Here is a 54,661-nt window from a genome sequence, read left to right on the forward strand (position 1 = left end):
GCAGTTGGAAACGTACGGGCAGGTTATCGGCAACGATCCAGTCGGCCAGGTCGCTGGCGTTGACCTGATGGTGGCTAGGCGAGAACAACACCTCGCCGGCGCGTTCTGCCAGGTTGTACTGAATCAACTTGGACACTGCCCAGTCGTAGTCCTCACGCGAACAGATGACGAACTTGACCTGATCGTTGTTGGTCAGCAGTTCCATGTTCTGGTAAAGGTTGCGGTGCGACTCTTCCGAGCCAGGGGTCTTGAGGTCAACCACCCGGCTGACTCGCGGATCTACCCGGGAGATGTCCAGGGCACCGCTGGTTTCCAGCGAAACCTCGTAGCCGGCGTCGCACAGACGTTCTAGCAGTGGCAGTGCGTTAGGTTGCGCCAGCGGCTCACCACCGGTGACGCAGATATAGCGCGGACGAAAGCCGGCCACCTGCTCGAGGATCGAGTCGAGGCTGCGGATAGTGCCGCCGGTGAAGGCATAGGCGCTGTCGCAGTACTGGCAGCGCAGGGGGCAACCGGTCAGGCGCACGAAAACCGTGGGCAGCCCAGCCGTTCGCGTTTCACCCTGCAACGAGTAAAAGACTTCGGTGATGCGTAATGTATCTTGCATGATCGCCACGGGCGTGACAGCTAAACAGGCTGTCCGCCTCCGTCAGGCACTGTCGCGGACTCGACAAAGCGTTATCCGCGGCAGCGTATTTTGATAAAAGGGCCAAGATTCTAACGAAAAAACCCGCGACAAGCGCGGGTTTCTTTCAAGCGGTATCACTTAGAGCTTTTGCAGGTCGCGTTGCGCCAGTTGCGCGGCAGAAGTGCCGGGGTACTGGGTGACTACCTGCTGCAGGATGCCCTTGACCTTGTCGGTGTGGCCCAGACGACGCTCGACGTCGGCCAGCTTGTACAACGAGTCAGGCACCTTGCTGTGCTTAGGGTACGACTGGCTGACCTTGGCGAAGGCTTGGCCGGCACCTTGCAGGTCGCCTTTGGCCAGGTTCACTTCACCCAACCAGTACTGCGCGTTGCCGGCGTACTGGCTGTTGGGGTACTTGCGCAGGAAGGCGTTGAACGCCTGGCTGGCCTTGTCGAAGTCTTTCTGTTTGATCAGGTCGAAAGCGGCATCGTAATAGAGCTTCTCTTTCGCCGGATCACCCGGCTCGCTGCTCGTGGCAGGCGGCTGGGCAGCAGCGCCGCCATCGGTGGCAGGCGCACCAGTAGCGGGAGCGCTACCAGCGGGGGAATTCTCGGGGGTCGCGGCAGGCGCGGCACCACTGTTGATGCGACGGTCCAGATCCTGGTAACGCTCCAGGTTTTCCTGCTTCATACGCGACACATCGTTTTGCAGCTCTTCGATGATGCCTTGCTGGCGGGAAATCTGATCCTGCATCTGTTGCAGCTGCATGAACAGCTGGCCCTGTGCAGAAGCAGGGGTTGAAGCCCCTGCTCCGGCATAGGCGCCGCTCGTGCCATAACCCGCGGGCGGATAACTGCTCGCGTTGTCATCTACTACAGGAACCGCAGCCCACGCCGTGAGGGGCAGGCTGAGTACGAGGACGGTCAAAGCACGGCGGCACGTACGCATAGGACTTACTTACGCAGTTCTACGCGACGGTTTTGAGCCCAGGATTGCTCGTCGTTGCCGGTAGCAACTGGACGCTCTTCACCGTAGGAAACCAGCTCCAGCTGAGCAGGGGAAACGCCCTGCAGAACCAGGTAACGCTGGACAGCCTTGGCGCGACGCTCACCCAGAGCCATGTTGTACTCGCGGGTGCCGCGCTCGTCGGTGTTGCCTTCCAGAACAACGCGGTTGCCGTTGGACTTCAGGTCCTTGGCGTGAACGTCCAGAGCGCGCATGGCTTCTGGCTTCAGGTCCGAGCTGTCGTATTCGAAGTAGAAGGTGGTGATTGCGCGCAGGGCGGCTTCTTCGCTCAGGCTGCCATCAACAGCGCCAGTGTTGGCACCGTAACCAGCGTTAGGATCTACAGCGCCTTCACCGGCGTTGTCGCCACCTTTCGAAGAGCAACCTACAGCTACAGCCATGGCCAGAGCCAGCGCAGCGAATTTACCAAACTTCAGCATTTCCATCGTGAAACTCCTAATGAAACCCCAGTGTGTTAAGCAAAACGTATTACGCCGCAATCAGTTCAGGTAAGGGGACCAGGACGGTTCTCTGACTTCGCCTTGCGCGGTAGGAAGCGGGAGCCTCACGCGTCCGTTGAGAGAGACGAGCATCAAGACTCCCCGGCCCTGCTGGCGGGTGGCGTAGATTAGCATGGTGCCGTTTGGCGCAACAGTGGGAGACTCATCAAGACTTGTATCAGAGAGAATCTTTACACTTCCACGTTGCAGGTCCTGGGCCGCCACTTTGAAGTTGGTGAAACCTTGTTGGCGATGGATCATCACCAGGGTCTTTTCATCCGCCGACAGTTTCGGGTTGGCGTTGTAGTTACCCACGAAAGTTACACGCTCGGCGCCACCACCACTGACCGAGGTCTTGTAGATCTGCGGCTTGCCGCCACGGTCGGAGGTGAAGTACAGGGTGTTGCCGTCTTTACCCCAGAACGGCTCGGTGTTGATGCCGGGGCCTGCGGTCACGCGGCTGATCTGACGCGAACCCATGTTCATCACGTAGATGTCCGGGTTGCCGTCCTTGGACAGCACGAAGGCCAGGCGCGAACCATCCGGCGACCAGGCCGGAGCACCGTTGAGGCCTTCGAAGTTGGTCACCTGCTCGCGGCGGCCGGTATCGATGTGCTGGACGAAGATGCGCGGACGGCGCTGCTCGAACGAGACATAGGCGATACGCTTGCCATCCGGTGCAAAGCGCGGCGACAGGATCGGCTCGCGCGATTGCAGCAGGGTCACCGCACGCGCGCCATCGTAGTCCGAGCGCTGCAGGGTGTAGCGGGTGTTGTTGGTCGAGAAGCGCTCGGCAGTCACGTACAGCATGCGGGTGGAAAACGCACCCTTGATGCCAGTGAGCTTTTCGAACGACTGGTCGGCGATGTAGTGCGACATGTCACGCAGCTGGTCGACAGTACCGGCGACGCTGCCGGTCAGCACTTGCTGTTCGGTGGCGACGTTGAACAGGGCGTACTGCACCTGCAGGCGACCACCGGATGGCACGATGCTGCCGACCATCACGTATTGCGCGCCCAGGGCCTTCCAGTCACGGAAGATGACTTCGCTGGCCTGGGTCGGCTGGCTGATCATGTTCTGGCGTGGAATGGGCGAGTAGTAGCCAGAGTTGCGCAGGTCATTGCCGATGATATCGGCCATGTCTTCTGGCAACACGCTGCCACCCTGCAGACCGAACGGCACTACCGCGATGGGCGTGGCCCGGTCGCTACCGCTGGTGACCAGGATGTTCTTTTCCTCTGCTACGGCCATACCTGCCACGCAGCAGAGCATGACCAGCAGTCCTCGAAGGAGTTTAATCACAACGCTAGATCCTCAGGTGTAAATGTCATCTTGAATGAACGATACGGATTGAACTCGTTCGGCTTCAAGCCCTGCATTTCGGTCAATCGACCAATGTTCTTCACTGCTGCCACCGCCGAGCTGTCGAACGGACCGTCTCCACTGGAGCGGGATACGCCGACGCTGGTGATGGTACCGTCCGGCAGCATGTTGATCTGCAGAACTACCGTCATGCCCTTGCGTGCGGAAGGCGGACGCGCCCAACCTTCGGCTGCGCGCATGCGGATCAGGTCGTCGAAGTCGCCGGCCACCTGGTCACCCTGCTCGTCAGCCAGCGCCTGCTGCCGCTCGGTGCTGTCGGACAACAGCTCGGCCAGGGCCTGGGCTTTCTTGTCTTCTGCCGCCTTGCGGGCTGCTTCCTGTGCTTTCTTCTTCTGGGCGTCTGCCGCGGCCTTTTTCTTGGCCTCTTCAGCTGCCTTCTTCTTCGCATCCTCGGCCGCCGCTTTCTTCTTGGCGTCCTCGGCTGCTTTTTTCTTGGCGTCTTCGGCGGCTTTTTTCTTCGCCTCCTCAGCTGCCGCTTTTTTGGCTTCTTCCTCGGCCTTTTTCTTGGCCTCGTCTTCGGCTTTTTTCTTGGCGATGTCGGCCTGCTGCTTTTCAGCGGCCTTCTTGGCTTCTTCGGCTTTCTTGGCCTCGGCGGCCTTCTTGGCTTCGGCGGTCTTGGCCGCTTCCTCGGCTTTCTTCGCTTCGGCGGCTTCGCGAGCCTCCTCGGCCTTTTGAGCCGCATCGGCTTTCTTTTGTTCCGCGGCCTTCACGGCCTCCTGCTCGACCTTCTTCTGCTCAAGCTGCTCGACTTCGGTCTGGCGCGAGGCGGTTTTCTTCGCCTCCCCGGCAATCTTCTGATTGGTCTGGGTAGTCGCCTGGCTCTTGGACTTGAGCTGATACAGGGTAGCCTGGACGATCGGCTTGGACGGTGGCAGCTCCGGAGTCATGGCGAAGCTGACGAACAGCAGCGCGAACACCAGCACGTGCAGGCCGATGGCCCAGACACTGGGCCAGAAGTAGCTTTCCGAGGCGGATGGCTCTCGCTGCTGCATCAGGGCGCCTCGGTAATCAGGCCAACGTTACCGACACCGGCCTTCTGCAACCCGCCCATGGCACCCATGACCGCGCCGTAGTCGACAGCCTTGTCGCCACGAATGAAGACCTGGGTCTGCTTGCCCTGGTCACGACCGGCGGCGATGATCTTGGTCACGGCGCTGGTCATGTCCGGCAAGGTCATGGCCTTGTCCATCTGCTTGTCGGTGTCGACCTCGCTGCCAAGGTTCCAGTAGTAGGTCTTGTCGGCTTTGATCGAGATAGTGAGGATCTGGACGTTGTTGTCCTGCGGCAGGGCTTCGCTGGAAACCTTGGGCAGGTCGACCTTCACCCCCTGGTTGAGCATGGGAGCCGTCACCATGAAGATGACCAGCAGCACCAGCATCACGTCGATGTAAGGCACCACGTTCATCTCGGCGACCGGCTTGCGTTTGTGGCGAACTCGGGCCATGGGTTTCTACCTGATTACTCTTCGCTGGTGTGCACTTTGCGGTGCAGGATCGCCTGGAACTCGTCGGCGAAGGTGTAGTAACGACCGATCAGCACTTCGCTGCGCGCGGCGAAACGGTTGTAGGCGATGACCGCCGGGATCGCGGCGAACAGGCCGATCGCGGTGGCGATCAGGGCCTCGGCGATGCCTGGCGCTACAGTGGCCAGGGTTGCCTGTTGCGCCGAAGCCAGGCCGCGGAAGGAGTTCATGATGCCCCAGACGGTACCGAACAGGCCGATGTACGGGCTGGTCGAACCGACGGTGGCGAGGAATGGCAGGCTTTGCTCAAGCTTTTCTTCCTCACGCGAGATCGCCACGCGCATGGCCCGGCCAACGCCTTCCATGACCGCATCCGGATCGACACCGGGCTGCTGGCGCAGGCGCGAGAACTCTTTGAAACCGGCCCGGAAGACCTGCTCGACACCCGAATCCGGGTCCGGGTTGCTGCCCGCCTGGCGGTACAGCTTGGACAGGTCGATGCCCGACCAGAAACGCTCCTCGAAGGCATCCAGCGCACGACGACCGGCGCGCAGCATGGTGCTGCGCTGGAAGATCATGATCCATGAGGTGACCGAGGCGGCCACCAGGGTCAGCATTACCAGCTGTACTACCACGCTGGCATTGCTGACCAGACTCCACATGGAGGTATGGTCGACGACGTTAGCTTCCACGCTTATTCTCCTGCAATCGATTGAGTACCCGTGCCGTCCGCCAGGAAAGCGTCGCGCAGCTCTGGGGGGATGGCCCGGGGTTTGAAAGTGTCGGCGCGCACGGCGGCCACCAGGAACTGCCCCTCACAGAGCAGCGTTGCATCTTTTTCTCGCCAGACCTGCTGCACGAAACGCAGGCTGGCGCGATTCAATTCAGTTACTTGCGCGGTGACTCGCAGTTCGTCGTCCAGACGGGCCGGCGCGTGATAGCGCGCCTCGCTGGAATGCACCACGAACAACAGGTTCTGCCCGGCCAGTTGATGCTGGGAAAAGCCCAGGTGTCGCAGCCGCTCGGTGCGCGCACGCTCCATGAATTTCAGGTAGTTGACGTAATACACCACGCCACCTGCGTCGGTATCTTCGTAATAGACGCGACAGCGGTGTGCGAACGATTCCAGCTGATTTTGCGCGCGCATACTCTAGTGCTTACTCCTCAGCTTGCCAATCCGCCCCGGCAACTGTTTTTTCATCGATAATGTCGTATTGCCAGCGCGCCATCAGCATGCCAGCGATGAGACCACAAAAAGCCCGGTTTGATCTGTCATTCATCGGCAGAATCAGAAAAGTCAGCGCCCTCGCCCAATCGCCCAGGAATGTTCAGGCCAAAGTGCAGGTAGGCATGCCGGGTGACCACTCGCCCACGCGGAGTGCGCATGATGTAGCCCTGCTGGATCAGGTAGGGTTCGAGCACGTCTTCGATGGTGTGCCGCTCTTCGCTGATCGCTGCCGCCAGGTTGTCGACCCCCACCGGACCACCGTCGAACTTCTCGATCATGGTCAGCAGCAGGCGGCGGTCGGAATGATCGAAGCCGCGCTCGTCGACATCCAGCAGGTTCAACGCCAGATCCGCCACCGCCTTGGTGATTTCGCCCTTGCCGCGCACTTCGGCGTAGTCGCGCACACGGCGCAGCAGGCGGTTGGCGATGCGTGGCGTGCCACGGGCACGGCGGGCGATTTCAAAGGCGCCCTGGGCATCGATCACCAGGCCAAGGATGCCCGCCGAGCGGCTGACGATGGTGGCCAGGTCTTTGTCGCTGTAGAACTCCAGGCGCTGAACGATGCCGAAGCGGTCGCGCAAGGGATTGGTGAGCATGCCGGCACGGGTGGTCGCGCCAACCAGGGTGAATGGCGGCAAGTCGAGCTTGATCGAGCGCGCTGCCGGACCTTCGCCGATCATGATGTCGAGCTGGAAATCTTCCATGGCCGGGTACAGCACTTCCTCGACGATCGGCGACAGCCGATGAATCTCGTCGATGAACAGCACATCATGTGGCTCAAGATTGGTCAGCATCGCTGCCAAGTCACCCGGACGCTCAAGAATCGGCCCCGAGGTGCTTTTCACCGATACGCCCATTTCCTGGGCGATGATGTTGGCCAGGGTGGTCTTGCCCAGGCCCGGCGGGCCGAAGATCAAGGTATGGTCCAGCGACTCGCTGCGACCGCGCGCGGCCTGGATGAACAGTGCCATCTGCTCGCGCACCACCGGCTGGCCGATGTACTCATCCAGGCTCAGCGGGCGAATCGCGCGGTCCTGGACCTCTTCGCGGTCGCGTCCGGAGGCGGCGATCAGGCGGTCGGTTTCGATCACTTGCTAATCATCCCTTTAAGGCTGCTGCGGATCAGGTCTTCGCTGCTCATGCCGGCCTTGTCTTTGATTGCCGACACTGCCTTGCTCGCTTCCTGAGGCTTGTAACCCAGCGAAACCAGGGCGCTGACCGCATCGGCCTCGGCAGTGGAGGCGCTGCCGACCGGAGCTGGGCCATCGGACACCAGGGTGAACATGGCGGGGGAGGTTTCCCAGGCCTTGAAGCGGTCCTTGAGTTCGACCAGCAGACGCTCGGCGGTCTTCTTGCCGACCCCCGGCACACGCACCAACGCCGAAGCGTCCTGGGCCTGTACGCAGCGGATCAGATCGTTTACTTCAAGACCGGACATCAGCGCCAGCGCAAGCTTGGGGCCGACGCCGTTAAGGCGGATCAACTCACGGAACAGCTCGCGCTCACGGCGTTCGGCGAAGCCATAGAGCAGGTGAGCGTCCTCACGCACCACCAGATGGGTGTGCAAGGTCACCGGCTCGCCGACCTTGGGCAAGCGGTACAAGGTGGTCATTGGCACTTCAAGCTCATAGCCCAGGCCATTGACGTCGATAATCAGGTGCGGCGGTTGTTTTTCCGCCAGGGTGCCACGCAAACGTCCAATCACGTTCCGATCCTTCCTCTGGGGTGCCGGTCAGCGACCGGTCAACCCTATCAGCAAATGCGCCGGGTGAACGTCTCACCCGGACAAAATGTGTATCAGCGCATGAAGCGGCTACAGACGCAAGCGCCCGCCGCGTCGCCGCGCGGTAGTCAAGCCGTGGGGGATCAGGCTGGAGCGGGTGTGGGCATGGCACAAGGCGATGGCCAGGGCATCGGAGGCGTCGATCTGCGGTTTTTGCGTCAGCTTGAGCAGGTGCATGACCATCAGCATGACCTGCTCTTTATTCGCCCCGCCGGTCCCGGCCACTGCCTGCTTGACCTGGGTTGCGCTGTACTCGGCGATCTCCAGGCCCGCCTCGACCGCCGCGACGATTGCCGCGCCCCGGGCCTGGCCAAGCTTGAGCGCCGAGTCGGGATTGCGCGCCATGAACACCCGTTCGATGCCCATTGTTACCGGGCCATGCTGCTGGATGATCTCGCTGACACCGCGAAATACGATCTGCAGACGCTCAGGCAACTCGCCGGCACCGGTGCGGATACAGCCCGATGCCACGTACTCGCAACCACGCGCGGTCTGGCGTACCACGCCGAAACCGGTGATTCGCGAGCCGGGGTCGATACCTAAAATCAGAGTCATAACGCCTGCATGAATTGGGCGCGAAAGCGCCACTTGAAGAGTGAAGCGCGGCCTGTGCCCCGCGATGAGGGCGGCACAGGCGCCTGAAGCGTTACCTGCGCACTACCTTAACCCAGCTGCTCCATGATCTCGTCAGAGATCTGCGCATTGGAGTAGACGTTCTGCACGTCATCCAGGTCTTCAAGCATGTCGATCAGCTTGAGTACCTTCTGCGCACCATCGAGGTCCAACTCGGCACTGGTGGTCGGCTGCATGACGATCTCGGCGTCGGCGGCCTTGAAGCCGGCTTCTTCCAGGGCGTTACGCACCGCATAGAAGCTGTTGAAGGAGGTAAACACGTCGAACGAACCGTCGTCGTTGCTGACTACGTCATCGGCATCGGCTTCCATGGCCGCTTCCATCAACGCATCCTCATCCACGCTGGCGTCGAAGCTGATCTGCCCCTTGCGCTCGAACAGATAGGCGACAGAGCCGTCAGTGCCGAGATTGCCGCCGCACTTGGTGAAGGCATGGCGCACGGCTGCGGCGGTGCGGTTGCGGTTGTCGGTCATGGCTTCGACCATGATTGCCACGCCACCCGGGCCGTAACCTTCGTAGCTGAGCTCTTCGACGTTATCGCTTTCGTTGGTGCCCGCCCCGCGCGCAACCGCCCGATCGATGATGTCGCGACTCATGTTGGCGCCAAGCGCCTTGTCCAGAGCCAGGCGCAGACGCGGGTTGGACGCAGGATCTGGACCGCCCTGCTTGGCGGCGACGGTCAGCTCGCGGATCCACTTGGTGAAAACCTTGCCTCTCTTGGCATCCTGGCGCTCTTTGCGGTGCTTGATGTTCGCCCACTTGGAATGACCAGCCATAACGACTCCAAATCCTTGAAACAGAAACAGGTTCCGCCCCGAAGGGCGGAACGCGAAGAAATCTGCGCCGTAGCGCGGGGGTGCACCCTTGCAGATGCACCCCGGTCGCGCTTACTCGACCTTGGTCTGCTCGCGCAGACGGATGTGCAGCTCGCGCAGGGCCTTGGCATCGACCAGACCTGGGGCCTGGGTCATGACGCACGCGGCGCTCTGGGTTTTCGGGAACGCGATCACTTCACGGATCGACTGGGCGCCAGTCATCAGCATGACCAGGCGATCCAGACCGAAGGCCAGGCCGCCGTGTGGCGGTGCGCCGAACTTCAGGGCGTCGAGCAGGAAGCCGAACTTCTCTTCCTGCTCCGCCGCTTCGATACCCAGCAGGCGGAATACTGCCTGCTGCATCTCTTTGCGGTGGATACGGATCGAACCGCCGCCCAGCTCAGTGCCGTTGAGCACCATGTCGTAGGCACGCGACAGCGCGGTGGCCGGGTTGGCCTCCAGCTCTTGCGGCGAGCATTTCGGCGCAGTGAACGGGTGGTGCAGTGCGGTGAAGCTGCCGTCTTCGTTCTCTTCGAACATCGGGAAGTCGACAACCCACATCGGCGCCCACTCGCAGGTGTGCAGGTTGAAGTCGTTGCCGACCTTGATGCGCAGGGCGCCCAGGGCCTCGCTGACGATCTTGAACTTGTCGGCACCGAAGAACACGATGTCGCCGTCAACCGCGCCAACGCGATCGAGGATCACGTTGAGGTTGGCCTCAGGGATGTTCTTGACGATCGGCGACTGCAGGCCTTCAACGCCTTTGGCGCGCTCGTTGACCTTGATGTACGCCAGGCCCTTGGCACCATAGATGCCGACGAACTTGGTGTATTCGTCGATCTTGCTGCGCGGCATGCTGGCGCCGCCTGGCAGGCGCAGGGCGGTAACCCGGCACTTGGGATCGTTGGCGGGGCCGGCGAAGACCTTGAAGTCGACATCCTTGAGCTGGTCGGCAACGTCAACCAGTTCCAGCGGGTTACGCAGGTCCGGCTTGTCGGAACCATAACGACGCATGGCCTCTTCGAAGGTCATGTGCGGGAACTCACCGAATTCCAGGTCCAGCACTTCCTTGAACAGCTTGCGGATCATGCTCTCGGTCAGCCCCATGATCTCGGACTCGTCGAGGAAGCTGGTCTCGATGTCGATCTGGGTGAATTCCGGCTGGCGGTCGGCACGCAGGTCTTCGTCGCGGAAGCACTTGGCGATCTGGTAGTAGCGATCGAAGCCGGCCACCATCAGCAGCTGCTTGAACAGCTGTGGCGATTGCGGCAGGGCGAAGAAGCTACCGGCGTGGGTACGGCTTGGCACCAGGTAGTCGCGCGCGCCTTCTGGGGTGGCACGGGTCAGGATCGGCGTCTCGACGTCGAGGAAGCCGTTCTCGTCGAGGAAGCGACGGATGCTGCTGGTGATGCGCGAACGCAGACGCAGCTTGTCGGCCATTTCTGGGCGACGCAGGTCGATGAAGCGGTAGCGCAGGCGGGTTTCTTCGCCCACGTCGGAGTATTCGTTCAGCGGGAACGGCGGAGTCTCGGCTTCGTTGAGCACGGTCAGCTCATAGCCCAGCACTTCGATACCGCCGGACGCCATGTTGGCGTTGACCGCACCTTCAGGACGCTTGCGCACCTTGCCGGTGATCTGCACCACATACTCGCTGCGCACGCGGTCAGCGGCGGCGAAGGTCTCGGCGCGATCCGGATCGAACACGACCTGGGCCATGCCTTCGCGATCACGGATGTCGAGGAAAATCACCCCGCCGTGGTCGCGGCGACGATGGACCCAGCCGCAAAGGGTGACTTCCTGGCCGTCCAGGCTCTCGTTCAGTTGGCCGCAATAATGGCTGCGCATCATGATGGTGGTTCGCTTCTCGTGATTCGTGTATTCAAGGAGGCCTTGGCCGCCCAAAGGGGCTTAGGGTTTGTACGAAAAAAACCAGATCGGTGATTTTTCGTGCAAACCCTAATAGTGCAAGACCCGGACGTTGCAATTCAACTCAGTCGGCCTTGTCGCCGCCGGCCAGATTCTTTTTCGCCCCGGTCTTGAAGTCGGTTTCATACCAGCCCGTGCCGCTCAGGCGAAAACCGGGTACCGACAGCAGCTTTTTCAATGCCGGCGCCTGACAGGCCGGGCAATCGGTCAGCGGCGCGGCGCTGATCTTCTGCAGCGCTTCGAACTGGTGTTCACAGGCTGCACATTGATAGTCATAAAGTGGCATGGGTGTCTCTCGTCAACCACAACGCTGGCTGCCAGGGCAGCAAAAACCGCGATTATATATGGTTAGAGAGTGCTGTGCAGCCCGCCCGGCGATCAATGCGTGGTTGGTGGATCAAGCAGCCAGGCTACACAAATCACCCGGATCAGACCACTGAAGTTCCTCACCCCACCCTGACGCAAGTGCACCTGGCGATCCACGTAGGACAATATCGCACTGACCGAGCAACCATTGGCTTCGGCGATTCGTTGCAGAATTCGCCAGTAGACCTGCTCCAGGCGCAAGCAGGTAGCAAAGCCGTTGAGCCGCACCGAGCGCGATACCGGCCGCACCTGGGCCATGTCGAAGTCTGCGCCAAAAGGGTCTATGCACTGCTTGCCTAGACACCCACCCTGGCTAGCATTGCGCTTGCCACGTGGCCCACTGATTTCCATTTCCATTGTTTTCACTCCATCGCCAAAAGAACTGCCCATGCGCCAGAACACGTGGACATGGCGTCCAATGAAGCGCTGCAACGGAGTTGAAAAGCAGCGGCAAAGCCTTCCTTGAGGAAACAAAAAGCCCGGCAACGCGAGGCGCAGCCGGGCTGGGTTCAGCGAATCAATAGGGAGTCACTTACCCTCGAGCAGCACTCGCAGCATCCAAGCGGTTTTTTCGTGCACCTGCATGCGCTGGGTCAGAAGGTCCGCGGTCGGCTCGTCACTGACCTTGTCGACCACTGGGAAGATACTGCGCGCGGTACGCGTGACCGCCTCTTGCCCTTCGACCAGCTGGCGGATCATTTCATCGGCAGGGGGTACGCCTTCCTCCTCCTTGATCGAGGAGTGACGTGCGTAGAATGCGTAGGAGCCAGGCGCTGGGAAGCCCAGTGCACGAATTCGCTCGGCGATGGAGTCCACGGCCAGGGCCAGTTCGTTGTACTGCTCTTCGAACATCAGGTGCAGGGTACGAAACGATGGGCCGGTCACGTTCCAATGAAAGTTATGGGTTTTCAGATACAGCACATAGGTATCCGACAACAGGCGGGATAGCCCATCTACGATGGACTTGCGATCTTCTTCACTGATACCGATATCGATTGCCATGAAGTTCCCCTTTCCATAAGGCTTGATGAGTCAAGCGGGCGATCCACACTGTAACAAGACTTGCCCCAGCGTGCATGTGACCTACGGCAACTCATCAGCTCGCCCGCCCCTCGGTTTGAGAAGCCTGCGCCTTTGCTGTTAAATAGGCAGCGTGCCACCCGTGCGGACTGTAAATGCCGGGTGCATAGGCTGGCCAGCCGCGTGACCGCGCTTTCTATCTCCTGCGCACCGCGCTGACAGCTCTTCCTGTGATCGGCCTTATCAATGTGAGCCTAACCAAATGTTCAAGATCGTCCATCTGGTGACGGGCGTTGCAGCTTTGCTGCTGTCGCTCATACCCAGCCTGAAAACCGAAGCAATACCTTTCCTGCAGCAACCGCAGGCCATCTACCTGGCCTTGCTCGGCCTGCTTAACCTGCTTCTGGCACCGGTGGTGCCGTTGTACTACAGAGGCGCGCGCCAACAGCTGCAACACCTGGCCAGCGCCCTGCTGGTGGTCGCGGTGATCCTGCAAACCGTGACCCTGCTAGCACGCCCGGAGCTGGGTGATCTACCCGCCCTGCTCTGCGCCGCCCTGGCCATCGCCCTGCACCTGGGCGCAGGCTTTGCCCGCAGCCCCAAGAAAGCTCGCGCCAGCGCCAGCAGCACGCAAGATGCAGGCAAGCGCGATACCGGCACCGTCAAGTGGTTCAACACGTCCAAGGGGTTTGGTTTTATTTCCCGCGACTCCGGTGACGATATCTTCGTGCACTTTCGCGCCATTCGTGGCGAGGGCCACCGGGTCCTGGTCGAAGGCCAGCGCGTGGAGTTCTCGGTCATGCACCGCGACAAAGGCCTGCAGGCCGAAGATGTGATCGCGGTTTCTCGCCGCTGATCGGGTCTACCTTGCGGGAGCCATGCTCCCGCAAGTCCCGCAGCCTCAATAATGAGGTGGGGGCGCCTCCTCCCCCTCGCTGCCGTACTGCCCGACCATTTCCTCGTAGCGCTTGATCAGCTCGGCCATCTGCAACTGCAGGCGATCGATCACCCGCCCCTGCTCGACCACCACATCATTGAGCGCCTGGATGGTGTCGTCCTGAAACGCCATGCGGGTTTCCAGGTCGATGATCTGCGATTCCAGCGACATACCTTCAAGCCTCCTTGTAGCTGGCGTCCAACACCGAACGCAGGCGCTGACGGATGTCATCCAACTGCTCCTGACGGTACTCGAGCGCAGGTACCTTGCCCCACACTGGCACCGGCCATGCGGCATCGTCGTGGCGGCGCACGATCACATGCATGTGCAGTTGGCTGACCACATTACCCAGGGTGGCAACGTTCATCTTGTCAGCCTTGAACGCCGACTTGAGCGCACCGGCCAGGTAGTTGGTTTCCTGCCAGAGCAACTGCTGGTCGGCTTCACTCAGGTCGAACAGCTCGCTGATCCCGGCTTGGCGTGGGACCAGAATGAACCACGGGTAGTTGGCATCCTTGCTGAGCAACAGCTGGCACAGCGGAAAATTTCCCAGGACCAGGGAATCCTGCTGCAGACGCGAATCCAGGACGAACACGGCAACGCTCCTTCTTTAATAGCGCAGCCCGTAGATCACGGGCATTGATGGGCGAAGGATACCCTGCTTCGCTTGCGCTGGCATGAAATGCCGCCCACAGGGGCGCTTGAGCACGGTTTTGGTTCACGCCACACGATTGCGAGCCCCAAGCCGGTAACACAGCGCTACTTTTCGCACCAAAATGAAGCCAAAAAATTCAGCAAACAGGACTCATTCACACTAAAACTACTCAGCGTGAACAGTTTGCGGTAACACATTGAGTTAGTTAGCAGCCTTACAGTTTCACTTCGCCAGTATTACTGGCACACCATCAGACAGTCACGCCCCCGTGTTTCCGGCAGTTCTCCCCCGCCACCACGGGTGAATGTGAAAATTTCATCAAGGCCGTGTGAAATTGAGCACGCTTGTTGCATTCCATTTCCGCCATGTCGGCACGACACCTGCATTGGGCGGGTGGACGCGACAAATAACAACAGCGGCATTGGAAAACCAGGGAGTTTCAAAGCTTGAGTGTGTTCTTTACACATTCGTAACGGCGATTGAAGCAACGCTGGGGTGGACGTCCCTGATTCGGGACGTGATTTGCGACAAGGAATTAACCAAAAGCGACCCGTTATAAAGTTTCTGAAAAGTTGCTTTTTACATATCGCCAAGATCAGTCAGCGTGATATACATTTTCGCCGACATAACAAGAAAGAGCTGCCCCATATAACTAAAACTCTTGGGCGCAGCGGTACTCTTCCTAAAAACCAAAGGAGCAAATCACGATGCGCGTGATGAAGTGGAGCATGATCGCCCTGGCCGTTGCGGCAGGGACCTCGCAGATGGCCATCGCCTCTTCGCAAGATGAATCCAAAGGCTTTGTCGAAGACAGCCAACTGGGTGTAAAACTGCGTAACCTGTACTTCAGCCGTGACTTCCGTAACAACGACGACGACAAGAGCCGTAGCGCCGAATGGGGCCAAGGCTTCATCGGTACGTTCGAGTCCGGCTTCACCCAAGGCACTGTCGGCGTAGGCTTTGATGCTATCGGCCTGCTGGGCCTGAAATTGGATGGCGGCAAGGGCACCTCGGGCACCGGCCTGTTCCCGACTGGCTCCGATGGTCGTTCGCAAGATGACTACTCCGAAGCGCACGGTGCAGTAAAACTGCGTATTTCCGACACCACTCTCAAGTACGGTGGCCAGTTCACCGCACTGCCAGTCTTCGCTACCGACGATAGCCGCCTGCTGCCAGAAGTTGCCGAAGGCTTCTTGCTGACCAGCAAGGAAATCAAAGGCCTCGAGCTGAACGCGGGTCACTTCACTCGCCTGAACGCCCAAGCCCAATCCTATAAGGACAGCATCGGCGGCAAGAACCGCACTACTGGCATCAAGAACCCAGGCCTGACCGAAGCCAACGTCTTCGGTGGCACCTATGCCGTGACTGACAGCCTGAGCACCAGCCTGTACTACTCGCGCGTGGAAGATCACTTCCGCAAGTGGTACGGCAACATCAACTGGGCGCTGCCGATCAGCGACAATCAGGGCCTGGTGTTCGACTTCAACATCTATGACACCAAATCGATCGGCGACAACCGTACCGGCGCCGCAGTTGCCAAGGCCGATGGCAGCCGTGATCTGGACAACATCGCAGCAAGCCTGTCGGCGGCCTACAACATCGGCGCCCACACCTTCACCCTGGCCTACCAGAAAGTCAGCGGCGACGGTGACTATGCCTACGGCATCGACGGCGGCGGCACCGTGTTCCTGGCCAACTCCATCGCGCGCTCCGACTTCAACGCCGAAGACGAGAAATCCTGGCAGGCTCGCTACGACCTGAACTTCGCCGAGTTCGGCATCCCTGGCCTGACCTTCATGACCCGCTACGCCCGTGGTACCGGTGCAACCACCGAGACCACCAACAACGGCAAGGAATGGGAACGCGACATCGACGTGAAATACGTCCTGCAGGAAGGCCCTGCCAAGGACCTGAGCTTCCGTGTCCGTCAAGCCACCTACCGCTCCAGCGATGGCGTCTACTACGGTTCGAGCTCGATCGACGAACTGCGTCTGATCGTCGAGTACCCGCTGAGCATCCTGTAAGCCTGGCTTGCAGTGCCCCGCACTTGAAAAAGCCCGGCGATCACGCCGGGCTTTTTCTTGGCTGACAAGCGCCCCGCTCTGGGGCATCCTGTACGCTTTCGTTTCGCCCCCGTAGAATGCGGGGTCATTTCAACGTCTTAGGCAATCGACACGGCTCCCCATGCGCACCAGTCAATATTTGCTCGCCACCCAGAAAGAAACCCCTGCAGATGCAGTGGTCATCAGCCACCAGCTCATGCTGCGTGCCGGCATGATCCGCAAGCTGGCCTCCGGCCTGTACACCTGGCTGCCGATGGGCCTGCGGGTAATGCGCAAGGTCGAAGCCGTGGTGCGCGAAGAAATGAACGCTGCTGGCGCCCTGGAAGTGCTGATGCCGAGCATCCAGCCTGCCGAACTGTGGCAGGAATCCGGCCGCTGGGAGCAATACGGCCCTGAGCTGCTGCGCCTCAAGGACCGTCACGGCCGTGAGTTCTGCGTCGGCCCGACCCACGAAGAGGTCATCACTGACCTGGCCCGCAACGAGCTCTCCAGCTATAAACAGCTGCCGCTGAACATGTACCAGATCCAGACCAAGTTCCGTGACGAAATCCGTCCACGCTTTGGCCTGATGCGCGGCCGCGAATTCATCATGAAGGACGCCTACTCGTTCCATGCCGACCAGGCTTCCCTGCAGGAAACCTACGACCGCATGCACCAGGCGTACTGCAACATCTTCACCCGCCTGGGCCTGGATTTCCGTCCGGTGCAGGCCGACACCGGCTCCATCGGTGGCAGCTACTCGCACGAATTCCACGTGCTGGCCTCCTCCGGCGAAGACGACGTGATCTTCAGCGACACCTCCGACTACGCCGCCAACATCGAGAAGGCCGAGGCCATCCCGCGTGAAACCGTGCGTCCTGCCCCTACCGAGGAGCTGCGCCTGGTCGACACCCCGGACGCCAAGACCATCGCCCAGTTGGTCGAGAACTACAACCTGGCAATCGAGAAGACCGTCAAGACCCTGATCGTGCGCGGCGCCGAAGAAGGCAAGCTGATCGCCCTGGTGGTACGTGGCGACCACGAGCTCAACGAAATCAAGGCCGCCAAGCTTGAGCAGGTCGCAGATCCGCTGGTCATGGCTACCGATGCCGAACTGCGTGACGCCATTGGCGCCGGCGCAGGCTCGCTGGGCCCGCTGAACCTGCCGCTGGAATGCATCATCGACCGTTCGGTCGCCCTGATGAGCGACTTTGGCATCGGCGCCAACATCGACGACAAGCACTACTTCGGCGTCAACTGGGAACGTGACCTGCCCGTTCCACAAGTGGCCGACCTGCGCAACGTGGTTGCCGGCGACCCAAGCCCAGATGGCCAGGGCACCCTGGTGATCAAGCGCGGCATCGAAGTGGGCCACATCTTCCAGCTCGGCACCAAGTACAGCGAGGCGCTCAAGTGCCAGGTACTGGGTGAAAACGGCAAGCCAGTCGTGCTCTCGATGGGCTGCTACGGCATTGGCGTGTCGCGCGTGGTCGCTGCTGCCATCGAGCAGAACTTCGATGATAAAGGCATCATTTGGAGCGACACCTTGGCGCCCTTCCAGATTGCCCTGGTACCGCTGCGCTACGAGACCGAGCAGGTTCGCGAGGCAACCGACAAGCTGTACGCCGAACTGACCGCTGCAGGTTTCGAAGTACTGCTGGACGACCGTGACAAGAAGACCAGCCCGGGCATCAAGTTCGCCGACATGGAATTGATCGGCATTCCACACCGGATCGTGGTCAGCGACCGCGGCCTGGCCGAGGGCAACCTGGAGTACAAGCACCGCACTGAGCAGGAAGCCCAGCCTCTGCCGCTCAATGACGTGCTGACCTTCCTGCAAGCCCGCATCCGTCGCTGATAGCCCAATGCGCGAGTGATCATGTACAAGCGAAGTACCATTACCCTGGGGGGCGCCGCACTGTGCGGCGCCCTGTTCGTCAGCGGCTGCGCCAACCAGATGTCCCAGCGCAGCGAGCATGAGGAACGCGTCGAGCGCAAGCTGCTCGAACACAGTCTGCAGATCGACGTCGGCGAGCCCAAGGTGATGGAGCTGCCCCAGCGACGAGTACGCGTCCACGAGCAGCAGCGCTTCGAAGTCACCGAGTTCGAAGTGACCCGCCGTTACGACCGCTATACCCCCTACCAGCCTTGGCGGGAGATCTACGAGATCCCGCTGGGTGCGGTGGCGGTAGTTGCAGGTGTAGGCGCCAACGTGGTCAATGTGTTCGCCCTGGGCAATCTGCCGGACAGCGTCACCCATGACTGGCTGAGCTACGGCGTGGCCGGGCTCAACCCGTTCATGAACGTGCAGTCCAATGGCCGCGCGCAGCAGAACCTGGCGGGTATCAGCGAGGTGGAGAAAGCCAAGCGCGAAGAGTCCACCAGCCTGCCCTGGAGCGAACGCCTGGTCGAGGTCAAGGCTGGCAAAGCCAGCCATGAGCTGACGACCGACCGCAACGGCGTACTGCGCCTGAACCTGTTGGATACGCCATTCTCCGAGCAGAATCTCAGCCGCGTCGGCACCTTGCACTTGCAAGTGGTCGATGAGGACAACGGGATTCGCGGCGACGCCAGCCTGCTGGTCAGCGGCAATCTGCGCAGCAAGCTGCTGGAGGCCCACCACCTGATCTTCGATGACCTTGAGGACGATGAAGTCGGCCAATGGGTGCACCGGGTCAAGCGTCTGTCTGAGCTGGGCCTGGAAGAGGAAGCCAGTGAACTGGAGCAGAGCCTGATCGAGCTGACGCGCAACGATCCGGAGCTGCAGCAGGAGTTTTTACAGGCGCTGACCAAGCAGACCGGCCGGCTTGTGGCGGATCCTGGGGTCCAGTAAAGATCCAAAATCCTGGGGCCGCTTTGCGGCCCCAGTACTGCTGATTTCAGCAGCCAGGGAAGAGCTCCAACTGCTCATGCGCCCCACGCAAATCCCTTAACCGCACCCCCACCCCCAACAACCTCACCGGCTTGCCACCGCGAGCGAATGCCTGGCTGAGCAACTGCCGATAACTTTCCAGATCGCGCCCCGCCCCGGCCTGCTCCAGGGTGGTCTGGCTGAAATCGTGAAACTTGACCTTCACGAAGGGTTTGTCCGCCTTGTAGCTACTGTCCATGCGCGCAATCCGCTCATTGAGACTGTCCAGCAGCGCCGGTAGCTTCTCCAGGCAAGTGTTCAAGTCCGGAAGATCGGTATCGTAGGTGTTCTCGACGCTGACCGACTGCCGGCGGCTGTCGTTGTGCACCACGCGCTCATCTATGCCCCGCGCCAGCCCCCACAACCGCTCGCCAAAACTGCCGAACTCGCGCACCAGGGCCAGCTTTGACCAGTCGCGCATGTCCATGCAGGTATCGATGCCCAACCGCGTCAGCTTATCGGCGGTGACCTTGCCCACTCCATGCAACCGCGCAACCGGCAAGGCCGCCACAAAAGCCTCGACTTCACCCGGGGTGATGACAAACAGGCCATTGGGTTTGCGCCAGTCACTGGCAATCTTGGCCAGAAACTTGTTCGGCGCAACGCCCGCCGAGACGGTGATGTGCAAGGTCTTGGCCACCCGTCGACGAATATCTTCGGCGATCCGCGTGGCACTGCCGGCAAACCATTGGCTATCACTGACATCCAGATAGGCCTCATCCAGCGACAGCGGTTCGATCAGCTCGGTGTAATCGCGGAAAATCGCATGAATTTCGCGTGAGGCCTCGCGGTAGGCCTCAAAGCGCGGCTTGACGATTAGCAGGTCTGGGCACAGCTTGAGCGCATGACGTGACGACATGGCAGAGCGCACGCCATAGGCCCGCGCCTCGTAGTTGCAAGTGGCGATCACCCCGCGACGATCTGCCGAGCCACCCACCGCCATCGGCCGACCGGCCAGAGTGGGGTCGTCACGCATCTCGATGGCTGCGTAAAAGCAGTCGCAGTCGATGTGGATGATCTTGCGCAGGGACATGGATGACCGTTAGCACTGTAAATTCATACAGATATTACCGTAAGCGCCCTACAGTGAAACAGCCACACCGTGTCACTCTCGATAATCGGCCTGCAAGCCCCGCCGTTACTGCCCCGCAGGGCCAATCCAGGCGCTAACAGATTGAACGGAAAAGAAATTTCCCCAGAAATAGCTTGACTATGCGGCGCAAAACCGTAGAATTCATCTCAACAGGCGCGGGATGGAGCAGCCTGGTAGCTCGTCGGGCTCATAACCCGAAGGTCGTCGGTTCAAATCCGGCTCCCGCAACCAGATTCAGAAAAAGGCCACTGTCTAGACAGTGGCCTTTTTCATTGTCTGCAAAAAACTCAACCTGAAATAAATCTAGAGAAATCAAAGGTTAACGTTTGACTCTGCGGCAGATGTCCGTATAGTGCACCCCACTGACGCGGGATGGAGCAGCTTGGTAGCTCGTCGGGCTCATAACCCGAAGGTCGTTGGTTCAAATCCAGCTCCCGCAACCAGATTCAAGAAAAGGCCACTGTTGATACAGTGGCCTTTTTTATTGACTACGAAATGGCCTGACAGAAATTTACCGCAAATCAAAGATTAACCTTGACGCCGCGGTGGATATCCGTAGAATGCGCCCCACTGACGCGGGATGGAGCAGCCTGGTAGCTCGTCGGGCTCATAACCCGAAGGTCGTCGGTTCAAATCCGGCTCCCGCAACCATATTCGTCAGAACAAACCCCGCCTGCTTTCAGCAGTGCGGGGTTTGTTGTTTTCAGGGTTTGTATCCCTGACGGTCAAGCCCCTCCTCCGCCCCTCCCCTCTGGCAGGCACCCCGCCTGGATGAACTATCTTTAACCGTGCCAAACGGCTGAAAGCGACTCCGTCAGGAGTAACATCTGGATACGTTTTCCAAAGGGACTCCCACTTGGCCGCACCTTCCCCCTACCTCGCGCTGTCCGCCCGGGGTACTGCATGACCGCCCACAACTGCGAACCTCAAACGCCTCTGGCTGCGGCGCTGCCGGTTGCTGCCCAACGCCTGCCCTGGGTTGAACGGCTGAGCCGCTACCGCCAGCCGATTGGCCTGGCATTGACCCTGCTGTTGTTCGGCATGGCCTTGGTCGCTTGTCGCCATCTGCTCAGCGAGCTGGACATCTACGCGCTGCATGACGCCATGCTCAGCGTGCCTAGCCAATCGCTGTTCGGCGCCCTGCTGGCGACTGTGCTGGGCTTCGTCATTCTGCTCGGCTACGAATGGTCGGCCAGCCGCTATGCCGGCGTGCAATTGCCTGCCCGTACCCTGGTGCTGGGTGGCTTCAGCGCTTTCGCCATCGGCAATGCGATTGGTCTGTCGATGCTTTCCGGGGGGTCGGTGCGCTATCGTCTGTATGCCCGCCAAGGCCTGGGAGCTGCTGAAGTTGCGCGGATGACGGTGTTCGCCAGCCTATCATTGGGCTGTGCCCTGCCACCGCTGGCCGCATTGGCGACGTTGAGTAATCTACCCGCAGCCTCCACTGCCCTGCGCATGCCGGCAGGTTGGCTGGCCGGCATTGCAATCGCCGTGCTGGCCCTGACCGCCTTGCTGGTGGTTGGCCTGTATCGCCGCCGCCTGGCCGAGCAACCCTTGCGCGACAGCCTGCTGGTGCAGCTCGGCCGACGCACCTTGCGCCTGCCTAGTGGTCGCCTTGCGGCACTGCAATTGTTGATCACTGCGCTAGATGTCGCCGCCGCGGCCACGGTGTTGTACCTGCTGTTGCCCGAGGCACCGCCCTTCGCCGCTTTTGTGCTGGTCTACCTGCTGGCCTTGGCCGCTGGGGTACTCAGCCATGTGCCGGGTGGTGTCGGTGTGTTCGAGGCCATCCTGCTGGCGGCCTTCGCCGATCAACTGGGAGCTGCGCCACTGGCTGCTGCCCTGCTGCTGTATCGCTTGATCTATGTAGTGCTACCGCTGCTGCTGGCCTGCGTGCTGCTACTGGCCAACGAGGCGCGACGCTTGCTGGTGGCCCAGCAGGCGATCAAGGCCGCCTCAGGGCTGGCCGCGCCGGTATTGGCCATCCTGGTGTTCCTGTCTGGCGTGGTGCTGCTGTTCTCAGGGGCCACTCCAGAGATCGACACACGCCTGGAACACATGGGGTTCCTGGTGCCGCACCGGCTGATCGATGCCTCGCACTTTGGCGCCAGCCTGATTGGCGTACTGTGCCTGCTGCTGGCGCAAGGGCTGCGCCGGCGCCTGTCTGCTGCCTGGCTGCTGACTACGATCCTGCTGCTGGTCGGCGCGCTGCTGTCGCTGCTCAAGGGCTTTGACTGGGAAGAAGCCTGCGTGCTGACCTTTACCGCAGCGCTGCTGGCGTTGTTCCGGCGCTCGTTCTATCGGCCCAGCCGCTTGCTGGAGCTGCCGTTCTCGCCGGTCTACCTGGTTGCCAGCGCCTGCGTCGTGGGCGCTTCGGTATGGCTGCTGCTGTTTGCCTATCAAGATGTTCCCTACAGCCATCAGTTATGGTGGCAATTCACCCTGGATGCCGACGCCCCACGCGGCCTGCGGGCAGCCATGGGCAGTGCGGTGCTGCTGGTGTTCGTGGTCCTGACCTGGCTGCTGCGCACTGCCAGGCCGGTGATCCACCTACCCAATGAACACGAGCTACAGCGCGCCAAGCAGATCCTGCTGAGCTCCGATCAGCCCGACGGTGGCCTGGCCCTGACCGGCGACAAGGCGCTGTTGTTCCACCCCAACGACAACGCTTTCATCATGTATGCCCGTCGTGGGCGCAGCTTGGTGGCCCTGTACGACCCGATCGGCCCGGCCCAGGAGCGCGCCGAGATGATCTGGCAGTTCCGCGACCTGTGCGACCTGCACCACGCCCGCCCGGTGTTCTACCAGGTGCGCGCAGAGAACCTGCCGTTCTACATGGACATCGGCCTTACCGCGCTCAAGCTCGGCGAAGAAGCGCGGGTCGACCTGCGCCGCTTCGACCTGGAGGCCAAGGGCAAGGAGATGAAAGATCTGCGCTACACCTGGAACCGCGGCGGCCGTGATGGCTTGACCCTTGAGCTACACGAACCCGGCCAAGCGCCACTTGAAGCACTCAAGCAGATCTCCGACGCCTGGCTGCAAGGCAAGAACGTACGCGAGAAAGGCTTCTCTCTGGGCCGCTTCAGCCCCGACTACCTGCAGCACTTTCGGATCGCCCTGATTCGCTTCCAAGGTCGCCCGGTAGCGTTTGCCAACTTGCTGGAAACGCAGAGCAACGAGCTGGCCAGCCTCGATCTGATGCGGGCGCACCCGGAGGCGCCGAAGCTGACCATGGAATTCATGATGATCGGCCTGATCCTGCATTACAAAAGCCATGACTACGGGCGCTTCAGCCTCGGCATGGTGCCGCTTTCCGGTCTGCAGCCACGGCGTGGCGCCCCCTTGACCCAACGCCTGGGTTCGATGGTGTTCCAGCGCGGCGAGCAGCTTTACAACTTCCAGGGCCTGCGGCGCTTCAAGGACAAGTTCCAGCCGGACTGGGAACCTCGTTACATGGCTGTGCCAGCCGGGCTCGACCCGCTGGTGGCGCTGGCCGACACTGCCGCCCTGATCGCGGGCGGCCTGACTGGATTGGTGAAACGTTGATGATCCGACGCTATTGGCAGTACGTATTGATTGCCTTGCTGGTGGCCCTGGCGGCTGCGGCAGTAGGGTTCTGGCTGTGGACCCGCCCAGCGCCGGAGGCGCACATTGAGCACCTGGCGCTGACCGATGGCAGCAGCCTGGTTCGTGCCACCCCAGGTGTGCACGCCAAGGCCCGCGTGGCCATCGGCGTACCTGAGGATCAGGCACTGAGCGATAAACAGTTGCTCGACCTGAGCCAGGCCGGTGAGGCGCAACTGGTGCAAGTGATCCTGCCACCCAATGACTGCGCCAAGCAGCAACAGGCCCTGGACCAGGCCATCAGCCATTTGTCCGCTGCGCCCACCCTGGTGGCAGGCATCGGCCCTGGCGGTGCCCAGGCCTGGCGTTGGCTGGCCAGCCAACGCGACGACAAGGCGCGCGCCATCTCGGTTGACTTCAACCTCGAACAACCCGGCTGCCCGGCACTGCCCAAGGCTGCTGCCCACGGCCATTGGAACGTGGCCTGGAACGACAACCCGGACGACGCCAGCGCCGCCTTCGTGCGTGACCAGGCCAATGCCGAGACCAGCATCAGCGACTACGACATCCACCTGCCACAAGTGCTCAAGAGCCAGCTGACCCAAGCCCTGGTCGGCCATGACGGCAATGCCTTGAGCATCCCAGTGGTAGAAGTGCCGGCGGGCCAAACCACCGATACCGTGACCCTGTTCCTTTCCGGTGACGGCGGCTGGCGTGACCTCGATCGCGATGTCGCCGGCGAGATGGCCAAGCTCGGCTACCCAGTGGTGGGTATCGATACCCTGCGCTACTACTGGCAGCACAAGACGCCCGAGCAAAGCGCTGCCGACCTGTCCGAGTTGATGCAGCACTATCGGCAGAAATGGGGTACCAAGCGCTTCGTGCTCACCGGCTACTCGTTCGGCGCCGATGTGCTGCCAGCGATCTACAACCGCTTGCCAGTAGAAGACCAGCAACGGGTCGACGCGGTGATCCTGCTGGCCTTCGCCCGCAGTGGCAGTTTTGAGATCGAAGTCGAGGGCTGGTTGGGCAAGGAAGGCCAGGAAGCGCCGACCGGGCCGGAAATGGCCCGCATGCCGGCGGCCAAGGTGGTGTGCATCTATGGTGTGGAAGAAAGCGACGAGAGTGGCTGTACCGATCACACTGCGGTCGGCGAGCGCCTGAAACTACCGGGCGGGCATCATTTCGATGAGAACTACCCGGCGCTGGCCAAGCGCTTGATCGGCGAGATCGAGACGCGCCAGGGCAAATCGAGCGTCGCAGAGCAGAACTGATCGAAAGCGGATAAAAACTGTGCTGCTGTGTCAGTTCAGGCCTCTTCGCGGGCAAGCCCGCTCCAATAGGGAATCTTGTGGGCGCGGTCTTGCCCGCGAAGAAGGCAGGACTGACACAACCCACGCAGCGTTCAAATCTCGACCTGGGTCCCAAGCTCGATCACCCGGTTCAACGGCAAATTGAAGAAGCGCAGATTACCGTTGGCATTCTTCAACAAGAAAGCGAACAACGTGCCACGCCAGCGCGCCATCCCTTCCAACCGCGAGGCGATCACCGTCTCTCGGCTTAGGAAGTAGGTTGTGCGCATGGGGCTGAAGTCCAGCTCTTCCAGATGGCACAGCTTCAGTGCCTGGGGCACATCCGGCTCATCCATGAAACCAAAGTGCAGCAACACTCGGAAGAAGCCATCGCCGTAGGCCTCCACTTCGAAGCGCTCCTGTTCCGGGACCCGCGGGCGGTCCTCACTGACCACCGTCAGCAGCACCACCTGGCTATGCAGTACCTGGTTGTGCAGCATGTTGTGCAACAGCGCGTGCGGCACTGCATCCGGCCGCGCGGTCAGAAACACCGCCGTGCCTTCGACCCGATGCGGCGGCTGCACACGAATGCTGCTGATAAATACCGGCAACGGCAGCGCCGCCTCATCGATGCGCTCCACCAAAATTTGCTTGCCGCGCTTCCAAGTGGTCATCAGCAAGAACAGCACGCTGCCGGCGAGCACCGGGAAAGCGCCACCCTGCACGACCTTGGGCAGGTTGGCGGTGAAAAACAGCGCGTCGACCAACAAGAACCCCAACAGGATCGGCACCGCCAGCAGCGGTGGCCACTTCCACAACAACAGCATCACCGTCGAAACCAGCAGCGTGGTCATCAGCATGGTGCCGGTGACTGCCACGCCATAGGCTGCCGCCAGCGCGCCGGACGACTCGAAACCGATCACCAGCAGCACGACCGCCACCATCAGTGCCCAGTTGACTGCGCCGATATAGATCTGCCCCTGCTCATCGCTGGAGGTGTGCTGGATCTGCATGCGCGGGATGTAGCCCAGCTGAATCGCCTGGCGGGTGAGCGAGAAGGCCCCGGAAATGACCGCTTGAGATGCGATTACCGTGGACAGGGTGGCCAGCCCGATCAAAGGCAGCAGTGCCCAGGACGGCGCCAATAGATAGAACGGGTTACGTGCTGCCTCAGGATCGTGCAGCAACAGCGCGCCCTGACCGAAGTAGTTCAGCACCAGTGCCGGCAGCACCAGGATGAACCAAGCCCGAGCAATCGGCTTGCGGCCAAAATGGCCCATATCGGCATACAGCGCCTCGGCACCGGTCAGCGCCAACACCACCGCGCCAAGGATCGCCACGCCCATGCCGGGATGCACGATAAAGAAGCGCACCGCCCAGGCCGGATTGAAGGCTCTGAGCACTTCCGGGCTGTGGGAAACCCCATGCAGGCCCAACGCCGCCAGGACCAGGAACCAGGTCACCATCACCGGGCCGAACAGAATGCCGATCTTCGCCGTGCCGTGCTTTTGCACCAGAAACAGCGCCACCAGCACCACCACGGCAATCGGCACCACCCAATGGTCAATGCCATCGAAGGCCAGCCCCATCCCCTCTACCGCCGACAACACCGACACCGCCGGGGTGATCATGCTGTCGCCATAGAACAATGAGGCGCCGATCAGGCCACAGCCGACCATCAGCATGCGCAACTTCGGGTACCGCGCCGAAGCCCGCCGGGCCAAGGCGGTCAGGGCCATGATGCCACCTTCGCCCTGGTTGTCGGCACGTAGGATGAAGGTCACGTACTTGACCGACACCACCCAGATCAACGACCAGAGGATCAACGACAAGATGCCCAGCACCCCATCATGGTTGACCGGCACCCCGTAACCGCCGGAGAAGACTTCCTTGAGGGTGTACAGCGGGCTGGTACCGATATCGCCGTAGACCACCCCAACAGCTGCCACCAGCAGGCTCAGCGGCCGTGCCGCACCCTGCCCGCCTTCGGCGTGACTGCTTGCCTGAACCATCGACCACTCCCGCAGACGGCCTCGTCGGACCGATAGAATTGGCACGCCTGCCAGGGCATCGCAGATACGTCGCAGATACCGGCAGGCAATGGCGCAAAGCTTAGCGCAGCGTTCGTCGCTTTTCTGCTGGTCAAGCGACCTTGCGCTCGCTAGAATTGCGCACTTTTTGATCAGAGGCGCCGAAAGCGCCCGTCGGGATTGCCCTCGCCATTGCCAGGGCAACCGCTTTCAATGCCGAGGTTAGCTATGTCCACCACCCCCGCTCCTACCACGCCGAAGGTAGGGTTTGTCTCTCTCGGATGCCCGAAGGCATTGGTCGATTCCGAGCGCATCCTGACCCAGCTGCGCATGGAAGGCTATGAAGTCGTGCCGACCTACGAGGACGCCGACGTAGTGGTGGTCAACACCTGCGGCTTCATCGACAGCGCCAAGGCCGAGTCGCTGGAAGTGATCGGCGAAGCGATCAAGGAAAACGGCAAGGTCATCGTCACCGGCTGCATGGGTGTCGAGGAAGGCAGTATCCGTGACGTGCACCCAAGCGTGCTGTCGGTGACCGGCCCGCAGCAGTACGAGCAGGTAGTCAACGCCGTGCACGAAGTGGTGCCCCCGCGCCAGGACCACAACCCGCTGATCGACCTGGTGCCACCTCAAGGCGTCAAGCTGACCCCACGTCACTACGCCTACCTGAAGATTTCCGAAGGCTGCAACCACAGCTGCAGCTTCTGCATCATTCCATCGATGCGCGGCAAGCTGGTCAGCCGTCCGGTAGGTGAAGTGCTGAGCGAGGCCGAGCGCCTGGTCAAGGCCGGCGTCAAGGAGATCCTGGTGATCTCCCAGGACACCAGCGCCTACGGCGTCGACGTCAAGTACAAGACCGACTTCTGGAACGGCCGCCCGGTCAAGACGCGCATGCTCGAGCTGTGCGAGGCCTTGAGCAGCCTGGGCGCCTGGGTGCGCCTGCACTACGTCTACCCCTACCCCAACGTCGACGACGTGATCCCGCTGATGGCGGCCGGCAAGATCCTGCCGTACCTGGACATCCCGTTCCAGCACGCCAGCCCGAAAGTGCTCAAGTCGATGAAGCGCCCAGCGTTCGAAGACCGCACCCTGGCGCGAATCAAAAACTGGCGCGAGCAGTGTCCTGAGCTGGTGATCCGTTCGACCTTCATCGTCGGCTTCCCTGGCGAAACCGAAGAAGACTTCCAATACCTGCTCGACTGGCTGACCGAAGCCCAGCTCGACCGCGTTGGTTGCTTCCAGTACTCCCCAGTCGAAGGCGCCCCGGCCAACGACCTGGGCCTGGACGAAGTGCCGGACGACATCAAGCAAGACCGCTGGGAGCGCTTCATGGCCCATCAACAGGCGATCAGCGCCGCGCGCTTGCAGATGCGCATTGGCAAAGAGATCGAAGTGCTGATCGATGAGGTCGAGGAACAAGGCTCGGTTGGCCGCAGCTTCTTCGATGCCCCTGAGATCGATGGCAGCGTGTTCATCGATGGCGACCATGGCTTCAAGCCCGGCGACAAGGTCCGTTGCCGCGTAGTCGATGCCGACGAATACGATATGTGGGCTGAGCCTGTCTGAGGCATTTTCCCACCGCGAGCCCCGCCAACTGGCGTAATGCTGTTCACTTAAGGTTTTGGGGCTGCGAAGCGGCCCCAAAGCAGACGACACATGTCTTGAGTGAGCAGCGTACGCCAACTGGCGGGGCTTTTTTTTGCATCTATGGTTCATGAGAGGGCCGCCAGGCCTGCCGCCTCCCGCAGAGGCTGCGATCGAGACAACGCACTCGGAGGATCACAGGGATGCGCTCGGCATTGACGCTGCAAACCCCGCATGTAAGTGACTACCCCGAGCTGGTTCGAGTCTGGGAAGCCTCGGTTCGCGCCACCCATGACTTCCTGCCCGATGCCTACATCCTGCTACTCCGTGAGCATGTCCTGCGTCAGTACCTGGATGCGGTAATGCTGATCTGCTGTAAAGACAACGCCCGGCGCATCCTTGGTTTTGCCGGGGTGGCCAACGGCCGCGTCGATATGCTCTTCGTCGCCCCCGAGCAGCGTGGCAAAGGGGTCGGCAAGCGTCTGCTGCACTACGCCATCGATGAGCTGAACGCCGAACGGCTGGACGTCAATGAGCAGAACCCGCAAGCGCTGGGCTTCTACCTGCATGAAGGCTTCGAAATTGTCGGACGCTCGGCTACCGATGGTTTGGGCCAGCCCTACCCTCTGCTGCATCTGCAATTGCATCCGCGCAAACGCGAGCAACCCCGTTAGGAAACAGGGCAAATGGCACAGATTCCCAGCCCCAAGCACGTCTTGGCAGGTACAATGGCCGGTCTTTCCCTGCCTTTAGCGAATCGTCTCCATGTCTGAACCCGTGCGCCTGTCCAAACGCCTCATCGAGCAACTCGGCTGCTCCCGCCGCGAGGCCGAGCAGTACATCGAGGGCGGCTGGGTGACAGTCGATGGCGTGGTGGTCGAACAACCCCAGTTCAAGATCGACGGCCAGCAGGTCGCCCTGCTCCCTGGCGCCCGCGCCGAGGCGCTGGAGCCGGTCACCCTGCTGATCAACCAGCCTGCCGGTATGGACGCTGAAAGCGCCCGCGCCAGCATTGGCATGGACAACCTCAGCCAAGCCCACAGCCAGGACGTGCGGCCGCTGCACGGCCACTTTGCTCGGCTGGCCTGCGTCGCGCCGCTGGAGCGCGGGGCGACTGGCCTGCAGCTGTTCACCCAGGACTGGCGGGTATCCGGCAAGATCGAACGAGACCTGCGCAAGCTGGAGCAGGAATACATCATCGAGGTACGTGGCGAGGCCACCCCGCAAGCGCTGGAGCGCTTGGCCCGGGGCATCACCCGCAATGACCGCGAACTGCCCAAGGCCAAGGCCAGCTGGCAGAACGAAACCCACCTGCGGCTGGCCTTGAAGAACCCCCAGCCCGGCCAGATCAGCGAACTGTGTGCCAGCCTGCGGCTGGAGATCGTCAGCATGCGTCGGATCCGCCTGGGCGGTGTGTCGATGGGCAAGTTGCCCCTGGGCCAATGGCGCTACGTCGCCGTTACCGAACGTTTCTAAGCGATACCGCCGCGCAGCCTGTGCGCGGCATTGAACAGGATTTGCCGCAATGAACCACAACGACGTCCTGCGCAGCGTGCGCTACATGCTCAAGCTCAATGACCCGAAGATCGCCAAGGTCATCGAGTTGTCTGGCTTGGCAGTGTCCACCGAGGCAGTCGCCAGCTACATGAAGAAGGAAGAAGAACCCGGCTTCGTGCGCTGCCCAGATGAGGTCATGGCGCACTTTCTCGATGGCCTGGTGATTCATCGCCGTGGCCGCGATGACAGCCGCCCGCCGCAGCCACTGGAGCTGCCGGTGACCAACAACACCATCCTCAAGAAGCTGCGGGTGGCGTTCGAGCTCAAGGAAGAAGACCTGCACGCCATTCTCAAGTCGGTTAATTTCCCGGTGACCAAGCCTGAGCTCAGCGCGCTGTTTCGCAAGGTCGGCCATGAGAACTATCGCCCCTGCGGCGATCAGTTGCTGCGCAACTTCCTCAAGGGCCTGACTTTGCGCGTGCGCGGCTGAGTGGTCATGCAGCATACGGTCTCGCCCGTCGGCATCGTGCGCTCCTGCTTCAAGGAGAAGTTCGCCATCCCGCGCCAGCCACAGCTGGCCCCGGCTGCGCGTGGCGTGCTGGAGCTGCTGCCGCCGTTCGACCAGGGCGATGCGGTGGCGGGCCTGGAACAGGTCAGCCACGTCTGGCTGTTGTTCCTGTTCCATCAGGCCCTGGAAGACAAACCGCGGCTGAAGGTGCGTCCGCCGCGCCTGGGCGGCAACAAGAGCATGGGCGTGTTCGCCACTCGCGCCACCCATCGCCCCAATGGCATCGGTCAGTCGGTGGTCCGCCTTGAGGGTGTTGAACCGGGGCGTTTGCTGCTGTCGGGGATCGACTTGCTCGACGGCACCCCGGTGCTGGATATCAAACCGTACGTGCCCTACGCCGACAGCGTCAGCGGCGCCAGCAACCTGATGGCCGACAGCGCCCCTGTGGCGATTGCCGTGGACTGGGCCGACAGTGCCCTGCTTCAGGCAGGCGAGCATGCCCAGCGCCTCGGCGAGCCGCTGGTGGAACTGATCGAGCAGTGCCTGGCGCAAGATCCGCGCCCGGCCTATCAAGTGCCGCCGGTTGAGCGGGTGTATGGGGTCAAGTTCTGGGATGTGCAGGTGCGCTGGCATTATCCGCAGACCGATCGGATTCGGGTGCTGGAAGTAGCGCTCGACTGCTGATCCGCTGCCTGTACTGGCCTCATCGCGGGGCAAGCCCGCTCCCACGAGCGCTGCAACCAACGTGGGAGCGGGCTTGTCCCGCGATGAGGCCAGTGCAGGCAGCACAATTAAGGCATAAAAAAACGCGAGCCAAGGCTCGCGTTTTTTATTGCTGCTTTCGCCTTACTTCTCGACGAAAGCACGCTCGATCAGGTAGTCACCCGGCTCACGCATACGCGCCGAAATCTTCAGGCCGAAGCTGTCGAGCACTTCGCTGGTTTCGTCGAGCATGCTCGGGCTGCCGCAGATCATGGCGCGGTCGTCCTGCGGGTTGATCGGTGGCAGGCCGATGTCGCTGAACAGTTTGCCGCTGCGCATCAGGTCGGTCAGACGGCCTTGGTTCTCGAACGGCTCACGGGTCACGGTCGGGTAGTAGATCAGCTTGTCACGCACCGCCTCGCCGAAGAACTCGTTCTGCGGCAGGTGCTCGGTGATGAACTCGCGGTACGCCACTTCGTTGACGTAGCGTACGCCGTGAACCAGGATCACCTTTTCGAAACGCTCGTAGGTTTCTGGGTCCTGGATGACGCTCATGAACGGCGCCAGGCCAGTGCCGGTGCTCAGCAGGTACAGGTGCTTGCCCGGGTTCAGGTCATCAAGAACCAGCGTGCCGGTAGGCTTCTTGCTGATGATGATCTCGTCGCCTTCCTTCAGGTGCTGCAGCTGGGAGGTCAGCGGACCGTCAGGCACCTTGATGCTGAAGAATTCCAGATGCTCTTCCCAGTTCGGCGAAGCGATGGAGTAGGCGCGCATGAGCGGACGACCGGTCTCCTGCTGCAGGCCGATCATCACGAACTGACCGTTCTCAAAGCGCAGGCCCGGATCACGGGTGCACTTGAAGCTGAACAGGGTGTCGTTCCAGTGGTGAACACTGAGGACACGTTCGTGGTTCATGTTGCTCATCTAAGGTGACTCCTGAAGAAATACGCAGCGCGGACCAAGCGCACAGTTGCGCGATAGTTTAGGGGCAGCGACAATATCTGTTAAATGGATTATCAAGATATGTCTTATCGGTTATATAGATATGCGATTCACCTTACGCCAGCTTCAAGTGTTCGTCGCCGTGGCTCAGCATCAAAGCGTGTCCAAAGCCGCCGGTGTGCTGGCGTTGTCGCAATCGGCCGCTAGTACCTCGATTACCGAACTGGAGCGCCAGTCCAGCTGCCAGCTGTTCGACCGCGCCGGTAAACGCCTGAGCCTCAACGCCCTGGGCCATCAGTTGCTGCCCCAGGCCGTTGCCCTGCTCGACCAGGCCAAGGAGATCGAAGACCTGCTCAATGGCAAGTCCGGCTTTGGCTCACTCTCGGTCGGCGCCACCCTGACCATCGGCAACTACCTCGCTACCCTGCTGATCGGCAGCTTCATGCAGGTGCACCCAGAAAGCCAGGTCAAGCTGCATGTGCAAAACACTGCGCACATTGTGCAACAGGTAGCCCACTACGAAATTGATTTGGGTCTGATCGAAGGCGATTGCAACCACCCCGATCTTGAAGTGCAGCCCTGGGTGGAGGACGAGCTGGTGGTGTTCTGTGCGCCGCAGCATCCCTTGGCCAAGCTCGGCCGGGCGGACATCGAAACGCTGTCCCAGGAAGCGTGGATCCTGCGCGAGCAGGGCTCCGGCACTCGCCTGACCTTCGACCAGGAAATGCGCCACCAGCGCGCCAACCTCAATATCCGCCTGGAGCTGGAGCACACCGAGGCGATCAAGCGCGCCGTCGAGTCGGGCCTGGGTATCGGCTGCATCTCGCGCCTGGCCCTGCGCGATGCGTTCCGCCGCGGCAGCCTGGTGCCGGTGGAAACGCCCGAGCTAGACCTGTCGCGCCAGTTCTACTTCATCTGGCACAAGCAGAAGTACCAGACTTCCGCCATGCGCGAGTTCCTGGAACTGTGCCGCAGCTTCACCGCCGGGGTAAGGCGCAGTGACGAGATCGTATTGCCGCCAATCGCCTAGAGCAGGATCACGCCCCAGACCAGCGCCACCATGACCAGTGACACCAGCTGCGCAGCGCTACCCATGTCCTTGGCATTCTTCGACAGTGGGTGGCGCTCCAGCGAGATGCGGTCGATAGCAGCCTCAACTGCAGAGTTGAACAACTCGACGACCAAGCCCAGCATGCACACGGCGATCATGATGGCTCGCTCGGCGCGGCTGACCGGCAGCCAGAAGGCGGTCGGAATCAGCAGCACATTGAGCAGGACCAACTGGCGGAAAGCGGCTTCGCCCTTGAAGGCCGCGCGCAGGCCGTCCAGCGAATAGCCGGCGGCATTGAAGATACGTTTGAGGCCGGTCTGGCCCTTGAATGGCGACATGTGCGTCACTTCACCGATGAAAGGCCAGCAGGCTATAGGAATACGGGTCAAAAAAGCGTGAAGCTCGCGCGCTTTAGCTGCTGGCAACTGATTCAAGCTGTTGCAAGAGCAGCGCGGCCTGGGTCCGGGTACGTACGCCGAGTTTGCGGAAGATCGCCGTCACGTGGGCCTTGATGGTCGCCTCCGAGACGCTCAGCTCATAGGCGATCTGCTTGTTCAGCAAACCTTCGCAGACCATGGTCAGCACGCGGAACTGCTGCGGAGTCAGGCTGGCCAGGCCCTCGCTGGCGGCCTTGGCTTCAGGCGAGACATCGACCTTGTCAAAGGCCTGCGGCGGCCACCACACCTCGCCGTCGAGCACCTTCTGCACGGCGTCCTGGATCACCTCCAGCGGGCTCGACTTGGGAATGAAGCCGCTGGCGCCGAACTCGCGCGACTTGACCACCACCGCGGCTTCTTCCTGGGCCGACACCATCACCACCGGAATCTGCGGGTACTGCCCGCGCAGCAGGACCAGCCCGGAGAAGCCATAGGCCCCCGGCATGTTCAAGTCGAGCAGGACCAAGTCCCAGTCGGACTTTTCGGTCAGGCGGGTTTCCAGCTCGGCGATGCTCGCCACTTCTACCAGGCGTACATCCGGGCCAAGGCCGAGGGTAACGGCTTGGCGCAGGGCGCTGCGAAACAGCGGGTGGTCATCGGCAATCAGGATTTCGTAAGTGGCCATCGATCTGTTGATCCTGTTCTGTGCCAGGCGCGTGAGGGATAGGTGCGCCGCCTGACAGGCAACTCAAGGCGCGAACGGCAGGGCCGCCGGCCGGTAAGGCACGGCGAAGTCCGGGGTAACAGCAGCTTCGTCGTGCCCGAAACGGCGCCAAGAATGCCGAGCACGGTCCGGGTGGTCAAGCCCGCCGTACCCGCCCACCCTGGCTGCCAGCGTGGTCATTATGAACCAATATGCCATCCCTGCCCCTTGGACTATAGGAAGGTATGCAAACGTTGATGAGGGTCATCCTGCATGTCCAGCGGCAAATGGCGCTTGGCACTCAAGTAATGCAGGCTGAACACATCCAGGTAGGCATCCAGGGCTTGCGAGGCCTGGCCATCACCTGCCAGATCCAGGCACATCGCCGCCACTTCCGCGGTGCAGAAGTGGTCATCGCGCTTGGAACGGCGCAGGCGGTAGCGCGACATCTGCTCGGCCTCAAGGCTAAGCACCGGGAAGCGATCCAGGTAGGGGCTTTTGCGAAACATCTTGCGCGCCTCGGTCCAGGTCGCGTCGAGCAAGATGAACAGCGGCCGTTTGCCCGGCGCCAAGCTGACTTCACTGACCACGCGCTCCTGGGCGACGAACTCGCCAGGGAAGACGATGTAGGGCTGCCACTGCGGCTGATCGAGCAGCGCCAGCAAGCCTGGGTCGACCGCCGTGCGCTGCCAGCCAAAGGCCGAGGTGTCTTCGACCAGGTCGGCAATCAACCAACCGGTGTTAGTCGGCTTCAGTGGCTCGGTGTCATGCATCAGCAGGCATACGCCAGCATTGGCATTGACCTTGGGCTTCAAGGCGCACAGGCAATGGCTGGCGATCACTCGGCAATCGTTGCAGCGTACCGCTCGCGAACCACGCGCAACGAAGGGTTTGATGCTGCGCGCCAGACGCTCGGCGCGCAGGCGCGCGACCGCGTGACTCATGACGGCAAGCCTGGGGACAGGGAAGGAATGGACACTTCGACAACTCGGGGCGAATAAAGCGACAGTCTACCAGAGCGCAGGTCATTTGCCGTGCAGGTGTGCCAGCGGCTCCCTTATAATTGGCGCTTTGGCGGCCTGGATTAACCCCGCGCAGGCGAGGTTTGATGGAACGCCGCCCGCCGGCGCAGGTCAAAGTGCCAGTCATCGAACCAGGAGAGATTCATGCTGCGTCTTATCGTCCCGACCCTGAGCCTTCTGCTCACCCTGCCCCTGGCGGCCCAGGCGGCTTCCAAGCAGGACTACGAGCTGAACCAGTTGCTGCAGAAGGTCGCCAAGGAAAGCAGCGTTGGCACCCCGCGTGCGATCAACGAAGACATCCTCGATCAGGGCTACACCGTTGAAGGCAAGGCGCTGGTCAATCACCTGAGCGTGCGTCAGGAACATGCCGAGCGCATGCAGTCCAACCCGCAACAGGTGCGCAGCCAGCTCGGCGACAGCGTGTGCAGGAACAACGGCTATCGCAACCTGCTGTCCAAAGGCGCAGTGCTGGTCTATCGCTTTACCGTGTACAAGAGCAACAGCCCGGTTATGGATCAAGCGTTCGATGCCGCCAGTTGCGCGGCTGGCAGCAAAAAGAGCAAGTGATCCAGGCCATCTGATCGCTTCACTTGGCGCGCCGCTGCTCTTCCTCGGCGCGCAACTCAGCCAACAAGGCCTGAAGGTAGCGCGAATGTACTTCGCCGCTACCCAACCTGCGCCGGCATTCTGCTTCAAGGCTCAGGTGATGAGCCCGGGCCGCGTTCTCCAGCAGCTTGTACAACTGCTGATCCACTTCGATGACCAAACGATGCATGTGGCCACCTCCCGCATCGAGCCCTCTGCCCCCAGTTAACCAAAGCCGCACAGCGGTTGGAGGCCATCCGACCAGCGGCGATCAGCCAGCCATTGCGGCACGATCATGCGCCAGCGTCTAGATTGATAACCAACACCTGCGAATTTCCGGCGAGCATGGCCGGGCACGCGGCGTTGCGTTACTTGCAGTACAACAACGAGATGGACTTACCACCACTGCATCATGGCCTTGAAGGCCTACTGCAACGCTCGGGGGGCACACTCGAGCCACAGCAGCCAGCGACACACGCAGTGTCGCGGCCGGGCATCACCATCGGCCCGGTCAGAGGTTTTGCTGCAGAAGGAGACGTTGAATGCCTTACCAACCCAATGAGCTTCTGTTCAAACACTTCAGGGACAACGGGATCGACCTGAGCAAGATCGACGAGCAACTGCAACTGGTTGCACCTACCAGCGCCAACCTGCCGCTGTACCGCGACATGATGCTGACCATCCTGCGCATGGCCCATGACGACAGCAATCGCTGGAACGCCAAGATCACCCTGCAGGCCCTGCGCGAGCTTGATCATTCTTTCCGCATGCTCGAACGCTACCGCGGGCGGCGCAAAGTCACCGTGTTCGGCTCTGCCCGTACCCCTATTGAACATCCGATGTACGCCTTGGCACGCGAGCTGGGGGCAACCTTGGCCCGTTCGGATTTGATGGTGATTACCGGTGCCGGCGGCGGCATCATGGCCGCCGCCCACGAGGGGGCTGGCAGCGAGCACAGCCTGGGGTTCAACATCACCCTGCCCTTCGAGCAACACGCCAACCCGACGGTGGATGGCACCGACAGGCTGCTGCCGTTCCACTTCTTCTTTATCCGCAAGTTGTTCTTCGTCAAAGAGGCCGATGGCTTGGTACTGTGTCCGGGCGGCTTCGGTACGCTCGATGAGGCGCTGGAAGTGCTGACCCTGATTCAGACCGGCAAGAGCCCGCTGGTGCCAGTGGTATTGCTCGATTCCCCAGGTGGCAGCTTCTGGCAAGACTGTCTGAACTTCATCAGCCGACAACTGGAGGAGAACCGCTACATCCTTCCCACCGACCTCAAGCTGGTGCGCCTGGTGCACAGTGCCGATGAGGCAGTGGAAGAGATCAACCAGTTCTACAGCAACTATCACTCAAGCCGCTGGCTGAAAAATCAGTTCGTGGTCCGCATGCACCATCCGCTCAGCGAAGCGGCGCTGTACGACATTCAGGAGGGATTCGCTGACCTGCGCCTGAGTGGCAAATACCACCAACAGCCAGATACCAACGTGGAACATGAGGTGGGCAACTACAGCCATTTGACTCGGCTCACGTTCGCCTTCAACGGCCGTGATCAAGGTCGCCTACGGGAGCTGGTGGACTTCATCAACCTGCCAGAGAACTGGGCCAAACCGCAGCCGATGCATACCACCCAGAGGGCGCGTGAAGCGCTTAAAGTCAGCCAAGCAGCAAACTAGTAGTCATCCAAATCTCGGCCGCTCAACAGGCGGCCGATCATCTCCATGGAAAACCCACGGTAGGCGAGAAAGCGTGTCTGCTGGGCACGACTGCGCGGATCGACGGGACGCTGCCCGGCAAACTTGCGCTGCCAGAGATCCTGCAAGCGGGCCGCCCAGTCCACTCCGCTTTCGCGCAGGGCCTGTTCAACATCGCCTCGATCCAGACCACGCTGGCCAAGCTCCTCACGAATACGTGCGGGGCCATAACCGGCGTTGGAGCGATAGGAAATGAAACTCTCGAGATAACGGGCTTCACTGAGCAGCCCTTCTTCGGCGAGCCGATCGAGCGCGGGCTCGATCAACTCATCCGAAGCGCCGCGCTGACGCAGTTTGCGCGTCAGTTCGACCCGACCATGCTCGCGACGTGCGAGCAGGTCCATGGCTGTCCGTCGGACGGCGACGGGGGTGTCGAGTACGACGGACATAGCGGTAGATCAATAACCCGCTTCGGCGTCAGCCAGGTCATCCGCACCGGCATCAGCGGCAGCAGCCTTGCCTGCAGCGGCAACGGCACCGACGTTGAGCAGCTTGTCGCGGATCTGCTTCTCGAGTTCGGCACCGATGGCCGGGTTCTCTTGCAGGTACTTGGCCGCGTTCGCCTTGCCTTGGCCAATCTTGTTGCCTTGGTAGCTGTACCAGGCGCCGGATTTCTCCACGAAGCCGTGAGCAACACCCAGGTCGATAATCTCGCCGTTGCGGTAGATGCCCTTGCCGTAGAGGATCTGGAACTCAGCTTGGCGGAATGGCGGCGAGACCTTGTTCTTGACGATCTTCACGCGGGTTTCGCTACCCACCACTTCGTCGCCTTCCTTGACGGCGCCGGTACGGCGGATGTCCAGGCGCACCGAGGCGTAGAACTTCAGGGCGTTACCACCGGTGGTGGTTTCCGGGCTGCCGAACATCACGCCGATCTTCATACGGATCTGGTTGATGAAGATGACCAGGCAGTTGGCGTTCTTGATGTTACCGGTGATTTTACGCAGCGCCTGGGACATCAGACGGGCCTGCAGGCCCACGTGCATGTCACCCATTTCGCCTTCGATCTCGGCCTTGGGTACCAGAGCAGCCACGGAGTCGACGATGATCACGTCAACCGCGTTGGAGCGCACCAGCATGTCAGTGATTTCCAGGGCTTGCTCGCCGGTGTCCGGCTGCGAGACCAGCAGGTCGTCGACATTGACGCCCAGCTTGCCGGCGTATTCAGGATCGAGGGCATGCTCGGCGTCGACGAAGGCACAGGTAGCGCCATTTTTCTGGGCTTCGGCGATGACCGACAGGGTCAGCGTGGTTTTACCCGAAGACTCCGGGCCGTAGATCTCGACGATACGGCCTTTTGGCAGACCGCCAATGCCCAGGGCGATGTCCAGCCCCAGCGAACCAGTGGAGATAGCCGGGATACCGGTACGTTCCTGATCGCCCATGCGCATGACTGCGCCTTTGCCGAATTGGCGTTCGATCTGACCCAGGGCCGCAGCCAAGGCGCGCTTCTTGTTGTCGTCCATTGAAATCCTCACGTGATCGACTGGCCCTGTATGGCCGGAATAACTGTATAAGTAGCCAGTATTATTCCACAGGGATGCATTTCCGCAAACCCCTGTTGTCGAATTACTCGGCACCAAGCTGTAACAAGCCGTCTAACGCGGCGATCACCGTTTGTCGGCGCACCGCTTCGCGGTCGCCGTCGAAGTGGCGGCGCTCGCTGCATACACGGCTGCCGTCGGCCCAGGCCAGCCATACGGTGCCTACCGGTTTGGCCGGTGAGCCGCCGTCGGGCCCGGCCACGCCGCTGACCGCCACGGCAAAGCGTGCCCCGCTGGCGGCCTGGGCGCCACGCACCATGGCCTCGACCACTTCCTGGCTGACCGCCCCAACCTGGCCGAACAACACCTCGGGCACGCCCAGCTGGCGGGTTTTCTGTCGATTGGAATAGGTCACATAACCTGCTTCGAACCAGGCCGAACTGCCGGAGACACGCGTGATGGCCTCGGCGATGCCACCGCCCGTGCACGACTCAGCCGTGCTCACCTGGGCATTGAAGCGGCGCATGTGCTCGCCAAGACGGGCGGAAAGAACAGTGATCGGGTCCATGACGGGCTCCTGTGAAGATTGGCCACTACCCTAGCAGACAGTTTCCGGGCTGGTTACTGCCAGGTCTTGCCCAGACGCTGCGCCAGCCAGCGGGCCGGAAAATGAATGAAAAGCAGGTAACTGATTAACAGCAAGTACTCGAGCGCCAGCAGCATGCTCGAGGCAAACACCGCGAATAGGAGTGGGTGGCGACCAAACAGACGGAACTTGGCGCGATGCTGGGCGAAGTCGACATAGGTGAAGTAGTTGTAGTGAATCATGAAGCCGACCAACAAGGCCCACCCCACGTAAATCAGCAGGTAGCGATGCCACGCCAGGACGGGCAGCCGGGCCGGCAATGCGCCAACGGATCGACACAACAGCAGTGCCAGAACGACGGCAAACAGCGGTGCGGCGAGCGCGATGTAATTGCCGACGGCCATGGCTTGGAGCGGAAAGTTGGACGACCAAGGCCCCACCCGGCCCAGCAGGTGTTGCTCCAGAACCTGCTGCAGCACCAGCGCCAGCTCGCCCTGGGCGTGGGCCTGGGTCGGCAAGCACAGCGCAATGGCATAGATAGGCAAGGCGCTGGTGACAATGATCAGCCACTGGGCGCGATTGAGCGATACAGCCTGGGTGTTGGGCTTCATGACATCCTGTTCATTACACGCAAACCAAGCGACGCACGCACAGCGTATTTACGCGAACGTCATTAGGGCGCGCCATGGTATCGCCCGCCGAGGCCTTGTCAATTGAAGCGCAAGGATGAAGGCCCCAGGCGCGTGCCAATGTTCGACGCGCAAGACTGATCAGTGCTGCAAGCCCCGAATGTAGTCCTGACAGGCGCGCAGGGCGATCAGTCCGCGATCACCGTCGTCGCTGATGGCGATAATTCTTCGAGCATGCGCCGGGTCAAGTCGGGCGCGTACGGGGCCATGATCCATGCCGCCGGGGGCGGCGGTGGCAGGCACGCCGGCACAGGCGGCGTCGCGCTCGACCAGGACCGACAAGCGCAGATCGGCAGTAGCAAGGCGATCACGCAGGCGTACTTGAGTCTGCTGTACATCGGCAAGCTCCTGGAAATGTCTCGATTCACTGTCATGCAGGCGTTGTTCAAGCCCCAGGCGCTGGTCACGCTCGGCCAGCAACTGGCGATTGATCAGCAGCGCCTGCTCGCGCAGCTGCTGCTCATTCCGCTGGGCCTGCTGCGCCAGTTGCCCGCCATAACGCCAGGCCTGGACTTGCCAGGCCAGCGCCACACAGAACACAACCAGCAGCGCGTACAGCCCGAACTGCACACGGTTCAACACAGCACCTCGCGGGCACGCGCCCACAGCTTGAGGCGGTCATCCAGGCCATTGAGGCCGCCGTTGATGTGGCGGGTAATGCGGTTGAACTCACCGCGATCGGCCAGCGCATTGAGCCCGCGTGAATGCCAGAACCAGGCCGCCGACTCACAGGCCCAGCGTGGCTGCTCGAGCATCTGCGGTTGTGCCAGCAAGCGCTCGTCACCGAACAGGGCTCGGCTGCAGGCTTGGTAATTGTTGCGCCCGGTGACCTGGATCAGGCCACGGCCGCAATACAGCTGGCCATCGCCATCGGCCTGGGGCGTATTGCCCAGGCGCAGGGCCAGGCTGCCGGTGTCATAGCGTGCCAGATAGCGATCGCTCCCCAGCTCTTTTACGTAACGCAGCTGGCCGGACTCATGGCCAACCTGGGCGAGAAACGCGGCAATTCGCTTGGGATGATTGATCTCCCAACGGGCCATGGCCTCGTTGAGTGGTGCGAGAAACGCGCCGGCTCGTTGGCCGACGAGAGGATAAATCTGTTTGAGTTGGCTCTCCGTGAGCATGGGGTACCTCCTGGTGGACAACAACGAACAAAGCCCAAGCCCAGCCTGGGCTGATGATGTGACTTGAATGCGCTCGACAATAGCCAGGGTTGATCACCATGGGCACAGGGAAACCCGTGCAAGGGTACGTACTAAGCCTTGACCGAGGCGGTCCGCCGCGACGCCGCACCCTTGGCCTGCGCCTTGCCCGCCTTGCCACCATTGCACTGCACCGTGGTGCGCCAGCCTGAGCTGGTGAACACCTGCTCCACCGACTCGATCAGGTACAGGCCATCGAGCCCGGCGATAAAGCCCGTGGCCTCGATGCTGCGCTCGGCAAACAAGTCGGTGCGCCCGGGCATGTCCAGGCGCACGCTGGCAGTGGCGCGATTGAAGCTGGCCAGGCGTGCCTTGGCGGCCTGCTCGGCAGCGTTGCGGTTGGGGTAGACATGGCGATCGGTGTGCACCGGCTGATCACCCGGCGGCACCTCGCTGTTGTTCAGCTCGACCACTTGCAGGGCGCCGCTGGCACTGTCCTGGTGACGGGTGCGCACCGCTTTGTGGGCGTGCTTGTTATCCAGCCTGAACTGCCACTGGCTGACCGCGCTGCGCTCAAGGGTAACCACCCCCAGTGGCTTGCCACTGGCGCTCTGCCCGGCTTGGCGGGGAAGCACCAGCAGTTGGCCGTTGGCAAGCTTGGCGGTGCAGTCGTACAGCCGTGCCAGGCGGGTGATGAAATTGAGATCCGACTCGCTGTATTGATCGACCCGGTCGACGTGGCTGAGCACCGGACACACCGCCTGCCAGCCGTTGCGCGCGGCGATCTGGGCGACGATCTGTTGCACTGAGACGAACTCCCAGCTGCCGCTGCGAATGGTCTTGCCGCTGCCGCACAGGTCACTGGCCTTGCCACGGATCACCAGGCTGTCGGGCGGGCCGGACAGTTCTACCTCGTCGACCGTGTAGCGGCCCAGGCGAGTCAGTGGCTGTCCGGCGTACCCCAACTGCACCTCGATCGAGGCACCCCGCGCAGGCAGGGCCACGGCGCCATCACGGGCATCGATGCGCAACTCGAAGTCGTCCGATTCCATGCCCGGTTTATCCGTGGTGCGCAGCAGGAGCAGGCGGTCGTTGATCAGTGCGGTGATGTCGTGACCATCGGCGACGATGCGAAAGATCGGTTGCATGACAAGACTCCTCTATCAATCCCACAGCAGCAGCGTGCCGCTGGTTTGCGCCGCCAAGGCTGGCAGCAGGATGAGCACACCGGCGCGAAACGGTTGGGCCTCGTCCGCCAGGCCCTGATTGGCGGCCAGCACGGCCTCCAGCGTGCCATTGAGATGGCCGTAGTAGTGGTGGCAGAGGCTATCGAGCAGATCGCCCTCAGACGTCATGCAGGTCTTGGCCATAGCTGACGAACTCCAGTGAGAATCCTTGTTTGCGTGGAATACCGCCGGCCAGCAAGCTGGCCTGGTCTTCCTCGATACTGGTCAAGCACCAGGTGCCAAGCACCTCGCCGTAGCCGGTGATCAACGACAGCGGCAGCAACTGGCGGCCAATACCGCGCAAGGTCTGCAGCTGGCCCAGGCCACCTTTGAAACCAGGGAAGATCGCGCCACGAATGCTGATGGTCTCCTCGCCGCGGCTGACCGCCTGCTGCGCGTTGTCGCGGCTCAGGCGCTCCTGGCCGGCCCAGCGAAAACGCGTCTGCCGGCGTAGTTGATCGAACGCGGCGGTATCGAGGTTGAAGTAGTACGGTGCAGCGCCAGGCTTGAGTGGTTGCAGCACCAGCAGGTGGGGAAACGGTTTGATCGCCTGCGCTGCGGGTGTGGTGTCAGGCGCAAAGCCCAAGGTCGACAGCGCGTCACTGACCGTCGTACGTACCTCGCCCACCACCCGACGAATCGCCGCTCCCGCCTTGCCCGCATGTTCGGCAAAGGTATCGATGCGCTCACGCACCTGGCGTACTACGCCCAGCGTTTGGTCGTATTTGCCAATCGCCTTGTCGACCCTGGCCTGGGCTGCGGAGATCGCACGCAAGGTGCGCTGCAGCCGCAGTCCAATCGCCGGCCCGACTACCGGCAGGCCTTCAAGATCTGAGGCCGCACTCTGCACGTGGTCGATGGCCTGGTTGAGCGGGTCAAGCATGGCATCGGCACGCTGGCGCCCGGCCTCCCCGGCCTTGACCAAGGCATGCAGCCCGGCTTGTAGCTGTTGCAGGTAAGTCATGAAGCGTCCTCAGGCAACGTGGGGGGTGTCGGCCAACTGCACTGACTGCGCCCGGTCCATCAACTCGCTCAGGGTGCGCCGGGCAATTGCCTCCATTTGCTGCAGCACCGAGGGGTCATCGAGGGTGGTGTTCAACGTCAGGGGCATGTTGGCAGTGAAGGTGAACTGCTGATTGATCGGCGGGCGGGGGCTGGTTGCTGGAGTCGGCACTGTCGTAGCGGGTATCGATGGCTGCTCAATGGCGGTATCCAGCCTGCGCGCCGCCTCACCCACGGAGGTAGGTGCCTTGCGCTGCTCGCTGACAGGGGCTGGTGGATTTTGGCTGGAACCCATGGACAGGGTTCTGGCCAGCCAGCCGCCGACGCTTTCTCCGCCCATGCTGCCCAGTGCCCCACCGATCAGGCCTCCGATCGCCGTACCAATGACCGGCACTACCGAGCCGATGGCGGCGCCGGCTGCGGCGCCGGCCAGGGTGCCGCCCAGCCCACCCACGGCAGTGCCGTAACCTTCGAGCTTTTCTTGCGAGCTGCCTTCACTGCTGAAGGTTTGGGCAATCTGCAGACCGGCATCCACCAGGGCGCCACCTGGGACACGCTTGAGCAATCCTTTTGCCAAGGGGCGCGCGCCACTGACCGCCTTGAACATCGATGGCTGGCCTGGCACAGGAGACTGGCTGCCTGCACCAGGGATTCTGGGCACATGGGTTTGTTGCATAGATTGCGCCGGGATGATGTCGCCAGCGGCAGTATCGCTGCCCATCTGCGCAAGCCGGTTTGGCGCAGCAGAGCCAAGCCGTGGGCTGCTTGAAGCGTTGTTTCGGTTAGCCTCACCGGTAGGGGTAGCATCTGCGAAGACGCTTACTGGCGGTTGCGCAAGCGCGTTGATCGAAGTGGAGTTCTGCGCCCGTTCCTGCTCTTGGCCGCCCTCCTGGTCTTCGATTTCTTCCTCCTCCTCCTCTTCTTCTATTGCCGGTCCGGGTGTGTCCGTTTGCTGTCCTTCAGCAACCCGGGAAAGTGATGTCGGCACTTTTCCTGGGCCTTGCGCTGGATCAGGCGAATCCTTGCCAGCAAAAAATTCGTAGAGACTCTCACCGGCCATGCCACCGAGCTTCTCCCCGACGTAACCGCCGACCAACTCGCCGATGTCGTCAGCCTTTTTCTTGCCGATCACGCCACCCAGTGCGGCCCCTAGCAGGCTGCCGCCCAACTCACCCAGGGCGCCGCCAATCCCCTTGGCAGTCTCTTTGCCGTTTTCAGCAGAGGCCAACGAGTCAACGACTTTCAAGCTTGCTGAAGCCGCAGCCATATTGCGCCTGCTTTTTACCGCTTCTGTCGCTCGCTGCTTTTGCTCAGGTGAAAGCTTCTGCTTCGCTTGGTACCCAGCCCAAGCGGTGGCAAACACAGCGCTCCTGACAGCGAACAATCTCGATTCGGCCTTAAAGGCCTCAAAACTCAATTCCACCTGGGGCAGCTCCGAGCGCTTGGCAGGCTTCGCAGTGCCCGCGTTCGGTGCAGCGTCGGATACATACGTTGCTGCATGTGCTGCCTTGGCCTGGGTCGCTACAGGCAGCGGCATGGGGATCTGCCACGGGCCAGGCTCAATCAGCGCCTGGCGTGCCAAGATCTGGTAGCGGCGCTGCAAGCGCTCGACGGCAGCGGCCTCCCGCTCGAGCCTGTCGATCTGCGCCTCGTGCGTTTGAGCCTGATCAATCGCTAGCGCACCCTCCACTTGACCGGTCTTGTCCAGTTCAAGCCCCAGGCGAAACACCTCTGAGCTGATCCGCCCTAGGCGGATGCTATCCGCTTGCTTGCGCAGCGGCGCCAGCCGTTGGCGCAGCAGGTCGAAGGTGATGCCCAGCGACTGAGCAAGCGTGACGGCGGTGCCGAGCGCGGATACTTGTGTATCGGCCATCCGTTCCTCCTGTTACTCCGAAAGCCACCAGACCATGTCGCTGTGCGACATGGTCATGATTTCGCTCGCGGAAAAGTTCAGCTCCTTGGCCAGCCGCTTGGCAGCGGCTTTCTGCCGGGCCGGGTCAAAGCTCGTCGTCCTGCACCAGGCGAAAGTAGCCGCTCTGCAAGCGGCTGTAGTCTTTCAGGGCCAGGCCTTCGAGGTCCTTGACGCCGACCTCGGCCAGCGAGGCGAACAGGTTCAGTTCACGCTGCTCGTCATCGCCCGCGCCACCCGCTTGGGCATTGCGGATGTCACGCACAGTCGGCGCACGTAGCGACAGGCTGTCGACCTGTACGCCGTTGGCTTCGCTGGCACGAGACAAGCGCACCGTCACCCGCTCAGCGTTCAGGGTCAGCCATTGCGGAAGCTTTTTCGCTTGAGCCATGTCGGTTCTCCTTACAGGCCAAGGGCTGCACGTTGCGCGGCCAGTTGGTCGACGCCGTCGATCACCCGCTTCATGCCCAGGGCATCGATCTCGTAGACCAGGCGGCCATCGACTTCGAGTTTGTAGTAGGTGACGGCGACGCTGTGTTTGATCTCGGCCTTGTCGCCAGATTTCCAGTCGCCCATGTCGACTTCCTTGAGCGAGCCACGCAGGGTGACCACCACTGGATTGATCTTGCCCTTGAGGCCCTTGAAGGCGCCGCGGAAGGTGCCGTTGAAGGCACTGGCATCGGCTAGGCCGAAGAACTTCAGGGCTTCGCGGCGCACACCGGTCGTGGTGAACGCGGCTTCCTGTTTCTCCATGCCCTGGTCCATCTCGACCGGCATATCCATGCCGCCGGGGCGGTGCTCTTCCATCTTCAGAGTGAGTTTGGGCAGGGTCAGGCTGGGTACATCGCCCTGGAAGCTGACGCCGTCGACGAACAGGTTCAGGTTGGCCAGGGTTTCGGGAATCATTGCCATGTAGATGCGCTCCTTAAGCGGCGGAATCGAGGACTTCGGTCAGCCACTGGTTGGTGACTTCGACGCGGAAATTGGGGTTTTCGGCAGGCGGGACATCGGTGAAGCGGATGTTCCAGTACACCTTGCCCTGCTCCAGTTGGCTGGCGGTGTTCAGTTCAGGGTCGGCGTAGACCTCGAAGTTGATGATCGCGCCCTGGTTCTTCAGGTCGCGCATGAAGGCCTGCAGGCCCTCGGTGACGTCCTTGACGTAGGTGGCGGTGATCGCCCGGTCGACTGCCCATTTGTGGCCGTAGAGAATCGCGTCCATGACGATGTCCATGGTCCGCACACGAGTGACGAAGGCCCATTTCGGATCGCTGGACAGGGTGCGGTTGCCCCACAGGCGGAAACCGTCGTCGCGAATGATGGTGGCGATGTTGGCGTTGTTCAGCAGGTTGGCGCGGCAGCTGTCGTCGCCATCGAGGAACTCCACCGGACGGCGGGTACCCGTGATACCGACGAACTCCTTGTTCGACGGCGAGGCCCAGAAGCCGTATTCGCTGTCAGTCCAGGCGAACAGGCCGGCGACCCAGGCCGAACCTGGTGCATCGACGGTGGCCTCGGCGTCGTTGTCCCAGTAACGCACGCCTGGGTCGACCAAGAAGGCTCGCTTGGCGCCAAAGTTGCCAGCGTAGGCGATGGCCGCCTCGTCGGTGGTGTTCGGCCCATCGATGATGGCGATGGCGCGCAGTTTGTCGGCCAGGGCGACCAGGGCGGTGCCAACGGCCTCGACGGCACTGTGCTGGGGCGCCACCAGCAGGCGTGGCTGGGCGTTGAAGCGGCTCTTGCCGTCGAGTAGCGCTTGCAGGCCGGTGCGTTTGCCGTCCGCTTGAACCGCGCCGATGATGGCTGCGGTCTGCTCGGCTGCGTCTTCGACCTTGGCTACGCCACAGGCGACGATGACGGCCTTGGCGCGGCTGTAGATTGCCCGGCAGGCCTTGGTGATGGCGGCGTCCTGGCCGAACGCCGCGACCGCTTCGCGCTCACTGGTGATCAGCACCAGCTCGTTGGCCTTCGCACTGATGCCAGCGCCTTCGCTGAAGGTGTCGACCAGGCCGATGATCGACGAAGAAGGCAGCGCAATGCTGCGCGCGCCGGTATCGACATTAGTAACGGTGACGCCGTGGAAGAATCCACTCATGTGTTAGTACTCCAGATATGAAAAGACCCCGCGGTGCGGGGTCTTTATGATGGGTAGTGTTGGAAAGAAAACACCCCGTCGATGCGGGGCGTTACTGAACGACATTCTTCTGTTAGGGACTGACAGGCCAATCGATGGTTTCCGGGAATCCTCGCTGCAGCTCAATCCTTGAGAGGGCAACCCGATAACGTTTCCATGCCAGCAACTGGGCAAGCTCGTCCTCGGCAGCCAGACAGAGGTCCACTGCATCCTGTAACGGAGGGATTCGTAGGGCGGCGATAACCAGCTTTTCATCGCGCACAGCACGCGCAGTAAGACGTAGAGCTTGCCGCTCCTCATCCAATACCCAAGTTTCGCCATTCCAGGTGAAAAGCTCCCCAGGGTAGGGCTGAGCGGTAAGGCCTGCTGGCAGCGGGCCGACGACCCAGTACTCGCGCATAACGCCAGTAGCAATGTCATAGACCTGGCCTCGGTTGTCTTCAATGTACTTCCAAGCTGACAAGTCAGCTGTGCGCACAATCGCATAACCTTTTCGCTGCGCAGGCGGGGCATCAAGGTAGGCAGAGGCAGGTACTAACCACTGACCAGAATCTAAAGGATCCGGGTCTGCCTGCCCCTCGCCTACATATTCCAGGGTTTCGTAGTGCGCGTAATAAATCTTCGGTGGATTCATGAATTTATCCTCAGAACTTGATGCACGCCAACAGGGCAACGTTACGCGGACGCGCCTCACTGCCACCATTTGCAGTGATGGTCACGGTATGAGTGTGATCACCAGCACTAGCCGCAGCAGCGGTAATGGCATGGGTGTGCTCACCGGCGATGTCGGTAGAGACTTTCGCCGTACCCTCGCTGCTGGTGCGCCCTGGAGGCATATCGAGCACTCGATGATCAGCACTGGATCCCTGCTTGTTCAACGTAAAGGTATGCGCGTGGCCTCCAGCGCTGGACGCCGTAGCTGTAATGGGATGAATATGCGCGCCAGCTGAAGTTGCTGTAGCCGCGTGGGTGTGGCTGAGGTTCTGCCCAGCCTGTACAGATCCCAACACTCGACTCGCATCCAGATTCCGCCCGTCATCAAGACCGCGGACAAACTCCCCACGTAGGTCTGGCAAATTGAATGTGCTGCTGCCGTTACCTGCACCAAACGTCGTGCCGATGACGGCAAACAACGCGGCGTAAGTAGAGCGGCTGACAGCGATGCCATTGGCCTTCATGAATCCCGCTGGAGGTGTGCTAGCACAGACATGGATGACACTTCCCACCGGCAAACCGTTCGCTTGAACGAACGCAGTGGTGGCGAGCTGGGTATTACTTGTCCCTGCCGCCGCCGTCGGCCCCGTCGGAACCCCAGTCAACGCCGGTGATGCCAATGGTGCCTTAGTAGACAAAGCAGCCGTAATGGTCGCAGAAAAGTTGGGATCATTGCCCAGTGCCAGGGCGAGCTCATTAAGCGTGTCCAGCGCTGCGGGTGACGCCCCCACCAGCGCGGTGATTGCACTGCGCACGAATGCTGTAGTCGCTAACTGTGTGGTGTTGGTGCCAGCGCTGGCCGTGGGTGCGGTCGGAGTACCCGTCAAGGCCGGCGATGCCAAACTAGCTTTCATCGTCAGCAGTTGGTCAATCTGCGCCTTGGTATAGACATCAATAAGCCCATAGCCCGCAACGGTCGTTGGGTTGCTCGAGGCGGTGACTCGCCCAAAAGGATCGACCGTAACACTGCGGTATGTCCCAGCGATAACGCCAGTACGGCCATAGGCCATTTCGAAGGCCAGCGCGGTTACGCCTACGGAAATAAGGCCGTCAGTTACCAGTTGCCAAGCGCTATCGCCATTGACGCTGCCTTGTTCGACATGCACCAGTAGCCCCGGAGTGACCTTGGTGGAACTGTCAGCATCGCTGCAGCGTGTCCAGGCGCCGCTAGCGGCGAGGTACAGGCCATTGTCCTTCGCGGCAGCCTGGTTCTTCACCAGAACCCGCGCGCCAGCTGGCAGCGCAACCCCGTCGATACCCTGCAATCCGCTTAAGGTAATAGCCGCAGTGGTCGCAGCCAGCACCGAATGCTTGAAGTCCTGCCTGGCCAACTCTTCTGTCACCCATTCACGGGTGGCCAGCACCACGCTGGGATCAATTTTCAGTTGCACATTGCTGGCACTGCTGACGACCAAGTTCATCCTCACGATCTGGGTACGACCCGATCCCTGGCTCAACAGCGGCTTGAAAGTCGGTGCGCAATTGGCCACTGCGATCATGTCGCCATCGGCGTCATACAGCGCGATCTCGCGGATCCAGCGGCCACCGACATCGGCAGGAATAACCTGCTCGGCGATGATGATGGCGCTGTTCTTGTCGTCGACCTTGAGCTGGTTCAGCGGCGCCCGGCGCCATTCGTTGAGCAGCTTGGTCTGGTTGGCACTTGGCGTCGGATCGGTGCCGTTGGCGTCGCCGACGCCCATCTGGGTGATTTTCCACGCGATGCCCAAGGCATCCGCGTTGGCCTGCTTCGCCGCCCCCACGTTGGTGAGAATGGCGTAGAACTGTGAATTCTGGTCAACCATGTGCAATGTCCAAGGTATCGATTGAATGTTCGCGGCCACCGCGACCGATGACGCCGATAACGTCTATGTCACGTGCCGCCAAGGGGTAGATGTCCAGCTCGTCGCCTTCTTGGCATGCGCAGCCGACATGAAAAGCGCCGCGGCTTTCGAGGCTGATGACCAGGCCGGTCAAATGTCGACTGACGGGCCTGGCGTCATCGATCAGCGACGACAGCTGCTGATAGGTTTGTTCGTTGATGCCTGCGTCGGACACGCCGATCTTCAAGGCGAAGGTTCCGGGCACTGCTGCGGGTTCGGCCTGCCACCACTCCTCTACCTCGATCAGATAGCCGAATGGCTCGACCACCCGCCTGAGTGCGCCGAGGGTGCCTTTGTGGGCGTGGACGAAGAACGCCGAGCGGATCACCGAACGCTTGATGGTGTCGCTCCAGCTATCGTCCCAGCGGTCGACCGACCACGCCCAGGCCAGCTGATAGAGCAGGTGTGATGGGCAGTTGTCGGGGTTGTAGAGCAAACGCAGGTCGACCTTGAGGTCTTCATCCCCGGCCACCTCGATGGCCCGCTCCAGGGGCGTACGATTGAGCGGTAGAAGGCTATGCATGTCAGCCTCCGCGCTTGAGTGAAAAACCCGTGCACCAGGCCGCCTGGGCCTTGCTCGGACGGATGTCGGTCCAGTTGCCCAGTTCGACCCGGCTGACACCGCCGATATGCAACTGGGCATCGATACCGGAGCGGGCAACTTCCAAGCCCAGGCGTCGTCGTGGGTTGATCCAGGCCTGCAAGCGGCGCTGGCATTCGGCAAGGATCGCCTCTGACTCCGGGCCGTTGTCAGCCATGTACAGCAATGCATCGATGCGATACGCCAGCACCTCGGCGCTGCGCACATTGACCCGGTCAGCCACGGGACGAATGTCCTCGTCGTTCAAGTAGGCCGCAACATCTGCCAGCAATTCAGGGCTGGCGACACCGTTGCCATCCAGGCTCAGCACCGTGACATCGACGACAGCCGGCGACGGGCTCTCGGCGGTCGCGTCAGCGACCAGCCCCGACGCGTTGCGGGCATGCAGGATGTAGCTGTTGCGCGGCCCTGCCGTGGTCAGCCCTTCGTAGACCAATTGCACCCGCTCGCGCAGGGCATCGTCGGACTCAAGCTGCGCCTCTACAGGCGGCACACGTGTCGGATCTGCCGCCTGGATCACCAGGCGCTGCAAACTGACATTAGCGGCCAGCTGGTCCAGATCACTGCCCTGCGCATAGGCCAGCAACAACGCCTTGGCCGCATCGTTGATACGCGCCCGGTTGAGCAGTTTGCGATAAGCGCCGACCTCCAACAGCTTGGTGACCGGATCGCTTTCGAGTTGCGCCGTCCAGTCATCCCCCAGGTGGGCGCGGAAGGTCTCCAGGTCGGCTTGGTAAAGGTCTTCATAGTTAAGGTCTTCGAGTAGCTGCGGTGCGGGCAAGCGGGAGAGGTCTACCTGGCTCATACGCTCACCTCCAGCAGGGCTTCGTCGCCCAGGTAGCGGCCACTCAGGAGCAGGCTGACCTGGCCATCGAGTATCGCTACCACCTTGACCCGCTCAAGCTTCAGGCGCGGTTCCCAGCGGCCCAGGGCGCGAGCGACCTCGGCTTGCACGGCGCTCTTCCAGCCTTCGTTGACCGGCATGTCGACATAGCGACGCAGTTGGCTGCCGTATTCGGGGCGCATGCGGCGGCTGCCAAGCGGCGTGGTGAGAATGTCGTCGATCGATTGGCGAAGATGAGCGATGCCGGCCAAGGGCTGGCCGCTGCGGCGATCCATGCCGATCATGGGGCACCTCCTGCGGCGGACCAGCCTGCACGGGCAGGCGCATGCTGATGGAGTTTCATAGTTGCCTCCTGATATGAAAAAGCCCGCAGCAGCGGGCTTCGTTCAATGTTTGTGATTGGCCGTATTCCCGGCCGTATCGATGATCCGGCCGCCGCCGTGGATATCGCCGCTAACCTGCAGCGGGCCGTTGATCGCGACGCTACCGGTGAGGGTGATGGCTGCGGCATCGAGCGTGATGGCGCCATCGCTGACCTGTACGGTGCTGGCGCCGACTGTGACCGTGGCGTTACCACTGGGCAGGTGGATGTCGTAGCGACGTGCTTGCCAGTCATAGGCCAGCGAGCCGCCATCGTCGAAATACCACGCCGCGACGTGATCGCGGTTATCCGGCGCGCTGCCGGCATTGCCATACAGGCCTGGCACGAAGGTACCCTGGGCCGGCTCCCCGCTGGGGCTGACCAGTACGCCCTGCTCGCCCAGGCTCGGCGCCCGCCAATGCCTAGCCTTGCCGGCGGCGAGGGAATGCCAGCGCAGCCAAGCGCTGGTCCAGCCACTGCCGTCGGCAACCCGCACTCGCGCTGCCGCCAGGTCGACCGCTACTACCCGGCATGGGATCAGCAAGCTGGCAAGCATGCGATCGTGCATGGCACTGGCGTAACTCATGCCAGGTCCTCCGGGGCGAAATAGCGGCTCTGATTACCAGGCCCGGTATCTGGATCGATGCCCAGCAGCAAGCTACCTGCGGGCTGATCTGGCCAGGGCCATTGGGGCTCGCCGAGCAGCACCGGCTGATCCCAGCGCACTTTCCAATCGCCCGCTTCGAACTGTGCTTGCACATTGCGGCTGGCTTCGACGAAATCCAGCCCCCAGAACTGTTGGCGCAACAGGTCCATCAATTGCGCCGCCAGCAGGCTGCCTTGCAGGCGAGCCTCAGGGTTGAGGGTGTCGGCGGTAATGTCAGCCTCGAAACTGGCGATCAGCACCGAGCGTCCATCGCGCGGCGCAGCGTCAGCTGTCATGCGCACGATGCCATGGCGCAGCGCCGGCAAAGCGGGGTTATTGCCTAGGGTTGAATGTGCATCGACTGACGCCAGCTCGGGCATCGCCTCACGGATCGTGGCGGTCAACGCCGCATATAAAGTGGTCAATTCGCTCATGCCATGCGCTCCTACCGCTCGTCCGTGGGGGATGCGTCGCGCAGCCCAAGTCGCTTCGCTGCCCAGCGCTCGTAAAGGCCGATGGCGACATCGGCGCCGGCCATGGCGGTCAAGCAGCCAAAGGCGCTAGCCGTCCAGATCGACATGCCGGTGGCATACAGCAGCATCACGGTGGATACCCCACATACCATGCATGCCCCAGAGCGCAGCGCCAGCCGCCGCACCAGCGACCAGCCGCGGGCGCCAGCTTTGTCGGCGCGCCACATTTCGCCAGAAATACCCCCCAGCAATGCCAGGACGATTACCAGCCAGAGCGGCATCTCCAGCAACGCTTGTTGCTCGTTCGTCACTGTCCTGTCTCCTGTGTGATGCCCGCCGGCAACTGCCGGCGGATCGATTACCGTTGATCGCGGCATTCCAAAAAGCCCGGCCCGCCAGGCTTTTCAGTAATGCGTTGGCAAACCGCCGGCCACGACTGGTGACGCCGCACGGTTACGCTTCAAATTGGTGACTCCGACCGCGGCCGCCTGCCCGCCGGATAACTGTTCGTGGTGCTTTACGCTGCACACCCGGGCCAGTTGCCAACCCTCTGAACAGTTGAGGCCTGTTCATCGCTGCCTGTGTAACAACCGGTTGCTGACCGGCTTGAGACACAGGTTATGCATTGATGCATATGCAGTCAATGCATTTCTTCAAATTTCTATGCATGGGAAATTGCTGATATGCATTCAAGCTATGCGCCGCGCAGGTTGTAGGAGTTTTCACAAGGCGAAAAAAAACCCGCCGAGGCGGGTTTTCTGTCGAGCAGGTTATTTAGCGGGCGTACATACCCCACCAGAACACATGGCCGAGCAGGCTGATCTGCTCCTCCTGCATTTGCTGGAAGCTGTAGTCTTCGTCGGGATGCTCATCGCGGTTGAAGCTGCGCAGCCGAATCCCGGTGGGCAGGCGGTAGACCTGCTTCACCCGCAATTGGCCGTTATGGTTGATGGCATAAAGGTCGCCGTCGACGAT

Annotated in this window: 61 protein-coding genes and 3 tRNA genes (2 of these 64 running past the window's edge); 17 read left to right on the forward strand and 47 right to left on the reverse strand. The window is 61.5% G+C overall.

Features of this window, described 5'->3' with window-relative positions; translation table 11 throughout:
• The 16 genes from queE to AAZU54_RS04105 all read right to left on the reverse strand — a co-directional run.
• A protein-coding gene (gene queE / locus AAZU54_RS04030) for a 7-carboxy-7-deazaguanine synthase QueE (RefSeq protein WP_186555351.1) crosses the window boundary here: on the reverse strand, positions 1–607 show its 5' portion. 41 nt of this gene lie to the left of the window's left edge; the window shows 607 of its 648 coding nt (coding positions 1–607); its start codon is at positions 605–607; its stop codon lies beyond the left edge, outside the window.
• A 159-nt stretch (positions 608–766) separates the two neighbouring features.
• The gene (gene ybgF, locus AAZU54_RS04035; RefSeq protein ID WP_186555352.1) at positions 767–1,576 is read right to left on the reverse strand and encodes a tol-pal system protein YbgF; all 810 of its coding nucleotides are present in this window, start codon (positions 1,574–1,576) and stop codon (positions 767–769) included.
• A gap of 5 nt (positions 1,577–1,581) precedes the next feature.
• Entirely contained in the window at positions 1,582–2,079 is a 498-nt protein-coding gene (gene pal, locus AAZU54_RS04040) for a peptidoglycan-associated lipoprotein Pal (protein ID WP_008090230.1), read from the reverse strand.
• A gap of 54 nt (positions 2,080–2,133) precedes the next feature.
• Positions 2,134–3,405 (reverse strand): Tol-Pal system beta propeller repeat protein TolB, encoded by a 1,272-nt coding sequence (gene tolB / locus AAZU54_RS04045; protein WP_189661848.1) that lies wholly within the window; start codon positions 3,403–3,405, stop codon positions 2,134–2,136.
• Between the two features lie 26 nt (positions 3,406–3,431).
• Positions 3,432–4,508, reverse strand: a complete 1,077-nt coding sequence (gene tolA, locus AAZU54_RS04050) for a cell envelope integrity protein TolA (RefSeq protein ID WP_434726634.1) — start codon at positions 4,506–4,508, stop codon at positions 3,432–3,434.
• Complete coding sequence (tolR, locus tag AAZU54_RS04055; protein ID WP_008090221.1) at positions 4,508–4,960, reverse strand: protein TolR; 453 nt, start codon at positions 4,958–4,960, stop codon at positions 4,508–4,510. Before tolR ends, tolA begins: the two co-directional genes overlap by 1 nt.
• Before the next feature lie 14 nt (positions 4,961–4,974).
• Complete coding sequence (tolQ, locus tag AAZU54_RS04060) at positions 4,975–5,670, reverse strand: protein TolQ (protein WP_010952367.1); 696 nt, start codon at positions 5,668–5,670, stop codon at positions 4,975–4,977.
• Positions 5,671–5,672: 2 nt separating this feature from the next.
• Entirely contained in the window at positions 5,673–6,125 is a 453-nt protein-coding gene (gene ybgC / locus AAZU54_RS04065; protein WP_186555355.1) for a tol-pal system-associated acyl-CoA thioesterase, read from the reverse strand.
• 125 nt (positions 6,126–6,250) lie between these two features.
• Positions 6,251–7,297, reverse strand: coding sequence for a Holliday junction branch migration DNA helicase RuvB (ruvB, locus tag AAZU54_RS04070; RefSeq protein WP_186555356.1), 1,047 nt, complete (start codon positions 7,295–7,297; stop codon positions 6,251–6,253).
• Positions 7,294–7,911 (reverse strand): Holliday junction branch migration protein RuvA, encoded by a 618-nt coding sequence (gene ruvA, locus AAZU54_RS04075; protein ID WP_186555357.1) that lies wholly within the window; start codon positions 7,909–7,911, stop codon positions 7,294–7,296. Before ruvA ends, ruvB begins: the two co-directional genes overlap by 4 nt.
• Positions 7,912–8,019: 108 nt before the next feature.
• Positions 8,020–8,544, reverse strand: a complete 525-nt coding sequence (ruvC, locus tag AAZU54_RS04080; RefSeq protein ID WP_186555358.1) for a crossover junction endodeoxyribonuclease RuvC — start codon at positions 8,542–8,544, stop codon at positions 8,020–8,022.
• A gap of 107 nt (positions 8,545–8,651) precedes the next feature.
• Positions 8,652–9,398: a YebC/PmpR family DNA-binding transcriptional regulator gene (locus AAZU54_RS04085; protein WP_186555359.1), complete on the reverse strand. Its 747-nt coding sequence runs from the start codon at positions 9,396–9,398 to the stop codon at positions 8,652–8,654.
• Between the two features lie 111 nt (positions 9,399–9,509).
• On the reverse strand, positions 9,510–11,285 hold the full coding sequence (gene aspS, locus AAZU54_RS04090; protein ID WP_186555360.1) for an aspartate--tRNA ligase: 1,776 nt from the start codon (positions 11,283–11,285) through the stop codon (positions 9,510–9,512).
• Between the two features lie 142 nt (positions 11,286–11,427).
• Positions 11,428–11,649 (reverse strand): FmdB family zinc ribbon protein, encoded by a 222-nt coding sequence (locus tag AAZU54_RS04095; protein ID WP_186555361.1) that lies wholly within the window; start codon positions 11,647–11,649, stop codon positions 11,428–11,430.
• A 92-nt stretch (positions 11,650–11,741) separates the two neighbouring features.
• Positions 11,742–12,086, reverse strand: coding sequence for a ribbon-helix-helix domain-containing protein (locus AAZU54_RS04100; protein WP_434726635.1), 345 nt, complete (start codon positions 12,084–12,086; stop codon positions 11,742–11,744).
• A 171-nt stretch (positions 12,087–12,257) separates the two neighbouring features.
• Positions 12,258–12,731 (reverse strand): Dps family protein, encoded by a 474-nt coding sequence (locus AAZU54_RS04105; RefSeq protein WP_186555362.1) that lies wholly within the window; start codon positions 12,729–12,731, stop codon positions 12,258–12,260.
• 280 nt (positions 12,732–13,011) lie between these two features.
• On the opposite strand from AAZU54_RS04105, the gene AAZU54_RS04110 reads away from it, so the two are divergent.
• Positions 13,012–13,605 carry a cold-shock protein gene (locus AAZU54_RS04110; RefSeq protein ID WP_392467704.1) on the forward strand — a complete coding sequence of 198 codons (594 nt, stop codon included), beginning with the start codon at positions 13,012–13,014 and terminating at the stop codon, positions 13,603–13,605.
• Positions 13,606–13,650: 45 nt separating this feature from the next.
• Here AAZU54_RS04110 and AAZU54_RS04115 read toward each other — a convergent pair whose 3' ends face one another.
• Together AAZU54_RS04115 and AAZU54_RS04120 are read right to left on the reverse strand one after the other, a co-directional pair.
• The gene (locus AAZU54_RS04115; protein WP_186555364.1) at positions 13,651–13,857 is read right to left on the reverse strand and encodes a SlyX family protein; all 207 of its coding nucleotides are present in this window, start codon (positions 13,855–13,857) and stop codon (positions 13,651–13,653) included.
• Between the two features lie 4 nt (positions 13,858–13,861).
• Positions 13,862–14,281, reverse strand: a complete 420-nt coding sequence (locus AAZU54_RS04120) for an HIT family protein (protein ID WP_434726636.1) — start codon at positions 14,279–14,281, stop codon at positions 13,862–13,864.
• 767 nt (positions 14,282–15,048) lie between these two features.
• Between AAZU54_RS04120 and AAZU54_RS04125 the strand changes: the two genes are divergently transcribed.
• The 3 genes from AAZU54_RS04125 to AAZU54_RS04135 all read left to right on the forward strand — a co-directional run bounded on the left by AAZU54_RS04125 (position 15,049) and on the right by AAZU54_RS04135 (position 19,216).
• Positions 15,049–16,365 carry an OprD family porin gene (locus AAZU54_RS04125; protein ID WP_186555366.1) on the forward strand — a complete coding sequence of 439 codons (1,317 nt, stop codon included), beginning with the start codon at positions 15,049–15,051 and terminating at the stop codon, positions 16,363–16,365.
• 160 nt (positions 16,366–16,525) lie between these two features.
• Positions 16,526–18,241 carry a proline--tRNA ligase gene (locus tag AAZU54_RS04130; protein ID WP_186555367.1) on the forward strand — a complete coding sequence of 572 codons (1,716 nt, stop codon included), beginning with the start codon at positions 16,526–16,528 and terminating at the stop codon, positions 18,239–18,241.
• A 21-nt stretch (positions 18,242–18,262) separates the two neighbouring features.
• Entirely contained in the window at positions 18,263–19,216 is a 954-nt protein-coding gene (locus AAZU54_RS04135; RefSeq protein ID WP_186555368.1) for a hypothetical protein, read from the forward strand.
• A gap of 46 nt (positions 19,217–19,262) precedes the next feature.
• Here AAZU54_RS04135 and dinB read toward each other — a convergent pair whose 3' ends face one another.
• Positions 19,263–20,321, reverse strand: a complete 1,059-nt coding sequence (dinB, locus tag AAZU54_RS04140) for a DNA polymerase IV (protein ID WP_428624638.1) — start codon at positions 20,319–20,321, stop codon at positions 19,263–19,265.
• Between the two features lie 220 nt (positions 20,322–20,541).
• On the opposite strand from dinB, the gene AAZU54_RS04145 reads away from it, so the two are divergent.
• The 5 genes from AAZU54_RS04145 (at position 20,542) to AAZU54_RS04165 (ending at position 25,225) form a co-directional block, all read left to right on the forward strand.
• Positions 20,542–20,618 (forward strand) — tRNA-Met (locus tag AAZU54_RS04145).
• Between the two features lie 135 nt (positions 20,619–20,753).
• A tRNA-Met gene (locus AAZU54_RS04150) sits at positions 20,754–20,830 on the forward strand.
• 131 nt (positions 20,831–20,961) lie between these two features.
• Positions 20,962–21,038 (forward strand) — tRNA-Met (locus AAZU54_RS04155).
• A gap of 252 nt (positions 21,039–21,290) precedes the next feature.
• Positions 21,291–23,933, forward strand: a complete 2,643-nt coding sequence (gene mprF / locus AAZU54_RS04160) for a bifunctional lysylphosphatidylglycerol flippase/synthetase MprF (protein WP_405130236.1) — start codon at positions 21,291–21,293, stop codon at positions 23,931–23,933.
• Positions 23,933–25,225, forward strand: a complete 1,293-nt coding sequence (locus AAZU54_RS04165; RefSeq protein ID WP_186555370.1) for a virulence factor family protein — start codon at positions 23,933–23,935, stop codon at positions 25,223–25,225. Before mprF ends, AAZU54_RS04165 begins: the two co-directional genes overlap by 1 nt.
• 131 nt (positions 25,226–25,356) lie before the next feature.
• Here the strand turns inward: AAZU54_RS04165 and AAZU54_RS04170 are convergent, their stop codons facing one another.
• Positions 25,357–27,255 carry a potassium transporter Kup gene (locus AAZU54_RS04170; protein ID WP_405130238.1) on the reverse strand — a complete coding sequence of 633 codons (1,899 nt, stop codon included), beginning with the start codon at positions 27,253–27,255 and terminating at the stop codon, positions 25,357–25,359.
• Between the two features lie 246 nt (positions 27,256–27,501).
• On the opposite strand from AAZU54_RS04170, the gene rimO reads away from it, so the two are divergent.
• The 5 genes from rimO (at position 27,502) to tsaA (ending at position 31,546) form a co-directional block, all read left to right on the forward strand.
• A complete protein-coding gene (gene rimO / locus AAZU54_RS04175) occupies positions 27,502–28,839 on the forward strand; it encodes a 30S ribosomal protein S12 methylthiotransferase RimO (RefSeq protein WP_186555372.1) in 1,338 nt (445 codons plus the stop codon).
• 221 nt (positions 28,840–29,060) lie between these two features.
• Positions 29,061–29,531 (forward strand): GNAT family N-acetyltransferase, encoded by a 471-nt coding sequence (locus tag AAZU54_RS04180; RefSeq protein WP_312152809.1) that lies wholly within the window; start codon positions 29,061–29,063, stop codon positions 29,529–29,531.
• A gap of 91 nt (positions 29,532–29,622) precedes the next feature.
• Complete coding sequence (locus tag AAZU54_RS04185; RefSeq protein WP_186555374.1) at positions 29,623–30,333, forward strand: rRNA pseudouridine synthase; 711 nt, start codon at positions 29,623–29,625, stop codon at positions 30,331–30,333.
• Between the two features lie 49 nt (positions 30,334–30,382).
• Positions 30,383–30,844, forward strand: a complete 462-nt coding sequence (locus AAZU54_RS04190) for a DUF1456 family protein (protein ID WP_186555375.1) — start codon at positions 30,383–30,385, stop codon at positions 30,842–30,844.
• 6 nt (positions 30,845–30,850) lie between these two features.
• Entirely contained in the window at positions 30,851–31,546 is a 696-nt protein-coding gene (gene tsaA / locus AAZU54_RS04195) for a tRNA (N6-threonylcarbamoyladenosine(37)-N6)-methyltransferase TrmO (RefSeq protein ID WP_186555376.1), read from the forward strand.
• A gap of 162 nt (positions 31,547–31,708) precedes the next feature.
• Here tsaA and fpr read toward each other — a convergent pair whose 3' ends face one another.
• Positions 31,709–32,488 (reverse strand): ferredoxin-NADP reductase, encoded by a 780-nt coding sequence (gene fpr / locus AAZU54_RS04200; RefSeq protein WP_186555377.1) that lies wholly within the window; start codon positions 32,486–32,488, stop codon positions 31,709–31,711.
• A gap of 121 nt (positions 32,489–32,609) precedes the next feature.
• Here fpr and finR point away from each other — a divergent pair, with 121 nt between their 5' ends.
• Complete coding sequence (gene finR / locus AAZU54_RS04205; protein ID WP_186555378.1) at positions 32,610–33,536, forward strand: LysR family transcriptional regulator FinR; 927 nt, start codon at positions 32,610–32,612, stop codon at positions 33,534–33,536.
• Here the strand turns inward: finR and AAZU54_RS04210 are convergent.
• The 3 genes from AAZU54_RS04210 to AAZU54_RS04220 all read right to left on the reverse strand — a co-directional run bounded on the left by AAZU54_RS04210 (position 33,533) and on the right by AAZU54_RS04220 (position 35,581).
• A complete protein-coding gene (locus AAZU54_RS04210) occupies positions 33,533–33,895 on the reverse strand; it encodes a diacylglycerol kinase (RefSeq protein ID WP_186555379.1) in 363 nt (120 codons plus the stop codon). The two genes, finR and AAZU54_RS04210, sit on opposite strands and share 4 nt — an antisense overlap.
• Before the next feature lie 73 nt (positions 33,896–33,968).
• Positions 33,969–34,619: a response regulator transcription factor ErdR gene (erdR, locus tag AAZU54_RS04215; protein ID WP_264236136.1), complete on the reverse strand. Its 651-nt coding sequence runs from the start codon at positions 34,617–34,619 to the stop codon at positions 33,969–33,971.
• 251 nt (positions 34,620–34,870) lie between these two features.
• Positions 34,871–35,581 (reverse strand): tRNA-uridine aminocarboxypropyltransferase, encoded by a 711-nt coding sequence (locus AAZU54_RS04220; protein ID WP_186555381.1) that lies wholly within the window; start codon positions 35,579–35,581, stop codon positions 34,871–34,873.
• Positions 35,582–35,803: 222 nt separating this feature from the next.
• On the opposite strand from AAZU54_RS04220, the gene AAZU54_RS04225 reads away from it, so the two are divergent.
• Positions 35,804–36,226, forward strand: coding sequence for a quorum-sensing-regulated virulence factor family protein (locus tag AAZU54_RS04225; RefSeq protein ID WP_186555382.1), 423 nt, complete (start codon positions 35,804–35,806; stop codon positions 36,224–36,226).
• A 19-nt stretch (positions 36,227–36,245) separates the two neighbouring features.
• Here AAZU54_RS04225 and AAZU54_RS04230 read toward each other — a convergent pair whose 3' ends face one another.
• Positions 36,246–36,434: a hypothetical protein gene (locus tag AAZU54_RS04230; protein ID WP_186555383.1), complete on the reverse strand. Its 189-nt coding sequence runs from the start codon at positions 36,432–36,434 to the stop codon at positions 36,246–36,248.
• A 352-nt stretch (positions 36,435–36,786) separates the two neighbouring features.
• On the opposite strand from AAZU54_RS04230, the gene AAZU54_RS04235 reads away from it, so the two are divergent.
• Entirely contained in the window at positions 36,787–37,917 is a 1,131-nt protein-coding gene (locus AAZU54_RS04235) for an LOG family protein (protein ID WP_434726637.1), read from the forward strand.
• Here the strand turns inward: AAZU54_RS04235 and recX are convergent.
• The 22 genes from recX to AAZU54_RS04345 form a co-directional block, all read right to left on the reverse strand.
• Positions 37,914–38,384: a recombination regulator RecX gene (recX, locus tag AAZU54_RS04240; protein WP_434726638.1), complete on the reverse strand. Its 471-nt coding sequence runs from the start codon at positions 38,382–38,384 to the stop codon at positions 37,914–37,916. The two genes, AAZU54_RS04235 and recX, sit on opposite strands and share 4 nt — an antisense overlap.
• A 9-nt stretch (positions 38,385–38,393) precedes the next feature.
• Complete coding sequence (gene recA, locus AAZU54_RS04245; protein ID WP_186555386.1) at positions 38,394–39,461, reverse strand: recombinase RecA; 1,068 nt, start codon at positions 39,459–39,461, stop codon at positions 38,394–38,396.
• A gap of 103 nt (positions 39,462–39,564) precedes the next feature.
• Positions 39,565–40,047 (reverse strand): CinA family protein, encoded by a 483-nt coding sequence (locus AAZU54_RS04250; protein WP_368971507.1) that lies wholly within the window; start codon positions 40,045–40,047, stop codon positions 39,565–39,567.
• Between the two features lie 53 nt (positions 40,048–40,100).
• Positions 40,101–40,676, reverse strand: coding sequence for a hypothetical protein (locus AAZU54_RS04255; RefSeq protein WP_434726639.1), 576 nt, complete (start codon positions 40,674–40,676; stop codon positions 40,101–40,103).
• Between the two features lie 159 nt (positions 40,677–40,835).
• Positions 40,836–41,336 (reverse strand): lysis protein, encoded by a 501-nt coding sequence (locus tag AAZU54_RS04260; RefSeq protein ID WP_434726640.1) that lies wholly within the window; start codon positions 41,334–41,336, stop codon positions 40,836–40,838.
• Complete coding sequence (locus AAZU54_RS04265) at positions 41,330–41,878, reverse strand: glycoside hydrolase family 19 protein (protein WP_186555390.1); 549 nt, start codon at positions 41,876–41,878, stop codon at positions 41,330–41,332. Before AAZU54_RS04265 ends, AAZU54_RS04260 begins: the two co-directional genes overlap by 7 nt.
• Positions 41,879–42,009: 131 nt before the next feature.
• Positions 42,010–43,044, reverse strand: coding sequence for a phage late control D family protein (locus tag AAZU54_RS04270; protein WP_186555391.1), 1,035 nt, complete (start codon positions 43,042–43,044; stop codon positions 42,010–42,012).
• 15 nt (positions 43,045–43,059) lie between these two features.
• Positions 43,060–43,266: a tail protein X gene (locus AAZU54_RS04275; protein WP_186555392.1), complete on the reverse strand. Its 207-nt coding sequence runs from the start codon at positions 43,264–43,266 to the stop codon at positions 43,060–43,062.
• Positions 43,241–44,086: a phage tail protein gene (locus AAZU54_RS04280; RefSeq protein WP_434726641.1), complete on the reverse strand. Its 846-nt coding sequence runs from the start codon at positions 44,084–44,086 to the stop codon at positions 43,241–43,243. Before AAZU54_RS04280 ends, AAZU54_RS04275 begins: the two co-directional genes overlap by 26 nt.
• A gap of 9 nt (positions 44,087–44,095) precedes the next feature.
• Entirely contained in the window at positions 44,096–45,997 is a 1,902-nt protein-coding gene (locus AAZU54_RS04285) for a hypothetical protein (protein WP_434726642.1), read from the reverse strand.
• A 124-nt stretch (positions 45,998–46,121) separates the two neighbouring features.
• Positions 46,122–46,424, reverse strand: coding sequence for a phage tail assembly protein (locus AAZU54_RS04290; protein WP_186555395.1), 303 nt, complete (start codon positions 46,422–46,424; stop codon positions 46,122–46,124).
• An 11-nt stretch (positions 46,425–46,435) separates the two neighbouring features.
• On the reverse strand, positions 46,436–46,945 hold the full coding sequence (locus tag AAZU54_RS04295; protein ID WP_186555396.1) for a phage major tail tube protein: 510 nt from the start codon (positions 46,943–46,945) through the stop codon (positions 46,436–46,438).
• 13 nt (positions 46,946–46,958) lie between these two features.
• A complete protein-coding gene (locus tag AAZU54_RS04300) occupies positions 46,959–48,125 on the reverse strand; it encodes a phage tail sheath subtilisin-like domain-containing protein (RefSeq protein WP_186555397.1) in 1,167 nt (388 codons plus the stop codon).
• A gap of 112 nt (positions 48,126–48,237) precedes the next feature.
• On the reverse strand, positions 48,238–48,798 hold the full coding sequence (locus AAZU54_RS04305) for a tail fiber assembly protein (RefSeq protein ID WP_434726643.1): 561 nt from the start codon (positions 48,796–48,798) through the stop codon (positions 48,238–48,240).
• Between the two features lie 10 nt (positions 48,799–48,808).
• Positions 48,809–50,683, reverse strand: coding sequence for a phage tail-collar fiber domain-containing protein (locus AAZU54_RS04310; RefSeq protein WP_434726644.1), 1,875 nt, complete (start codon positions 50,681–50,683; stop codon positions 48,809–48,811).
• Positions 50,676–51,284: a phage tail protein I gene (locus AAZU54_RS04315; RefSeq protein WP_434726645.1), complete on the reverse strand. Its 609-nt coding sequence runs from the start codon at positions 51,282–51,284 to the stop codon at positions 50,676–50,678. Before AAZU54_RS04315 ends, AAZU54_RS04310 begins: the two co-directional genes overlap by 8 nt.
• 1 nt (position 51,285) lies before the next feature.
• The gene (locus AAZU54_RS04320; RefSeq protein ID WP_434726646.1) at positions 51,286–52,167 is read right to left on the reverse strand and encodes a baseplate assembly protein; all 882 of its coding nucleotides are present in this window, start codon (positions 52,165–52,167) and stop codon (positions 51,286–51,288) included.
• Positions 52,164–52,490: a GPW/gp25 family protein gene (locus AAZU54_RS04325; protein ID WP_434726647.1), complete on the reverse strand. Its 327-nt coding sequence runs from the start codon at positions 52,488–52,490 to the stop codon at positions 52,164–52,166. Before AAZU54_RS04325 ends, AAZU54_RS04320 begins: the two co-directional genes overlap by 4 nt.
• 102 nt (positions 52,491–52,592) lie before the next feature.
• Complete coding sequence (locus tag AAZU54_RS04330) at positions 52,593–53,153, reverse strand: phage baseplate assembly protein V (protein WP_434726648.1); 561 nt, start codon at positions 53,151–53,153, stop codon at positions 52,593–52,595.
• Positions 53,150–53,647 carry a hypothetical protein gene (locus AAZU54_RS04335; protein ID WP_405130248.1) on the reverse strand — a complete coding sequence of 166 codons (498 nt, stop codon included), beginning with the start codon at positions 53,645–53,647 and terminating at the stop codon, positions 53,150–53,152. The genes AAZU54_RS04330 and AAZU54_RS04335 overlap by 4 nt, the downstream gene beginning before the upstream one ends.
• A gap of 11 nt (positions 53,648–53,658) precedes the next feature.
• Positions 53,659–53,997: a phage holin family protein gene (locus AAZU54_RS04340; protein WP_186555404.1), complete on the reverse strand. Its 339-nt coding sequence runs from the start codon at positions 53,995–53,997 to the stop codon at positions 53,659–53,661.
• A 463-nt stretch (positions 53,998–54,460) separates the two neighbouring features.
• Positions 54,461–54,661 carry the final stretch of a LexA family transcriptional regulator gene (locus AAZU54_RS04345; RefSeq protein ID WP_186555405.1) on the reverse strand. It continues 546 nt past the right edge of the window, so 201 of the gene's 747 nt are visible here — the last part of the coding sequence; its start codon lies beyond the right edge, outside the window; it ends in the stop codon at positions 54,461–54,463.

Origin of the sequence: Pseudomonas sp. Je.1.5.c, assembly GCF_051129895.1 — a bacterium.
In the GTDB taxonomy this organism is placed as follows: domain Bacteria; phylum Pseudomonadota; class Gammaproteobacteria; order Pseudomonadales; family Pseudomonadaceae; genus Aquipseudomonas; species Aquipseudomonas urmiensis.

What these genes read in the sequence shown, in the direction of transcription:
- tolB (WP_189661848.1), bottom strand. Translation starts at nt 3,405, where the DNA reads ATGCTCTGCTGCGTGGCAGGTATGGCCGTAGCAGAGGAAAAGAACATC.
- AAZU54_RS04325 (WP_434726647.1), bottom strand. Translation starts at nt 52,490, where the DNA reads ATGATCGGCATGGATCGCCGCAGCGGCCAGCCCTTGGCCGGCATCGCT.
- AAZU54_RS04255 (WP_434726639.1), bottom strand. Translation starts at nt 40,676, where the DNA reads ATGAAGCCCAACACCCAGGCTGTATCGCTCAATCGCGCCCAGTGGCTG.
- tolR (WP_008090221.1), bottom strand. Translation starts at nt 4,960, where the DNA reads ATGGCCCGAGTTCGCCACAAACGCAAGCCGGTCGCCGAGATGAACGTG.
- AAZU54_RS04275 (WP_186555392.1), bottom strand. Translation starts at nt 43,266, where the DNA reads ATGGCCAAGACCTGCATGACGTCTGAGGGCGATCTGCTCGATAGCCTC.
- erdR (WP_264236136.1), bottom strand. Translation starts at nt 34,619, where the DNA reads ATGGCCACTTACGAAATCCTGATTGCCGATGACCACCCGCTGTTTCGC.
- AAZU54_RS04230 (WP_186555383.1), bottom strand. Translation starts at nt 36,434, where the DNA reads ATGCATCGTTTGGTCATCGAAGTGGATCAGCAGTTGTACAAGCTGCTG.
- mprF (WP_405130236.1), top strand. Translation starts at nt 21,291, where the DNA reads ATGACCGCCCACAACTGCGAACCTCAAACGCCTCTGGCTGCGGCGCTG.
- AAZU54_RS04225 (WP_186555382.1), top strand. Translation starts at nt 35,804, where the DNA reads ATGCTGCGTCTTATCGTCCCGACCCTGAGCCTTCTGCTCACCCTGCCC.
- aspS (WP_186555360.1), bottom strand. Translation starts at nt 11,285, where the DNA reads ATGATGCGCAGCCATTATTGCGGCCAACTGAACGAGAGCCTGGACGGC.
- recX (WP_434726638.1), bottom strand. Translation starts at nt 38,384, where the DNA reads ATGTCCGTCGTACTCGACACCCCCGTCGCCGTCCGACGGACAGCCATG.
- AAZU54_RS04315 (WP_434726645.1), bottom strand. Translation starts at nt 51,284, where the DNA reads ATGCATAGCCTTCTACCGCTCAATCGTACGCCCCTGGAGCGGGCCATC.
- AAZU54_RS04110 (WP_392467704.1), top strand. Translation starts at nt 13,012, where the DNA reads ATGTTCAAGATCGTCCATCTGGTGACGGGCGTTGCAGCTTTGCTGCTG.
- AAZU54_RS04280 (WP_434726641.1), bottom strand. Translation starts at nt 44,086, where the DNA reads ATGACTTACCTGCAACAGCTACAAGCCGGGCTGCATGCCTTGGTCAAG.
- rimO (WP_186555372.1), top strand. Translation starts at nt 27,502, where the DNA reads ATGTCCACCACCCCCGCTCCTACCACGCCGAAGGTAGGGTTTGTCTCT.
- AAZU54_RS04335 (WP_405130248.1), bottom strand. Translation starts at nt 53,647, where the DNA reads ATGAGCGAATTGACCACTTTATATGCGGCGTTGACCGCCACGATCCGT.
- AAZU54_RS04105 (WP_186555362.1), bottom strand. Translation starts at nt 12,731, where the DNA reads ATGGCAATCGATATCGGTATCAGTGAAGAAGATCGCAAGTCCATCGTA.
- AAZU54_RS04300 (WP_186555397.1), bottom strand. Translation starts at nt 48,125, where the DNA reads ATGAGTGGATTCTTCCACGGCGTCACCGTTACTAATGTCGATACCGGC.
- AAZU54_RS04310 (WP_434726644.1), bottom strand. Translation starts at nt 50,683, where the DNA reads ATGGTTGACCAGAATTCACAGTTCTACGCCATTCTCACCAACGTGGGG.
- AAZU54_RS04190 (WP_186555375.1), top strand. Translation starts at nt 30,383, where the DNA reads ATGAACCACAACGACGTCCTGCGCAGCGTGCGCTACATGCTCAAGCTC.
- AAZU54_RS04330 (WP_434726648.1), bottom strand. Translation starts at nt 53,153, where the DNA reads ATGAGTTACGCCAGTGCCATGCACGATCGCATGCTTGCCAGCTTGCTG.
- AAZU54_RS04270 (WP_186555391.1), bottom strand. Translation starts at nt 43,044, where the DNA reads ATGCAACCGATCTTTCGCATCGTCGCCGATGGTCACGACATCACCGCA.
- recA (WP_186555386.1), bottom strand. Translation starts at nt 39,461, where the DNA reads ATGGACGACAACAAGAAGCGCGCCTTGGCTGCGGCCCTGGGTCAGATC.
- AAZU54_RS04165 (WP_186555370.1), top strand. Translation starts at nt 23,933, where the DNA reads ATGATCCGACGCTATTGGCAGTACGTATTGATTGCCTTGCTGGTGGCC.
- AAZU54_RS04130 (WP_186555367.1), top strand. Translation starts at nt 16,526, where the DNA reads ATGCGCACCAGTCAATATTTGCTCGCCACCCAGAAAGAAACCCCTGCA.
- AAZU54_RS04305 (WP_434726643.1), bottom strand. Translation starts at nt 48,798, where the DNA reads ATGAATCCACCGAAGATTTATTACGCGCACTACGAAACCCTGGAATAT.
- ybgF (WP_186555352.1), bottom strand. Translation starts at nt 1,576, where the DNA reads ATGCGTACGTGCCGCCGTGCTTTGACCGTCCTCGTACTCAGCCTGCCC.
- AAZU54_RS04170 (WP_405130238.1), bottom strand. Translation starts at nt 27,255, where the DNA reads ATGGTTCAGGCAAGCAGTCACGCCGAAGGCGGGCAGGGTGCGGCACGG.
- AAZU54_RS04290 (WP_186555395.1), bottom strand. Translation starts at nt 46,424, where the DNA reads ATGGCTCAAGCGAAAAAGCTTCCGCAATGGCTGACCCTGAACGCTGAG.
- tsaA (WP_186555376.1), top strand. Translation starts at nt 30,851, where the DNA reads ATGCAGCATACGGTCTCGCCCGTCGGCATCGTGCGCTCCTGCTTCAAG.
- ybgC (WP_186555355.1), bottom strand. Translation starts at nt 6,125, where the DNA reads ATGCGCGCGCAAAATCAGCTGGAATCGTTCGCACACCGCTGTCGCGTC.
- AAZU54_RS04185 (WP_186555374.1), top strand. Translation starts at nt 29,623, where the DNA reads ATGTCTGAACCCGTGCGCCTGTCCAAACGCCTCATCGAGCAACTCGGC.
- AAZU54_RS04320 (WP_434726646.1), bottom strand. Translation starts at nt 52,167, where the DNA reads ATGAGCCAGGTAGACCTCTCCCGCTTGCCCGCACCGCAGCTACTCGAA.
- AAZU54_RS04095 (WP_186555361.1), bottom strand. Translation starts at nt 11,649, where the DNA reads ATGCCACTTTATGACTATCAATGTGCAGCCTGTGAACACCAGTTCGAA.
- AAZU54_RS04250 (WP_368971507.1), bottom strand. Translation starts at nt 40,047, where the DNA reads ATGGACCCGATCACTGTTCTTTCCGCCCGTCTTGGCGAGCACATGCGC.
- AAZU54_RS04180 (WP_312152809.1), top strand. Translation starts at nt 29,061, where the DNA reads ATGCGCTCGGCATTGACGCTGCAAACCCCGCATGTAAGTGACTACCCC.
- pal (WP_008090230.1), bottom strand. Translation starts at nt 2,079, where the DNA reads ATGGAAATGCTGAAGTTTGGTAAATTCGCTGCGCTGGCTCTGGCCATG.
- AAZU54_RS04115 (WP_186555364.1), bottom strand. Translation starts at nt 13,857, where the DNA reads ATGTCGCTGGAATCGCAGATCATCGACCTGGAAACCCGCATGGCGTTT.
- AAZU54_RS04235 (WP_434726637.1), top strand. Translation starts at nt 36,787, where the DNA reads ATGCCTTACCAACCCAATGAGCTTCTGTTCAAACACTTCAGGGACAAC.
- fpr (WP_186555377.1), bottom strand. Translation starts at nt 32,488, where the DNA reads ATGAGCAACATGAACCACGAACGTGTCCTCAGTGTTCACCACTGGAAC.
- AAZU54_RS04295 (WP_186555396.1), bottom strand. Translation starts at nt 46,945, where the DNA reads ATGGCAATGATTCCCGAAACCCTGGCCAACCTGAACCTGTTCGTCGAC.
- AAZU54_RS04220 (WP_186555381.1), bottom strand. Translation starts at nt 35,581, where the DNA reads ATGAGTCACGCGGTCGCGCGCCTGCGCGCCGAGCGTCTGGCGCGCAGC.
- AAZU54_RS04125 (WP_186555366.1), top strand. Translation starts at nt 15,049, where the DNA reads ATGCGCGTGATGAAGTGGAGCATGATCGCCCTGGCCGTTGCGGCAGGG.
- AAZU54_RS04100 (WP_434726635.1), bottom strand. Translation starts at nt 12,086, where the DNA reads ATGGAAATGGAAATCAGTGGGCCACGTGGCAAGCGCAATGCTAGCCAG.
- AAZU54_RS04085 (WP_186555359.1), bottom strand. Translation starts at nt 9,398, where the DNA reads ATGGCTGGTCATTCCAAGTGGGCGAACATCAAGCACCGCAAAGAGCGC.
- ruvC (WP_186555358.1), bottom strand. Translation starts at nt 8,544, where the DNA reads ATGACTCTGATTTTAGGTATCGACCCCGGCTCGCGAATCACCGGTTTC.
- AAZU54_RS04135 (WP_186555368.1), top strand. Translation starts at nt 18,263, where the DNA reads ATGTACAAGCGAAGTACCATTACCCTGGGGGGCGCCGCACTGTGCGGC.
- tolA (WP_434726634.1), bottom strand. Translation starts at nt 4,508, where the DNA reads ATGCAGCAGCGAGAGCCATCCGCCTCGGAAAGCTACTTCTGGCCCAGT.
- AAZU54_RS04210 (WP_186555379.1), bottom strand. Translation starts at nt 33,895, where the DNA reads ATGTCGCCATTCAAGGGCCAGACCGGCCTCAAACGTATCTTCAATGCC.
- AAZU54_RS04265 (WP_186555390.1), bottom strand. Translation starts at nt 41,878, where the DNA reads ATGCTCACGGAGAGCCAACTCAAACAGATTTATCCTCTCGTCGGCCAA.
- finR (WP_186555378.1), top strand. Translation starts at nt 32,610, where the DNA reads ATGCGATTCACCTTACGCCAGCTTCAAGTGTTCGTCGCCGTGGCTCAG.
- AAZU54_RS04285 (WP_434726642.1), bottom strand. Translation starts at nt 45,997, where the DNA reads ATGGCCGATACACAAGTATCCGCGCTCGGCACCGCCGTCACGCTTGCT.